The organism is Micromonospora sp. NPDC049081 (genome assembly GCF_040648835.1).
Taxonomy (GTDB): Bacteria; Actinomycetota; Actinomycetes; order Mycobacteriales; family Micromonosporaceae; genus Micromonospora; species Micromonospora antibiotica.
This window is the reverse complement of sequence record NZ_JBEZEK010000009.1, coordinates 109,861-164,445: the sequence shown is the minus strand read 5'-3', so window position 1 is coordinate 164,445 and position 54,585 is coordinate 109,861. Positions and strand designations below refer to the sequence as shown.

The window sequence follows — 54,585 nt, the reverse complement described above, 5'->3', positions numbered from 1 at the left end:
TAACATCGGCAGCGTGTACGCCAACCTGGGGGATCGGCAGCGGGCACTCGACCACTACCACCAAGCCCTCCCCATCGCGCGGGAAGTCGGCGACCGAGCCGGCGAAGCCGTCACCCTCAACAACATCGGCCGCGTGTACGACAGCCAGGGGGATCGGCAACAGGCACTCGACCACTACCACCAAGCCCTCCCCATCCAGCGGGAAGTCGGCGACCGAACCGGCGAAGCCGCCACCCTCAACAACATCGGCCTCGTCTACGACAGCCAGGGGGATCGGCAACAGGCACTCGACCACTACCACCAAGCCCTCCCCATCGCGCGGGAAGTCGGCAACCGAGCCGGCGAAGCCGCCACCCTCAACAACATCGGCAGCGTGTACAACAGCCAGGGGGATCGGCAACAGGCACTCGACCACTACCACCAAGCCCTCCCCATCGCGCGGGAAGTCGGCGACCGAGCCGGCGAAGCCGTCACCCGGTACAACATCGCGATGGTCCACCAGGCGGGCGGTGACCTCGACCAGGCGATCCGGGAACTCGAACAGGTGGTCGACCTCGACCGGCAGGTCGGCCACCCCGACCTCGAAGCCGACACCCGTTTCCTCGAACAACTCCGTCAGGAACGCGCGGAAAGCCAGTAGGAAAGCACTTCGGCCACAGCCGAGCGAGACCCTTTCGACGCATCGAAAGGTGTCGTAGTGTGGCGTCTGCAGGTAAGCGCTTTCCAAGCCTGTTGTGGCACTTCGGCGGGCGCTCCTGCGCGTGCGGACGGCTGTCCGCCACCACCACCCCGTCCCATCACCCGTCTCGGAGGACACGTGAGCACACGTGACAACGGCGCGACGTCGCGCCGCCGACGGTGGCAGGTCGCCCTGCTGCCGTTCGCCACCGTAGGGCTGGTCGCCGCCGGCCTGGTCGTCACCCAGACCGGCGCCCAGGCCGCCACCTGGCCCACCGCCAAGAGCACCACCACCGTCACCAGCACCCAGTCGATCAGCGGCACCCGGGACTTCGGTCTGGTGCGCTACAAGGCCGGCGGCGCGATGGGCGACGGCGGTCAGAGCGAGAGCCAGAAACCGATCTTCGAGCTGGCCGACGGCGCGACGATCAAGAATGTGATCATCGGTTCGCCGGCCGCCGACGGCATCCACTGCAAGGGCAGCTGCACGCTGGTCAACGTGTGGTGGGAGGACGTCGGCGAGGACGCCGCCACCTTCAAGGGCGGCTCGTCGGCGAACTACACGGTCGACGGCGGGGGTGCCCGGTCCGCCTCCGACAAGGTGTTCCAGCACAACGGCGGCGGCAAGCTGACCATCAAGAACTTCGACGTCAGCAACTTCGGCAAGCTGTACCGGTCGTGCGGCAACTGCTCGACCCAGTACAAGCGGACCGTCGTCATCCAGAATGTCACCGTGACCGCCCCCGGCAAGGTGCTCGCCGGCATCAACACCAACTACGGCGACACCGCGACGTTCTCGGGCATCACCATCTACGGCGACAGCAGCCGGAAGATCTCCATCTGCGACCGCTACACGGGCAACAGCTCCGGTGCCGAGCCCGTCAAGACGGGCAGCGGGCCCGACGGTACGTACTGCAAGTACACGTCGTCGAACATCGTCTACAAGTAAAGCCTCACCTACAGGTAGGGGTCGGCATCGAAGTGCGACCCCGGCCGAGGCGGGCCGCGCGCGTACCTGAGTGGGCGTGCGCGGCCCGCCGTCAGTATCAGGGCAGTTCACGGCTGCCTTCCGCTCCCAGCCCCGCGCGTCACGGTGATCGACTCGCCTGGGGCGAAGTAGTGGTAACGACCGCGCCCGGTCGCCGCTACTTCGGCCCAGCACAGCGGGCCGTCGGCTACGTTGCGCCGAGTGCCCGTAGCAGGTGATGCATGCCGGAGGACGGGTTGTCGTCGGGAAACGCGGTGCCGTTGTTGGCGTGCCGCATTTCGAGTTGCTCGGCCCGGCGGGCGGCCTGCTTTCGCAGCGGCATATAGATGCTGCTGTCGATGCTCTTGCCGGCGCGGCCGTCAAGCTTGCGGCTCATCTTCTCGGCTTCCGCCGTGTCGACAAACTTGGTGTGTCCGCTGTGGTGCAGGATCAACCACAGCTCGAAGCACGGGTTCGAGATCACCAGCCCGACACCCTTGTCCCGGGCGAGCTGCTTGGCGCGATGCAGGTTCGGATGGTTCTTCGGCCACTCCACGTCGAAGATGCACCAGCATTCGTCCACCTCCGGGTCGGCCAGGCGGTCGGCCGCCATCTGCACAAGCGTGAGCGGGACGCCCTGGTCGGGGTGGATTTCGAGGTTGAGGGCGGTGTTGCCCGCGATTTCGGGCAGCTTCTTCAGCCCGTTGATGTAGTCGGGCTCGGAGTTGATGCCCTCGCAAAACACGACGACCGTGCGCAACTCCGGGCGTCGCGCGACGGTGCGCTTGAGGGGTTTCGTTTCCCGGCGGCGTGGGCTCATCGTGTCGTCAGCCGATCAGACCGAGCGCGCGCAGGAACTCCGTCTGGTCGACCTGGGGAAGTGCGCCGAACCGGCCGTGCAGGTAGGCACTTTCAAGGTTCTGCGACTTCCGTACCCGCTCACCGGCGAACTCGGCGAGCGCGCCGAGCCGGGTGGAGCCGTCAGACTGCTTTTCAGTGAGCCAGACCTCGTCCCGGTTCAGGTGGTTGAGCAGGCTGGTGTCATGCGAGGTGAAGATGAGTTGAGCGCCGTGGGGGTTGGTGACCGGGCTCTGGAAGACCCGCAGCAACTCGGCGGAGAGCGTCGGGTGCAGGCTGGCGTCCAACTCGTCGAAGATGACTATCGACCCCGCCTGTAGCGCGGTCAACACCGCCCCGATCAGGCCGAACCACGTCCTCGTTCCCTCCGATTCAGCGGAAAAGTCGAGCGGCGCCGAGTCATCTCCGGATCTGTGCAGAAGGCGTAGTCGGCGTTGAGTCACGGTCTCACCGTTAGTGGAAGGAACTTCCTGTCTGTCGATGACGACATCTTCGATGCCGAGATCCGCCAGGCGCAGCAGCGCCAGCGCCTGCTGCCGCCTGCTCAGGGTGGACCATTCTTTGCTCTCGTCACCCAGAGCAATTTCTCCCGCGTTGAAGAGGGAGAACAGCAACGGTTGGTCGTTGTCCGGACCATCAAACCACCGGACCGTGTCGGCCCGACCGGAGTATCGTGGTCGCAACCTGTTGTAGAACGCCCCCGAACGGCCTCGGCGCGGCAGTTGGCCGAGCACCTGGATGCGCAGGATCTCTCTGGCGAAATTCGTGACGAGCGGCTCGTCGAAGCGTCGCGCACCGGACAGGGCGAGTGTCCGTTCCGTCAGCAAATCACGAGTTCCGGAAAGTGCGCCCAGACCGCGCTGGAGCTTCAATTCCGAACCCTCCCGCTCAAAAATTCGGCGACGCTTCTTCTCGGGATAGTGAAAAAGCCCCTCGTAGAGGATGTGGCGGGCGTCGAGTTCGACGATGTATTCGAAACGAATGCCGTCAACCGTGGTTTCAATGACGAACTCGCTGGGCCTGGTCGGCCCCGGACCGAAGGCGAAAGGCTCCAGCGGGATCTCGTCTTCCCACAGGCGAAGTGAGTCTTCGACCGCGTCGCGCAGCCAGGCGAGCGCGGCGACGACGTTCGACTTGCCGGACGCGTTCGGTCCGTAGATCGCGGCTCGGGTCAGCAGGCTCTCGCCGAGGTGGGGGGCATCCCGGGCCGCCTCGCGCTCGCGGTCCACCGCCACCATCGACAGCTCGACACCCTCGGCGATCGACCGGTAGTTGCTGGCCTCGAACCTGATAAGCACATCTGCACGCTACCGCAAATCAGACCGCAATCACGGCTGACGTTTCGCAGGATTCTGACGAAAATCAGGCTGTTCCTGCATCGGGGGCGCGGTGTGGTTGGCTTCCGCGTCCCATCAACTGGCACTGATCGAGCACCCATACGCCGGCCGCCGGCAGCCTGTCATCGAGCTTCGGCCACGCGGGACAGCCACGTGCCCCGGCTGTCGGGACGGGGGCTGGGGCACGTCACTGCCGCAGGCGCGTCCCGGGTCGCCCGGCGAACCCGGCTCAGGTGACGGCTTTCCGACTCACTGGCCGCGCCCCGGCCATCGGGGGTAAGAACGATGATGACCGTGTCACCACCCCACGCGGATGACGCCATGGTCCGCCCCTCGGCAACCGTGGCGTCGACCACCGGAGGCAGCAGGAGGAGTGGAGTGGGAGCGGGCATCGCGGACCGGGAACCAGCAGGACCACGCCCTGCCACTCCCACGGCGACGACCACGCTCGCCCGACACGTGGAGGTGCACCGGCTCGCGGTCGCCGGGCAGCAGCCGGTGATCGCACGGGACGTCGGTGACCGGGTGTGCTGGGTGTGGTTGAGTACCTCGCGGTTCGCCGCCGTCGAGGCCATGGCCACCCTGACCCTGACCCTCGGCCCGGACGCCGGTTCCTTCTACGACCGTGGCTCGGCCCGGGCGTCGACCGGTCGACCCCGGGCGGCGCTGGAGGACTACCAGCAGGCCCTGACCATGTACCGGCAGGCCAGCGACCGGGGCAACGAAGCCGCCACCCTCAGCAACATCGGCCTCGTGTACGACAACCTGGGAGATCGGCAGCGGGCCCTGGACCACTACCACCAAGCCCTCCCCATCCGGCGGGAAGTCGGCGACCGAGCCGGCGAAGCCACCACCCTCAACAACATCGGCCGCGTCTACCACAGGCTGGGGAATCACCGGCAGGCCCTGGACCACTACCACCAGGCCCTCCCCATCCCGCGGGAAGTCGGCGACCGAGCCGGCGAAGCCACCACCCTCACCAACATCGGCGGCGTGTACGACAACCTGGGAGATCGGCAGCGGGCCCTGGACCACTACCACCAAGCCCTCCCCATCCGGCGGGAAGTCGGCGACCGAGCCGGCGAAGCCACCACCCTCAACAACATCGGCAGCGTCTACCACAGGCTGGGGAATCACCGGCAGGCCCTGGACCACTACCACCAGGCCCTCCCCATCACGCGGGAAGTCGGCGACCGAGCCGGCGAAGCCACCACCCTCACCAACATCGGCGGCGTGTACGACAACCTCGGGGAGCGGCAGAAGGCACTCGACCACTACCACCAAGCCCTCCCCATCCGCCGCGAAGTCAGCGACCGGGCCGGCGAAGCCACCACCCGGTACAACATCGCGATGGTCCACCGGGCGGACGGTGACCTCGACCAGGCGATCCGGGAACTCGAACTCGTCGTCGCCCTCGACCGGCAGGTCGGCCACCCCGACCTCGAAGACGACACCGCCTTCCTCGAACAACTCCGCCAGGAACGCGCGAAACGCCGGTAATGAAGAGCCTGGCTACGAAATGCTCGCTGTCGGCGAGCGCCGGGCACCAGTCAAGTGTGGCCATGACGTCGGGGGTGGGTCAGATGCGCTACGGGCTGCCCTCGATCTCGGACAGCAATGGTTCCGGTGCCTACCAGCCCACCGTCGAGCCTCAACGAGGTGGAAAGCAGCGTGCCCCGGCCTCCGCGACGGGGGCCGGGGCAGGTCACTGCCGCACTCGGTACGACGGGTGGCGTCAGTTGTGCTTGAGGGAGTCGACGAAGGTGCGCCAGCCGTGGGCGTCGAAGGCGAGGGTGGGGCCGGTCCTGTCCTTGCTGTCCCGGACGGCCACCCCGTTGCGGAGGTCGGCCACCTCGACGCACGCGCCACCGTTGGCGTCGCTGCGGGTGGACTTCCGCCACACAGCGCCGGTGAGATCCGGGTTCGACATGTCAGCCTCTACTTCATCTCGTCGGCGATCCGCAGGATCAGCTTGCGGGACTCCGTTGGCCCCAAAGCCGCAGCCCGGAGTCGGTCCCACAGCCGATTGTAGGCCCGAACCGCCTCGGGGCTGTCAAGGTAATCCGCGTCCGTGAACGTCTCCAGGTAGACGACGTCCGAGGCGACTTCCTCCCCGAACCGGAGAGTGATGAAGTTGAACGAGGAAACCACGTAGGTCTCGGCACCCAGCGGAAAGACCTGGATGGTGATGTTCGGGCGGTTGGCGAGGGTGGCGAGCTGGGATAACTGGTCCCGCATCGCCTCCCGGTCGCCGAGGTTCCGCCGAAGCGCGGATTCGCTGAGGATGAAGCTCAGCTCCGGCCCGTCTGGGCGATCGATGACTTTTTGTCGCTCCAGGCGCACTGCGATCTGCCGCTCCACATCCTCGCTATTGATCAACGCCCTGATGTACGGCTCGGTCTGGAGGATGCCGGGGATGACCTCGGACTGGTACCAGCGGATCTCCGCCGCGTCCGCCTCCAGGTCGAGGTACTGCCGGAACCAGTCCGGCACCACGTTGCGGTACCCGCTCCACCGCCCGCGCTGCCGACCGGCGCGGGCGAGTTCCCGTAGCGGTTCGGCCTCCTCGGCCGACACGCCGTAGAAGTCGAGCAGCAGCTTCAGATCCGTCAGCCGGATGCCGGACTGACCCAGCTCCATCCGGCTGACCTTGCTCGATGCGGAGTCGATGACCTCCGCCGCCTCGTCCTGACTCTTGCCGGCCGCCTCGCGGGCTCGTCTGAGGGCGTTGCCGAGGCGACGTCGCTGGATCGTCGGGGTGACCATCCGGCGAGTATCCCGCCCTTCCCGCCCACGATCCGGCGACACGCCGTGGGTTTCCAAATCAGGGATCACCTCCTAGCATCTGTTTTTAGGTTCCTAAATTAGGGAACCAGAGACAATCTCGGGAGGTCCCCATGGCTCGGCATGCGAAGCACCTGACGCGCTCTGGTCTGCTGGCGAAATGCTGGCCGTTTAGGCGGCGGGTGAACCCGCTCGACCGGCTCCGCCCGGCGACGAACCACGCGGAGCGCGTCGCGGCGTACCGGGTGATAGGGGTGGCCAGAGTGCCCGACCTGCCGGAACGGCCGCTGCTGACGCTGGCGGGGGAATACCGGGCGGGGTGCTGGTCGTGACGGCGCGGCGCGGGCCCGACCACGAGGACCGGGGCGAGCAGATCCAGGCGGCGGAACGTGAGGCGGCGCGGCAACGGATCCTCGCCCAGGCCGAGGCGGAGCGGATACCGGCCGAGGAGACCACCCGGGCGGTGCCGGACCGGCGGTGGCGTCGTGGACAGCAGTGAGCTGCTGCCGGTCGGCCGGCGGGTGGCGTACTGGCGGGGGCGGCGGAAACTGTCGCAGCAGGTGTTCGCGGATCGGCTCGGCCGGTCGAAATCCTGGGTGGACAAGGTCGAGCGGGGTGTCCGGTCGCTGGACAAGGTGTCGACGTTGCGGGACATCGCCACCGTGCTGCGGATCGACACCGCCGTGCTGCTCGGCCGGGACACTCGACCCGCCACGACGACCGCCCGGATCGAAGGGGTGGAGCGGATCCGGGAGGCCCTGTCGGCGTACGACGTCGCGTTGGGTCGACCGACGGGCCGGGTGCTGCCGGCGGCCCGGGTGGTGCGGGACGTCGGGCACGCCTGGGTGCAGTTCCAGCATGCCCGGTACCCGCAGGTGAGCGCCGTCCTGCCGGGTCTGCTGGCCGGCGTGCAGCGGGTCGCCGCCGACGACCACGAGGCGAGCCGACCGCTGCTGGTGGAGGTGTACCGGCTCACCGCGTCGTTGCTGGTCAAGCTCGGTGAGGTCGACCTGGGTTGGCTGGCCGCCGATCGGGCCATGGCCACCGGGTCCGGCGATCCGCTGCTGGTGGCCGCCGCCACGGTGCAGCTCAGCCAGGTGTTCCGCGCCTCCGGGCGGGCCCGGGCGGCGGTGTCGGTGGCGCTCGGCGGCGCGTACCGGATCGCCCTGCTCGGCCCCGACGACGATGGCCCCGGTGAGGTGTCGCTGTGCGGGGCGCTGCTGGTGCAGGCCGCGCTGGGGGCGGCCCGCCGGGGCGACGACCGCGCCGTCGCCGACCTGCTCGACGAGGCCGCCGGGATGGCCGCGCGGGTCGGCGAGGGCCACGACCACCACCGGACGGCGTTCGGGCCGACGGCCGTCGACCTGGCCCGTACCGCCGCCGCCCTCGACCTGGGCCACGCCGGGGAGGCGGTGGCCTGGCACGAGCAGACGACCCGGCGGGACGCCTGGCGGTGGCTGCCGCTGGAACACCGGGCGGCGCACCTGGTCGACGCGGCCCGCGCCTACCTCCAGGCCGACGACCCGACCAACGCCGGCCGGGTGCTGGCCGACGCCGACCGGATGGCACCCGCCGAGGTACGCCACCGGCCCGCCGCCCGGGAAATGGTCGCCCAGGTGGCCCGCACCCCGCAGGCCCCGGCCACGATCGTCACGCTCGCCGCCGCGCTCGGGGTGACCTGACCATGACCGCGCCGCACCTGTCGTTGGCGCAGATCCGCAACCGGTTGGTCCTCACCGCCCGCGCGGTCCTCCGCGCCCACCGCACCGACCCGGACGGCCGCTGCCTGCTCTGCCGGACTGCGGGGTGCCGCGTGGCGACCGCCGCCCGCGACGTCATCCACGCCGCCGCCGCTGTCCGCACGGCCGAGGAGGGCACGAAGAGACACCTGTGCTGATGAGCGGTATGACTGTCCGGCATAAATATGCCAGCCAGGCATATCACTTCCAGTGGATATGCACACCAGCCGCGACACGCCCGACCACCCTCCCCGACCGCCGGGCACGGAGATTTTGGCAGGGAACGGCCCCGGTGGGAGCCTCCGGGATCTCGCGAAGGTCCCCGGCCGGGTCAGTGGGGGCGGATGAGGGAGGCGTAGATGGCGAGGTGCCGCTTGAGGACCACGTCCGGGTGGAAGGTCTGCTCGTACCGCAGCCGGGCCGGGGCGGACAGCAGCGCGGCACCGGCCCGCGCGACCGGAAGCGCGGCGGCCAACGCGGCCGGGTCCGGCGGGACCACCCAGCCGGCGGTGCCGCCGAGCAGGCCGGCCGGGACCGCCGGCGGACCGACCGGCGGCGGGGCGTGACCGGCGACCGCCGAGGCGACGGCGGCCTGACCGGTGCCGGCGGGCTCGTGCGGGGCGTCCGCACCCACCAGGTACGGGATGCCGCCGAGCGCGGTACCGAGGACCGGCCGCCCACTGGCCAACGCCTCGATGATCACCGTGGGCAGCACGTCGTGCCACATCGACGCGGCGATCACCACGGCACTCGCCTCGACGGCGGCGCGCACCCCGGCCCGGTCGAGCTGACCCAGATAGACGACGTCGGCGCGCTCGGCGGCGGCAGCCTCGACCAGCGGGCGCAGCTCACCGTCACCGGCCACCCGCAGCGTGCCGAGGCTGCCCACCGGGTGCCGCCGCCACGCGTCCAGCAGCAGGTCGACACCCTTCTCCGGAGTCAGCCGGGCCAGGAAGAGGAAGCCGTCGCCGAGCGGGGTAGGGGCACCCGGGTCGGGCACCGCGTTGGGCTTGACCACGATCCGCTCGGCCGGGATGCCGTAGTCGGTCAGATGGTCGGCGATGGCCGAGGTGAGCGCAATGAACCGGTCCACCGACCGCCAGGTGCCCCGGTGCACGGCCAGGGTGGCCGCCATCAGCGCGCTCTGCGCCCGCGAATCCCGGTAACAGCGGTGCACGATCGACGGCACCGCCAGCGCCCGCCCTTTGCAGTCCTGGCAGATGACGCCGTCGCGGAAGTAGATCCCCGACGAGCAGACCTGCCGGTAGTTGTGCACCGTCTGCACCACCGGCACCCCGTGTTTGTGCGCGGTCCGCACCACCCACGGCGACAGCAGGGGGTACGGGTTGTGCAGGTGCAACACGTCCGGCCGGTGCTCGGTGAGCAGCCGCGACAGGTCCTGCTGGGCGCGCGGGGCGTAGATCGGTGAGATCGGCAGCAGCGCCTTGGCCGACTTCGGCATCGACGGGATCTCGTCCGAGCTGCGGATGAACGGCAACACCTCGACCCCGGCGGCGGTGAGCTGCCCGATCTCCGAGTCCACCATCGTGTTCTCACCCGACGGCTGGGCTTCCCGGTACCGGTTGTGCGCCACCACGATTCTCACGGGAACGAAGGCTACCGTGAGGGGGTGCCCGAACTACCGGAGGTGGAAGCGCTCGCCGGCTACCTACGTGAGCGAGCCGTGGGGCGACGTGTCGACCGGGTCGAGGTCTCCGCCATCAACGCCCTGAAGACGTACGACCCGGCGCCCACGGCGGTGTCGGGCCGGGCGGTCGTGGACGCCCGGCGACACGGCAAGTACCTCGACGTGATCTTCGACGGTGACCTGCACCTGGTGGTGCACCTGGCCCGCGCCGGCTGGCTGCACTACCGGGAGGCGTTCCCGTCCACCACTCCGCTGCGCCCCGGCAAGGGCCCGATCGCCCTGCGGGTACGCCTCGACGACGGCTCCGGGTTCGACCTCACCGAGGCCGGCACCCAGAAGAAGCTCGCCGCCTACCTGGTGACCGACCCGGCGCAGGTCCCCGGGGTCGCCAAGCTCGGGCCGGACGCGCTCGACGCCGACCTGGCCACCTTCACCGAACGGCTACGCAGCCGACGGGGGCAGGTCAAGGGGGTGCTGACCGACCAGGCGGTGCTGGCCGGGGTCGGCAACGCGTACTCCGACGAGATCCTGCACGCGGCGAAACTGTCCCCGTTCGCGATCACCGACCGGCTCACCGACGACCAACTCGCCACCCTGCACGCGGCCACCCGGGCGGTGCTCGGCGAGGCGGTACGCCGCTCGGCCGGGCACCGGGCGGCGGAGCTGAAGGGCGAGAAACGCTCCGGACTGAAGGTGCACGCCCGCACCGGACTGCCCTGCCCGGTCTGTGGCGACACGGTACGGGAAGTCTCGTTCGCCGACTCCAGCCTCCAGTACTGCCCGACGTGCCAGACCGGGGGCAAACCACTCGCTGACCGTCGGTTGTCTCGCCTCGTACGCTGAGTCACAACCCACCATTGTTACGGAGAGGTATCGCCCGCGGCGCGTGGAACCTCCCCGTCCGCGCTCTACCCCGGTGGCCGTCCATCGGTATAGTGGCTCGGTCCCCGGCTTCGAAAACTGACGTGAAGTCGGCCGGTTCCTCGTTGGCGACCCCAGACGCAAAGCCCCCCGGCTCCGCGTTTGACCCGCCGCCAGCGTGGGAGACTGGAACGGTGGGCGACCCGGGCCCCTCACGGCGAGTGAGCGGCGCGTGTCATGCGGGAGGACATGGGTTGAGGTGACGACAAGCCTCCAGCGCCCGGTAACCAACACAGGCCGGAGCAGACTCGTGCGGCACGTGGACAGCTTCGAGATCCAGCCGCCGACACCGCCGTCACACAACGGGGTGCCCCGGTCGGCCTGGGCTCGCGCCCGACGCCGGGTGTCCCGCTGGCACCGCCCGTACATCGTCGCGCTGCTGCTGCTCGACTTCGCCGCAGCGGCGCTGGCGAGTTTCCTCGCCATCCAGATCTTCGACCAGGCGGCCTCCGGCTTCTACGGCGTGAAGGAGAACCCGACCTGGTTCCACACGGTCGCGTTCGGTCTGCTGCCGCTCGGCTGGGTGGTCATCCTCTGGGGAAACCGGGCATACGACCGGCGTTACCTGGGACTGGGCCCGGACGAATACAAGCGGGTCATCCGGGCCGGGGTCGCGGTCGCCGCGACAGTCTCCTTCCTCGCCTTCGCCACCGTCACGCAGCTCTCCCGGTGGACGGTGGGCTTCGCGCTCCTCGGTGCGCTGGTGCTGGTGCTGGTCGGGCGCATCACCGCCCGGTTTGTGCTGCACCGCATCCGGGGGCGGGCCGGACACGCCGGGCACCGGATGGTGCTGGTGGGCACCCTGCCGGAGTGCCTGGAGGTCTACGTCGCGGTCACCCGCAACCCGAGCGCCGGCCTGGTGCCGGTGGCCATCCACATCACCGACGGGTACGCCGCCGCCCGGGGCATCCAGACCCCCGTCCCGGTGTACGCCGGCCGGGACGTGCTGGCCCTGGTCCGGGAGGTCGGCGGGGACACCATCGCGGTCTGCGGCTCGGCCAGCGCCGAGCCGGGTGAGCTGCGCCGGCTGGCCTGGCAGCTGGAAGGATCCGGTGTCGACCTGGTGGTCGCCCCGCAGCTCACCGACATCGCCGGCCCCCGGGTGCACATCCGCCCCATCGAGGGCCTGCCGCTGCTGCACGTGGAAGAACCGACCCTGTCCGGGCCGGCCCTGCTGGCCAAGAACCTGATGGACCGGGTCGCCGCCGGGCTGGGCCTGCTGCTGCTGGTGCCGGTCTTCCTCGCCATCGGGCTGGCCATCCGGCTCTCCGACCCCGGGCCGGTCTTCTTCCGCCAGCCCCGGGTCGGCCACGAGGGGCGGACCTTCCGGGTCTGGAAGTTCCGCACCATGTACGTCAACGCCGAGGAACGGCTGGCCGGCCTGGTCGACCAGAACGAAACCGACGGCATGTTGTTCAAGATGAAGCAGGACCCCCGGGTGTTCCCGGTGGGCCGTTTCCTGCGGGCCTCGTCGCTGGACGAGCTGCCCCAGCTGATCAACGTGCTGTGGGGGGAGATGTCGCTGGTGGGGCCGCGTCCGCTGCCCGCCGACGACGGCGACTTCCTCGGCGACGTACGGCGGCGGCTGCTGGTCCGCCCCGGGATGACCGGGCTGTGGCAGGTGTCCGGCCGCTCCGACCTGTCCTGGGACGAGGCGGTCCGGCTCGACCTCTACTACGTCGACAACTGGTCGCTGGCGTACGACCTGAGCATCCTGTGGCGCACGGTCGGTGTGGTGCTGGCCCGCAAGGGCGCGTACTGAACCCCTTGGCGTGGCGGCCCGGACAGGTCAGGATCGCGGGGTGGGTGGCAACCTCTCCGCCGTGGTCGGCGTCGTCTCGCTGGTGACCGCGCTCGCCGCCGCGCTCTGGGCGGCGCTGCGGCTACGCGGTCGACGGGGCATCGCCACCGCCACCCAACGGGCCACCTACGAGGTGCTGCACACCGCCGGGCTGGCCGCCGAGCCACTGCGTACCGGGCTGCACCCGGCGGGCGCGGCGAAGGCCGTACGCCATCTGCGGGCCCTGGTGGGGGCGGCCGGGCTGGCGTTGACGGACGCCGACACGCTGCTCGCCCTCGACGGGCGCGGCGGGCACCACGGCGGGCAACTGCTCGCGGCGGCCCGGCGGGTGGCCGAGACCGGGCGGTCGACGGTGCTGGGCGAGTCGGAGCTGCACTGCGACCGGGTGGACTGCCTCGTCCGGGGGGCGGTGGTGGCTCCGCTGTCAGCCGACGGCCGGGTGGTCGGGGCACTCGTCGCGGTGGCCGACGGGCCACCCGAGCCGGGCCTGGTGCAGGCCACCCTGGAGACCGCGCACTGGGCCGGTAACCAGCTCTCGCTGGCCGAGCTGGACTCGTCGCGGGAGCGGCTGGCCCGCGCCGAGATCCGGGCGTTGCGGGCACAGATCAGCCCGCACTTCATCTACAACGCGCTGACCGCGATCGGGTCGTTCGTGCGCACCGACCCGGAGCGGGCCCGGGAGTTGATCCTGGAGTTCGCCGAGTTCACCAGGTACTCCTTCCGGGCGCACGGGGAGTTCACCACCCTCGCCGAGGAGTTGCGCTCCATCGACCGCTATCTGACCATCGAACGGGCCCGGTTCGGCGACCGGTTGCAGGTGCGGTTGCAGATCGCCCCGGAGGTGCTACCGGTGACCCTGCCGTTCCTCTGCCTGCAACCGCTTGTGGAGAACGCGGTGCGGCACGGGTTGTCGCGCAAGCCCGGTACCGGCATGGTGAGCATCGAGGCCCGGGACGCGGGTGCCGAGTGTCACATCACGGTGGAGGACGACGGAGTGGGGATGGACCCGGCCACGCTGACCGCGGGGATCGCCGAGCTGACCCGGGCCGGCAGCGACCCGACCGACGACCCCGGCCAGCACGTCGGCCTGTCCAACGTCGACGAGCGGCTCCGCTCCGTCTTCGGCGACGGGTTCGGCCTGGTCGTCGAGACGGGCCCCGGCTCGGGTACGAAGGTGAGCCTGCGGATTCCGAAGTTCCACCCGGGCGTACGGGCCGGCGCGTGAACGAGCGGGCCGGCACGGTGAACGCGTCCGGGTTCCTGCGGGTGCTGGCCGTCGACGACGAGCCACCGGCGCTCGACGAGTTGGCGTACCACCTGCGGGCCGATCCCCGGGTGGCCCGGCTGCACACGGCCGGGGACGCCACCGAGGCGCTGCGGGTGCTGCGGGACACCGACGTGGACGTGGTCTTCCTCGACATCCGGATGCCCGGACTCGACGGGATGGAGCTGGCCCGGGTGCTGCGCCGGTTCGCCCGGCCGCCCGCGATCGTCTTCGTCACCGCGTACGACGACGGGGCGGTCGACGCGTTCGACCTGGGTGCCACCGACTACGTCCGCAAGCCGGTACGCGCCGAACGGCTCGCCGAGTCGCTGCGCCGGGTGATGGGCTCGCGGGTGGTGCCGTCGCACCCGGCGGCGCTGGCCCGCGCGGAGGAGGACCCGACGATCCCGGTGGAGTTGGCCGGGACGACCCGGATGCTGCCCCGCTCGGCGGTGCGCTGGGTGGAGGCGCAGGGCGACTACGCCCGGCTGCACACCGCCGACGGGTCGCACCTGGTCCGGGTGTCGCTGGCCACCCTCGCCGAACGTTGGGCGGACGCCGGTTTCGTGCGCATCCACCGGTCGTACCTGGTGCAGTTGCGGCTGATCGCGGAGCTGCGCCTGGTCAACTCGGGGTACGTGGTGCTGATCGACGCCGCCGAGTTGCCGGTGAGCCGCCGGCACACCCGGGAGCTGAAGGACAAGCTGGTCCGGGCCGCCAAGCAGGACTGGAACCGCTGACCCCGGGTGCGCGAAGCCCCCCATGATCAACTCAAGATCGGCAAAGTAGCGGTGACAGACCCGCCCGGACCCCGCAACATCGCTCCCGTGGCGAGGGACGGCGAAGGGCGTCCCGGCCTCGGCCGGGACGCCCTTCGGGTCGGGTCAGCCCAGGATGCCGGTGCCGCGCACGGTCAACGGTTGGCCGCCGGCCCTCGCCGTCGGGTTCGCGGTGCCCGGGTAGAGGTGGAAGCGGCCCACCACGTCCGCGACGACGTCGACGTTCCCGGTGAGGTTGTGCACCTGGAACGCGTCCTGCGGACCGATCCCGCCCAGCACGGCGTTGGATACGGTCTGCCCGGCGGCCGGGTTCAGGTTGCTCACCCCTGGCCTGGCCAGGTCGGCGTCCGCCGGCCAGACGGTGAGCACGGTGGCCTTCGTGGGCGCCACGGCGGTCACGTTCATCACCAGCACCTCGGTGGCCGGGGTGACCACCGTCGACGGCGCGGTGATCTTGCGGGTCTCATCAGCGCCGAGTGCGCCGCTGGTGCCCAGCCCGGTGCGGCTGTCCGCGATCCGGATCGGGCTCAGCGGGGTGAAACGCAGCCCGTTGGCCAGCGAGCCGTCGTCGATCACCCCGACGAGGTCCACCACCAGGTTGGTCGTCTGGGAGGTGTAGATGGAGAAAGTCGGCACCGCGTACGGGGGGTGGCAGGTGGTGCACCGGCCGGTCTTCACGAACGCCAGGTTGGGCACCACGGCACCGGCCTGGTAGTTGACGGTGGAGAAGGTCGGCGGGCGCCCCGGCGCCGAGGCGCTGAGGAAGCCCGACTTCGCCGGTTGGACCGCCGTGACGTTCAGGACCAGCCCCTTGACCCGCGGGCTGTCCGGGCCGAGGTCGACGAAGCTGTCGATGCGCGAGGTCGCCGGCAGGGCGTTGGGGCGGGTGTCGATGAGCCGGGTCGGTGCCACGGGCAGGTAGTTCCCGCCCCAGCCGAGGTTGGCCCGTACCTCGTCGCTGGCCGCGTAGAAGCCGACTACGTCCACCACCACGTGGGTGCTGCCACTTCGGTTGTAGATGTTGATCGTGCCGTTCGTGCCGAGTTTCACCGTCACGTTGTTCGACCCGGTCCAGCCGGCCGGGAAGTTGATCGACGAGGTGGCGGTGTTCGACTCGTTGGGCGGGTACAGGCTGAGGTAGCCGGCGGCGGTCGGGTTCACCACCGTCACGTTGAACACCACCGACCCCACGCCGCTCTCCGGCACCCCACCGCGCCCGGCGATCAGCAACTCGGCCGCTTCCTGGGAGCCGATCGCCCCCCGGCCCTCCCGGGTGTCCAGCAGCCGCTGCGGCTCCAACGGGTAGAACATGCCGATTGCGGTGTCGTAGGCGGTGAACTTCAGCGGCACCACCCGCTTTCCGTAGGCGCTGTTGTCGAGCACCTCTAGGTTGGCGGTGTGCTGACCCGGACGCCGCACCACCGGGACGACGACGATTCGGCAGATGCCCGTCTGGTAGGTCCTCCCCGAGCACATGTTCCCCTGGATCTGGAAGGACGAGGCGTCGGCACCGGTGATCCGGGCGATGTCGAAGCGACTCTCCTCGGTGCCCTTGATCTCGAAGGCCACCGCAGCCGACAGGACCTTGCCCTCGATGGCGAGTCGCCCGAAGTCGACAGTCGCTGGCGAGGAGACCACCCCCAGATAGCCGAGACCCGAGTTCCAGCGCAGCTCACCGGTGACGGCACCGCTGGTCGCGGCACAGTGGAACTCGTACGCCCCGGCAAACGAGACCACCGCCCCCGCGTCGTAGACCACGTCCCGCACGGTCAACGAGCCGTAGCTGTCGCCACCGTTGCAGCCGTTCGCACCGGACGCCATGTCCAGACCGGCGCGGGTGGCGCCGGCCGTGCCGGTGGTCTGGTATGTGCGCCCGGCGGTGAACACCTGCCCGACCGGCGGCAACGCCCACACCGAGATGGTCGTGCCGCCGGTCAGCCGCACCCCCATGCGCACCCCGCCGGTGCCGTAGACGGTCCCGTCGACTGTGGCATTGCTGGCGTCGTACACCCCGGATTGCTGGACCGGTCGGCCGTTGGCGTCACCGACGTCGACGGTCACCACCGTGTACGGCGCGGTGGGCGCGGCGAGCGCCGACCCGGGTATCGCCGTGGCAACGCAGACCCCGGCGACGAACACGCCGAGTAGACCGACTCTTTTCATGAATACCCCCGTGGCGGATGAAGAGTGGCACTAGGAAGTGTGCGCCGACCAACCGCTGCCGGTCACGGTCGGTTTGCCGACCCGACGCGCGCCGGCCGCCGTGCCCGGGTACACCTGGAAGGTGCCGACCACGTCGGCCACCAGGTTGGTGCTGCCCGACAGGTTGCTCACGTGGAACGCGTCCTGGGGGCCGAGCACCCCCAGCACCCCGTTGGAGACGACCTGACCCGGTGCGGGGTTCAGGTTGCTCGCCGTCGGCTTCGGCCTACCGGTGTCGGCGGGCCAGACCGTGACGACGGTGTTGGCGGTGGGGGCGACCGCGGTGACGTTCATCGCCAGCACCTGGGTCGCGTCGGTCAGCATCGCGGCCGGCGCGGTGACCCGCCCCGTCGCGTTCGGCCCCAGCGCCGCCGGCAGGCCCTGCCCGATCCGGCTGTCCACGATCCGGGTCGGGCTCATCGGGGTGAACCGCATGCCGTCGACCTCGGTGCCGTCGTCGACCACCCCGACGAGATCCACCACGATGTGGGTGGTCGCCGAGGTGTAGAGCCGGTACCGCGCCGCACCGGTGGCCCCGTTGCAACTGCCCGAGGGGCACGGCATCGTCTTCACGTACGCCAGGTTCGGCACCACCTTGCCCGCCGCGTAGTTGACGGTGGACGCGTTGGGCCTGGCCCCCTCGCCCGACCAGGTGGTCAGGAAGCCCGCCCGCTGCGGGCTCACCGCCGTGATGTTGAGGATCAACCCCTGCACCTTGGGGTTGTAGTCGTGGAAGTCGATCCAGGCGTTGAACTCGCCCCCGGCGGGGATCACCCCCCAGGTGCGGGTGTCCATGATCCGGTACGGCTCGTACCACTGCACCTGGCCGCCCATGCCGCGCTCGGTCATGACACTTTCGTCCCCGGCGTAGAAGCCGATCACGTCGATCACCACGTCGGTCTCACCGTTGCGGTTGTAGACCGACACGCTGCCGCCGGTGCCGAGCTTGACCGTGGCGTTGTTGGAACCCAGCCACCCCTTGGCGAAGTTGATCGTGGAGGCGGTCGGCAGCGCCTCCCCGCCTGGAAAGACGGTGACGAAGCCGTTCGCCGTGGGACCGCTGACGGTCACGTTCAGCACCGCCGCGCCGATGCCGGTCGCCGGCAGCCCGCTGCGACCGGCGACCTGAAGGTCGATCTTCCGACCCGCGCCGATCTTCCCCTTCGGCGTGCCGTTACCGGTACGCGTGTCCAGGATCCGGGTCGGCGTCGCCATCGGGTAGTAGGTGCCGACCACACTGGGGAGCGCCGACACCTCGACCGGGGTGCGGACCGTTGACGGCGCGGCGAGCGCCGACGCCGGTATCGCAGTGGCCGCGCAGACCCCGGCGACGAACACGCCGAGTAGACCGCGAATTCTGTTCATGATCGCCCCGTGGTGAGAGAAGGAGACGGCCGGGGACGGGCACGGTCCGAGGACCGGTGCCCGTCCCCGGATCGGATCAGCGTCGGGTGGGCGGAAGCGAGCCCGCGCCCACCACCGTCGGCCGCGCGGAGGTGCGGGCGGCACCAGACCCGACGTGGCTGTCGGTGCCGGAGTACCGGTAGAACGTGCCCACCACGTCGGCCACCAGGTGGACGTTGCCCGAGAGGTTGTGCACGTTGAACGCCTGGTTCGGCCCCAACTGACCGAACACGGCGTTGGAGACGGTCTGCCCCGCCCCCGGGTTGAGGTTGCTCGCGTTCGGCCTGGGCCGGGTCGTGTCGGCAGGCCAGACGGTGACCACCGTGCTCTTGGTGGGCGTCACCGCGGTCACGTTCATCGCCACCACCTCGGTGGTGTCGGTGAGCATGGCCGACGGCGGGGTCACCTTCCGGACCGAGCCCGGACCGAGCACCCCGGGGATGCCCAGCCCGCTACGGCTGTCGACGATCCGGGTGGGGCTGCGCGGGGTGAACCGGAGGCCGTCCACCACCGTCGCGTCGTCGATCACACCCACCAGGTCGACCACGACGTGCGAGGTCGCCGAAGTGTAGATCTCGTACGACGGCGCCCCGTAGGAGTCACCGGTGCAGAAGTCGGCGTAGCAGGGGCTGGCTTCCACGATCGCCAGGTTCGGCACCACCTTGCCGGCCGCGTAGTTGACGGTCGACGTCGACGGCACGTCCCAGCCGCCCTTCCAGGCGGTCAGGTAGCCGTTCTTCTTCGGCGAGACGGCGGTGATGTTGAGAACGTAGGCCCGGACGTGGGAGCGGAACTCCGGGACGAAGTTGACCCAGCCGGTGATGGACCAGCCACCCGGCAGGGCGCCACCGCCCGAGCGGGTGTCGAGGATCCGGACCGGGTTGAACCACTGGTACTGGCCGCCCATGCCCTGGTTGGCCAGTGCCGCGTCGCTGCCCGCGTACCAGCCGACCACGTCGACCACGGCGTCGGTGGCACCGGCGTGGTTGTAGATCGACACCTTGCCACCCGAGCCGAGCTTGACGGTGACGTTGTTGGAACCCAGCCAGGACTTCGGGAAGTTGATCGAGGAGGCGGTCGGGCGTCCTTCGCCGGCCGGGTAGACGGTCAGGAAGCTGCCCGCCGTCGGGTTGGCCACGGTCACGTTCAACACCACCGAACCGACACCGCTGGACGGCACCCCGCCACGGCCGGTGATCTGGAGGTCGACCTTCTGCCCGGCACCCAGCTTGCCCTTGCGGACGCCCAGCCCGCTGCGGGTGTCCATCACCCGCGACGGGCCGACGGCATAGTAGGTGCCCACGGCGGTGTCGACCGCGGTGAACTTCAGCCGCACCAGCCGCTTGCCGTAGGGGCTGTCGTCGGCCAGCACCAGGTTGGCGGCGAAGGAACCCGCCCGCCGGGCGGTGGCAGCGACCGTCATCGTGCAGCTCGCCCCCGGGTCGAGGGTCCGACCGGTGCAGTCGTTGCCGGTGATCTGGAACGACGCGGGATCGGTACCGGCCAGCGTCGCGCCGCCCAGGGTCACCGGCAGGCTGCCCGCCGAGCGGTAGGTGACCTTACGCGTCTGGGTCGGGCTCTCGACCTTGAGTTCACCGAAGTCCACCGGCGCGGGAGAGGACAGCAGGGCCGCGTACTCGACGTCGGAGTTCCACCGGATCTCACCGGTGGCGTCGCCCCGGTTGTCGCAGTTGTAGGAGTATGAGGCGGCCAGACCGGTCAATTCCTGGGTTTCCGGGTCGAAGGCGGCCGACCGCACGGTGAGGCTGCCGGTCGGACTTCCGCAGCCCCAGTCGGACGAGATGTCCAACCTCGCGTTGTCCGCGTCTCCGAACCTCGTCGTGGGGTACGTCCGGCCAGCGACGAACTGCTCGCCCGTCGGGGCCTTGAACAGGAGAGAGAGCCGGGGGTCCTGCGGACCGTCCCGGAAGTACATCCACGTGCTGCCGTCGGTCTGCGGTTGCACCGACACGGTGAACCCGTCAGCGGAGAAGACCCTCGACTCGACCGCAGGGGACGAGGTCTCCCCGATGTCGATCGTGACGAGCGTGTACGGCGCGGTGGGCGCGGCCAGCGCCATCCCCGGCAGTACGGCCAGCGCACAGGCCCCGGCAATGCTCATGCCGAGTAGAGCGCGAAAAATGCGCATGAATACCCCGTGAAGAAGGAAGAGTGATTGTGGACCACACACTATGGGCGGTGATCACGAGCGGCAAGGCCGTATCGACGGAATGCCAAGAAAGGGCATTGCGCCCTTACCGGATCGACTACCGGCACCGTGTCCGAAGCCCGTTCGCCCTGCATGGCAGGCGTCCGCCATTCATCGTCGGAAAACGCGAGAGCGCCCCGACCGGGTGGTCGGGGCGCTCTGCGGGTGACGACTGACGGTCAGCCGTCGGGGTGGCTGTCGGTCAGCTCCGGTTCGCGGCCGGAACCGCGCTCGGCTTGGCCTTGCCGCCCTTCAGCGACGTGGCCGACTTGGCCGTGGACGCCGGCGGGTAGTAGAACGTGCCCACCACGTCGGCGACCAGGTGCGTGCTGCCGGACAGGTTGTTGACGTTGAACGCGTACTCCGGGCCGATGATGCCGAGCACGCCGTTGGAGACGACCTGGCCCGCGTACGGGTTCAGGTTGCTGGTGGCGGGCTTTTCGACGCTGTCGAGGTCGGCCGGCCAGGTGGTGATGACCGTGTTCTTGGTCGGGGTGACGGCGGTGACGTTCATCGCCAGCACCTCGGTGTCGGGCGTGACCAGCGCACCCGGGGCGGTGACCTTACGGGTGCCGTTGGCCGGGATGGCCCCGGAGATACCCAGGTTGGAACGGCTGTCCACGATCCGGGTCGGGCTCAGCGGCGCGAACCGCATGCCGTACGGGGACTCACCGTCGTCGACCACACCGACCAGGTCGACCAGGACGTGCGCCGCCTGCGAGGTGTAGATGTGGAACTTCGGCGCACCCACGGTGCACCAACCGTTCAGCTCGCTGCCGGTGCAGGGGGTGGTCTGCACGAAGGTCAGGTTGGGCACGTTCGTGCCGGCGAGGTAGTTCACCGTCGAGGCGGTCGGCCGGGCGCCCTTGCCGGACCACGCGGTGAGGAAGCCGGACTTGGCCGGCGACACCGCGGTGACGTTGAAGACGAACGACTTGACGTGCGGGTTGTAGTCGTCGCCGAAGTTGAGCGAGTATTCCAGCACCTGACCCGCCGGGGGCTTGCCCTCCGGGTCGTCACGGCTGTCCCACATGCGCTCCGGCAGGTACCACTCGTACTGGCCGCCGGCGCGGTTGGTGAGGCTGTTGTCGCCCGCGTAGAAGCCGACCACGTCGACGATCACGTCGGTGGAGCCGCTGTTGTTGTAGACCGAGACCTTGCCACCGGAGCCGAGCTTCACGGTGACGTTGTTGGAGCCCAGCCAGCCCTTGGCGAAGTTCACCGAGGAGGCGGTGGGCCGGTTCTCACCCGTCGGGTAGGCGGTGAGGAAGCTGGCGGCGCTGGGACCGGTGACGGTCACGTTCAGCACGACCGCGCCGACGCCGCTGGCCGGTACGCCACCACGGCCGGCGACCTGGAGGTCGACCTTCTTGCCGGCACCGATCTTGCCGATCGGGGCACCCGTGCCGTTACGGGTGTCCAGCAGGCGGGCCGGGGCGACCGGGTAGTAGGCACCGGTCACGTCGTCGAGGGCCGCCGCCTTCTGCAGCGGTGCGGAGACGGGAGCCGCGGAGGCCGTACCCGGCACCACGGCCAGTGCACATGCTCCGGCGAGAGTGACGCCGAGGATAGTGCGAATTTTGCGCATAGAGACCCCGTGTTCGAAGAGGAAAGGATTGGCCGCCCCAGCGTAGGGGCCCGGGTCAATGCCGGCAAGGCCGATACAGATGACCGCCCGGTGACGTTCCGGTGAGGACGAATCACACGAAATGCCACCGGCATCCTCGACCCGCCGCTGTCGTCCACAGGGTGGCCGCCTTGTCCACAGGTTGTCCACACCCCCCGGTGGACGACACTTGACATTCGGGCCGGGCCCGCGAGACTGCCCGGGTGACCGCCCACCACGATCCCGAACCGACACCCCGGGACCCCGGGCCACCGGCCGCCCGGCCGACCGGGCGGGTACGGATCGTGCTGGCCGGCGTCTCCCGCCGGGACACCCGGGCCGACCACACCCGCACCGAACTGGCCCAACAGACCCGGGTCGGTGAGGCGCTGGTGCGGGGCCTGGTCCGGGCGCAACTCACCCTCGCCCTGCGACTGAGCCTGCTGGTGCTGGTCGGGCTGGGCGGGCTGCCCTGGCTGTTCGCCATCGCACCCCCGGTCGGCCGGGTCACCGTGCTCGGGGTCAACCTGCCCTGGCTGCTGCTCGGGGTGGTCTCCTTCCCGTTCCTCATCGCCGTCGGCTGGGCGTACGTGTGGCTCGCCGAACGCAACGAACAGGACTTCGTCGACCTCGTCCAGCGGCCGGAACGCTGAGATGGGCAACGGGTACGTCGTCCCGGCGATCGTCGCGGTCACCCTGGTCACCGTCGGCATCGGCTTCTACGGCCTGCGCCTGGCCCGGACCACCTCCGACTTCCTGGTGGCGTCCCGGACGGTCAGTCCGACCTGGAACGCCGCCGCGATCGGCGGGGAGTACCTGTCGGCGGCGAGCTTCCTCGGCATCGCCGGGCTGATCCTCAAGTACGGCGTCGACGTGCTCTGGTACCCGGTCGGTTTCGCCGCCGGCTACCTGGCGCTGCTGCTCTTCGTCGCCGCGCCGCTGCGCCGCTCCGGGGCGTTCACCCTGCCCGACTTCTGCGAGCTGCGGCTCGGCTCCCGCCGGCTGCGCACCCTGGCCACCGTGTTCGTCATCTTCATCGGCTGGCTCTATTTGGTGCCGCAGTTGCAGGGCGCCGGGCTCACCCTGGCCACGGTGGCCGGCTCGCCCTACCCGGTGGGGGCGCTGCTGGTCGCAGTGGTGGTCACCACCAACGTGGCGTTCGGCGGGATGCGGGCGATCACCTTCGTGCAGGCCTTCCAGTACTGGCTGAAGCTGACCGCGCTCGCCGTACCCGCGATCTTCCTGGCCCTGCAGTGGCAGGCCGACGCCCGCCCGGCGGTGACCCCGCCCGACGGGCCGGCGTTCCGCACCGCGACCACCGTCGTGGTCGAGCACCGCGCGGCCCTCACCTTCCCCGACGGCACCATCCGTGAGGTACGCCCCGGCGACCAGCTGAGCTTCGCCGCCGGTGACCCGGTGCCCGAGGTGTCCGGGGCGGCCACCGGTGCCGCCGACTGGCTGCTGCCCAGCGCCGCCGGGGACGACGACCGGGGCCTGTTCGCCACCTACTCGCTGATCCTGGCGACCTTCCTCGGCACCATGGGACTGCCGCACGTGCTGGTGCGCTTCTACACCAACCCCGACGGCGCGTCGGCCCGGCGGACCACCCTGGTGGTGCTGGCCATGGTCGGCGTCTTCTATCTGCTGCCCACCCTCTACGGCGTGCTCGGCCGGATCTACACCCCGCAACTGCTGGTCAGCGGGCAGACCGACGCGGTGGTGGTGCTGCTTCCCGAGGCGGCGCTCGGCAGCGGCGTCACCGGGCGGCTGCTTGCCGCCCTGGTCGCCGCCGGGGCGTTCGCCGCCTTCCTGTCCACCTCGTCCGGGCTGCTCACCAGCGTCGCCGGGGTGATCTCCACCGACGTGCTGGGACGCGGCTCGGTACGCGGTTTCCGGCTGGCCACGGTGATCGCCGGCGGGGTGCCGGCGGTGCTCGCGCTGAACGTCTCCGGGCTGGACGTCTCCCAGGTGGTCGGGCTGGCCTTCGCGGTCGCCGCGTCCAGCTTCTGCCCGCTGCTGGTGCTCGGCATCTGGTGGCGCGGCCTGACCGACCTCGGCGCGGCGGCCGGGGTGCTGGTCGGCGGCGGGGCGGCGATCGGCGCGGTGCTGGTCACTGTGCTCGGGCCGCCCCTGACCGGCTGGCCGGCCACCCTCACCACCCAACCGGCCGCCTGGACGGTGCCGCTCGCCTTCACCGTGATGATCGCCGTGTCGATGGCGACGCGCCGCCGCACCCCGGTCGACGTCGGGGCCACCATGCTCCGCCTGCACACGCCTGAGTCACTGCGCTCCTGACCGGTTCGTCCCGGTCGTCCGGGGCCATGCCAGGATCAACGGGGCGGTCACGGCACGTCTCGGATCCTTCACCATGCGCGACCGTCCGTCTCGGGGATGAGTCGGGATCGTCCCCCGGCGGGAGCAGCCACTCGCCCGGCCCGGATACGGTCGACACATGACTGGTGAACACCCTGCGCTGGCACTCCGTGGCCTGGCCAAGCAGTTCGACGGCAAGGTGGCGGTCGCCGGGGTGGACCTGGCCGTCCCCGCCGGCTCGTTCTACGGCCTCCTCGGCCCCAACGGTGCCGGCAAGACCACCACCCTGTCGATGGCCGTCGGACTGCTCCGACCCGACCACGGCAACGCGTGGGTGCTCGGGCACGACGTCTGGGGTGACCCGGTCGAGGCGAAACGGCTGCTCGGCGTCATGCCCGACGGCGTCCGGCTGTTCGACCGGCTCACCGGCGCGGAGCTGCTGGCGTACCACGGGCTGCTGCGCGGCATGGACCCGGCGGTGGTCGACCAGCGGGCGGCGGAGCTGCTCGACGTGCTGGCCCTCACCGACGCCGGCCGGACCCTGGTCGTCGACTACTCCGCCGGCATGAAGAAGAAGATCGGCCTGGCCTGCGCGCTGCTGCACGGCCCCCGGCTGCTGGTGCTCGACGAGCCGTTCGAGGCGGTCGACCCGGTGTCGGCGGCGCTGATCCGCGACATCCTGCACCGGTACGTGGTCGGCGGCGGGACCGTCGTCTTCTCCAGCCACGTCATGGAGGTCGTCGAACGGCTCTGCTCGCACGTGGCGATCCTCGCCGACGGCACCATCAAGCGGGTCGGCACCCTGGCCGAGGTGCGTGGCGAACGTTCCCTGGAGGACGTCTTCGTCGAGGTCGTCGGCGGCCGGACCGCGACCGGTGAGGAGCTGGCGTGGCTGTCCCGGTGAGCACACCCGCCGAGCGGGTCCGCCCGGTCTCCCCGCGCCACTTCGTCCGGCTCAAGCTGCGGGTGATGGGCAACAACTTCCGGGGCCAGGGCTGGCGGATCGCGCTGTTCGTGGTCGGGGTGCTGGTCGGGCTCTGGTTCGCGGCCGGCGGTTTCCTGATGTTCGCCGCGCCCGGCTTCGCCGACGAACCCCGCTACGCGGTGATGGCGGCGGCGTTCGGTGGCGGGGTGCTCGTCCTCGGCTGGCTGCTGCTGCCGCTGGTCTTCTTCGGTGTCGACGAGACCCTCGACCCGGCCCGGTTCGCCCTGCTGCCGCTGTCCCGCCGCACCCTGGTCACCGGCCTGTTCGCGGCGGCGCTGATCAGCGTGCCGGTGTTCGCGGTGCTGGTCGCGGTCGCCGGGCTGGTGGTCAGCGCCGCGCTGCTCGGCGGCGCGGCGGCCGGTGTCGTCGCCGCCGTCGGCGTGGTCGCCGGGGTGCTGCTCTGCGTCGCCGCCAGCCGCGCGGTGACCAGCGCGTTCGCCACCATGCTGCGGTCCCGCCGGGTCCGTGACCTGGCCGCCGTGCTGCTCGCCGTGGTCGCCGCGCTGCTCGGCCCGTTGCAGCTCGTGGTGCTGGCCGCCGTACGCACCGCCGACTGGGACCGGCTCGTCGGGGTGGCCCGGATCGTCGGCTGGACCCCGTTCGGCGCACCCTGGACGATCGGCCTGGACGTGGCCGAGGGCCGGGCCTGGGCGGTACCCGTCAAGCTGCTCATCACCGCGGTCACCATCGGGGCGCTGCTGCTCTGGTGGTCCCGGTCGCTGGAGTCGGCGATGGTCGGCGCGGCGAGCGCCGCCCCGACCAAGACCCGCCAGGCACCGACCGGCGGCGCCATCGCCCAACTCTTCCCCCGCGCGGTCGGCTGGGCCCGCCGGGACCGGTTCGGCGCGCTGGTGGCCCGCGAGTGCCGCTACTGGTGGCGCGACGCCCGACGACGGGCCAACCTGATCACCATCGCCGTGGTCGGGATCTTCGTCCCGGTGATGGTCAACCTCGGTGGCGCGGGCTTCGCCGTCGGCCAGGAGGGCTTCGAATCCACCGGGGACCCGTCGCCGGTGCTGCTCAGCATCTCGATGATCTTCGTCGGCGTGCTCGCCTCGGTGACCCTGGCCAACCAGTTCGGCTTCGACGGCAGCGCCTACGCGGCGAACGTCGTGGCCGGGGTCCCGGGTCGGCTGGAGCTACGCGCCCGGATGACCGCCTTCTCCGTGTACGTGCTGCCGATGCTCGGTCTCGTCTCCCTGATCATCAGCGGGGTGCTCGGCCGGCCGGAATGGTTCGGGGTGGCGGCGGGCGCACTGCTCGCCTCGTACGGGGTGGGATTGGCGATCAACGGGTTCATCTCGGTGCTCGGGGCGTACTCGCTGCCGGAGACGAGCAACCCGTTCGCGATGAACGGCGGTTCCGGGGTCGCCAAGAGCATGCTCACCCTGCTGTCCATGGTCGGCTCGGCGGCTGCCGCCGTACCGATGGTGGTGGCCGCCGGGCTGCTCGGCGACGTCTGGCTCTGGCTGGCCCTGCCGGTCGGCGCGGCGTACGGGGTGGGGGCGGCGCTACTCGGGGCGTACCTGGCCGGGGACGTGCTGGACCGCCGGATGCCGGAGTTGCTGTCGACCGTCACCCCCCGCCGCTGATGCCGGTCGTCGAGGCGGTCACCACCGTCGCGGTCCCGCCGGAGGTGGCGTTCGCGGTGTCGCAGACCGTCGCGCCGGTGCGCTACCGGTGGGACCCGTTCGTCCGCGAGCAACACTTCGTCGACGGTGCCACCCGCCCCGGCAAAGGCGTGCGCACCTTCACCCGGTCCCGGCACGGCCTCGTGATGATCAGCGAGTACGTCTCCTTCGCCCCGCCGACGAACGTGGGGATGAAGATGGTGCGCGGCCCGTGGTTCTTCGAGATGTTCGCCGGTGGCTGGCGGTTCGCCCCGGCACCCGAGCCGGGCCACACGGTCGCCACCTGGCGGTACAGCTTCCGCTGTCGGCCGGCGTTCCTGCGCCCGGTCGCCGACCGGGTCGGCGTCTGGCTGCTCACCCGGGACATCCGCCGCCGGATCGCGGGTTACGCGGCCGGCTGCGCCGACCCGCAGGTGCTGGCCGCCGCCCGTGCCGCCCTGCCCGACGGGCCGGGCGGCACACCCCGGGAGGCGGACCTCACCCCTCGGGGTGCTGACTCCGCCCCTCGGGATGCAACGGTCGACGACGCGGGACCACCCGCCGGTAGCTGATCCGCCAGCCGGTCGCCGGCCGCCGCGCACCGGCCGTCCCTGCCGGGGGCCGCGTCTCGACCCGACGGACCACGTCCTCGTAGACCACGGTGCCCACCGGGCCGTCGACCGGCACGCCGAGCCCCTTCGAGCGGACCCGGACCGTGCCGTCGGCGTCCTCGCTGACCACGACGTTGGTCACGTGGTGGCCGAGCGGGTTGCCGTCGCCCAGGGTCCGTGCCGCCTCGGCGAACGCCGCGTACCCCCGCAGTACGCCGAACCCGTAGGCGGTCACGTCGTAGGCGAAGTCGTCGGTGAACAGCTCGGACAACCGGTCGAACGCCCCATCGTCCATCAGGTGGCCGTGCAGCGCGACGAGTTCGTGGATCGCCAGCCGGTCATCGGCGCTCAGCGGCACGCCCGTCGTCCCTCCGGCCCGGCGGCGGTTCCCGTCGAGGTGACGAAGGAACGCCAGGTGTCGGGGGTGAAGTGGAGGGTCGGGCCACAGCGGTCCTTGCTGTCCCGGACCAGCACCACCCCGGGCAGATTGTCCGCCACCTCGACACAGTTGCCCCCCGAGTCGGTGGAGCGGATCGGGGTGCGCCAGCAAGGCTCCGTGTTGGTCATGTCGTCACCTTCAGCTTTCGGATCAGATCCAACGAGGCGCCTGTGGACAGTGCTTCGCCGAGCAGGCTATCCCACTTGCGCTCAAGCAGGCCGTTCATCTCGGGGTCGTCCATGACATGCCCCCGAGCGGCATTCTCCAGGTAGAGCGCCCGCTCACCATCCGGCAACTCGGCAAGGACAAACCCGCCACCAAGCCCGACGTGCTCTCCCACTTCCAACGGGATGACATGCACTCGAAGAAACGACAGCTCCGCCATCTCCAGCAGATGGCCAAGCTGCGCGTCCAGCACCGCCGGCCCGCCGATCGGCCGACGCAGGCCAGCTTCGTCCATCAGAAAGACGCACTGGGGTGGCTCATCTCGGTGGAACAACCGTTGACGTTCCATCCGCACCTCGACCAACTCATCAACCAGGGCGGGTGAATTCAGTCCGCCCGCTGAGATGACTGCCCGTGCATATCTCTCGGTTTGCAGCAGGCCGGGCACCAGACACGCCTCGAAAGCACGCAGCCGCGTTGCCTGCTGCTCGTATCCCCGCCATGCCGCGAACCAGGAGGGTCCATGCTCCCGGTCCGCAGTCTTCAACAGTTCGGCGAGGAGGCCGCCGGTGCCGAGGGCCTCGTCGGCCGCGACGGCGAACTCCATGGTCGGGCGGCGGCGACCGGTCTCGATCGCGGCGATCAACGACGGGCTCCACTTGACCAGGCCAGCCAGGGCCTCCTGGGACACCCCGGCACCGGCCCTGGCTGCCTTCAACGCGCGGACCCACATCTCGAAGTTCATCACTCACCTATCTGGTAAGTACGCGAACGCGCTCCGTAGTAACCGCTGGCATCCTCCCCTGCTGCGGCTGCCGAGTCCAGGGTGGAGGGCACGCGGCCCGGCCGGTGGAGGCGTCGTCCCGGCGACCGGTCCTGCGCGGGTCGCCCCGGCCGTCTCCTCCGGTCGGGGCGACCCCTGACCCCGCGAAGGAGCCCCGTGTCGTACCCGCGTGGCCGGTCCACCCGGTCGAGACCACCCACCCCGTCCGGCCCCGCCCGCCGTCTGCGGCACACGAGCGGCGGCGGCTGCTCGTACCCTCGGATGGCGCTGCCGACCGGGGCAGCCCGGATCCTGCGGGACGACCGTCCCCACCGGGGCAGCGATGCTCCGGGATCCTTCCTGGCGGAGCCGGGATGCCGGCGCGGCGTGGGGCAGATCCGGTGGTGAGGCGGTTCGTGCCGCACGTGCCGATGCGACCGCTGTGGCGCTGCCGGGCCTGCGGCGCACCATGGCCCTGCCAGCCGGCCCGGCTCGCGTTGCTGGTCGAGTACCGGGGGGAGCGGACCGGACTGCTGGTCTACCTGGGTGCGCTGATGGTCGAGGCCGGCGACCAGCTCGGCCAGCTCAACGGTCACGCACGGCCGGCCGACCTGCACGAACGCTTTCTCGGCTGGGCGCGCGCCCGCTCGGCGGGGAGGCCCGATGGTCGCCTACGGGTGAGCGGCGCCGAACCGGCGTGTCGTGATCGCCCCCGCGCAGACGACCATGGAAATGCGGCCGTCTCTCGCCCCGACCTGGCAACGCGGGACGGGGCGGGGGCCACAATGTTTCACGTGAATCCAGAACCGGGTGCCGAGATCCACCACACCGACCCGTTCGCGGTGCCGACCGGGCAACGCTCGCCGGCCCGTCGGCTGCGGGGACGGCTCGCCGCCCCGGTGACGCTCTGGACCGCACCCGGCCCGGCCGGGCTGACCGTGTCGTCCACCCTGGTCGCCGAGGGGGAACCGGACCGGCTGCTCGGCCTGATCGACCCCGAGGCCGACCTGTGGCCGGCGATCGAGGAGGCCGGCCGGTTCGCGGTGGCCCCACTCGGGCCGTCCCACCGGCAGCTCGCCGACCGGTTCGCCGGGCTCTTCCCCTCTCCGGGCGGCCTGTTCGCCACCGACACGTGGACCGACACGCCCTACGGGCCGGTGCCCGCCGACGCCGGCAGCTGGGCCGGCTGCCGCCTGGACACCGCCCGGGAGTACGGATGGGCGCTGCTCGTCGAGGCCACCGTCGAAACGGTCGAGATCCTGACCGACACCCCGCCCCTCCTGCACCACCGGGGCCGCTACCACCACCTTCCCTGACCCGACCCCGACCCGAGCTGGCCCGAGCCGAGCCGCCCGGGCGGGCGGGGGTGGCGTCGCCATGTGTCCTGGGCGGTCGGATACCGCTGTATCGGCCCACAGGAGTGGATCACGGCTGGGCCGGGCCGGGACGGGCCGCGACGGGGACGGCGCGGGCCGGTGAGCGGGGTGACGTGGGTCACTGGGCGCAGGTGGGGGACCGTTCGGCGCAGGGGACTGCCGGGATCGATCTGCGCCTTTTCTCGCAGGCAGGCCGGTCTCTACGGTGCGCGAAACTCCCGATGCCTGTGAAGGTGGTGATCCACAGATGTCCACGGACACACCCACGCCCGCCCCGGCCGAGTCGGCGGCGGAGCGTTATCTGGCCGTACAACGGTCGGACGAGTTCGTCGGGTTGCGCCGCGCGCTGCGCAGCTTCGTCTTCCCGATGACCGTCGCGTTCTTCCTGTGGTACGCGCTCTACGTGATCCTCTCCGCCTACGCGCGGGACTTCATGGGCACGAAGCTCTTCGGCAGCAACATCAACGTGGCGCTGATCTTCGGGCTGCTCCAGTTCGTCTCGACGTTCCTCATCGCCTGGCTCTACTCGCGGTACGCCGACCGCAAGCTCGACCCGACCGCCGACCGCATCCGCGCCGAGATCGGGGAGGTGACCCATGAACACGGTCCTCGCGGTTGAGGCGGGTGGCGGCACCGCCCGCAACCTGACCATCACGCTGTTCCTGGTCTTCGTGGCGGTGACCCTGGCCATCACGATCTGGGCCAGCCGGCAGACCAAGACGGCCACCGACTTCTACGCCGGCGGCCGGTCGTTCTCCGGCTTCCAGAACGGCATGGCGATCGGCGGCGACTACATGTCGGCCGCGTCGTTCCTCGGCATCGCCGGCATCATCGCGCTGTACGGCTACGACGGCTTCCTCTACTCGATCGGCTTCCTGGTCGCCTGGCTGGTGGCGTTGCTGCTGGTGGCGGAGCTGCTGCGCAACTCGGGTCGTTACACGATGGCCGACGTGCTGGCGTTCCGGATGCGGCAGCGGCCGGTGCGTACGGCGGCGGCGGTCTCCACCATCACGGTGTCGATCTTCTATCTGCTGGCCCAGATGGTCGGGGCGGGCGCCCTGGTCGCGCTGCTGCTGGGGATCAAGCCGGGCACCACGTTCCTCGGCATGGACGCCGACACCGCCAAGATCGCCACCATCATCATGGTCGGCGCCCTGATGATCATCTACGTGACCGTGGGTGGCATGAAGGGCACCACCTACGTCCAGATCGTCAAGGCGTTCCTGCTGATGACCGGCGCGCTGGTGATGACCGTGCTGGTGCTGGCCAAGTACAACTTCAACCTGTCGGCGCTGCTCGGTGACGCCGCCGCCACGTCGGGCAAGGGCAGCGCGTTCCTCGAACCCGGGCTCCGCTACGGCGTCGAGGTGGCCGGCAACTCGACCCAGACCTTCTACAACAAGATGGATCTGCTGTCGCTGGGCATCGCCCTGGTGCTCGGCACCGCCGGCCTGCCGCACATCCTGATCCGCTTCTACACGGTGCCGACCGCCAAGGCGGCCCGCAAGAGCGTGCTCTGGGCGATCGGCATCATCGGCACCTTCTATCTGTTGACGCTGGCGCTGGGCTTCGGCGCGGCGGCACTGGTCGGCGGCAAGGCGATCGTCGCGCAGGACAAGGCCGGCAACACGGCCGCGCCGCAGCTCGCCGAGGAGTTGGGCAAGACCTTCCTCGGCGGCAACCTGGGCGGGGCGACCCTGTTGGCGATCATCGCGGCGGTCGCGTTCGCCACCATCCTGGCGGTGGTCGCCGGCCTGACCCTGGCCTCGTCGTCCAGCCTGGCGCACGACTTCTACGCCAACGTGATCAAGAAGGGACAGACCTCCGAACGCCAGGAGGTCCGGGTGGCCCGGATCTCCGCCCTGGTCATCGGCGCGGTCTCGATCGCCCTGTCGATCTACGCGCAGAGCCTCAACGTGGCCTTCCTGGTGGCGTTGGCGTTCGCGGTGGCCGCCTCGGGCAACCTGCCGGCGATCCTCTACAGCCTGTTCTGGAAGCGGTTCAACACCTCGGGCGCGGTCTGGGCGATCTACGGCGGCCTGATCTCGGCCGTGTTCCTGGTGTTCTTCTCGCCGGTCGTCTCCGGTGCACCGACCTCGATGTTCCCGGAGCACGACTGGCAGTGGTTCCCGCTGTCCAACCCGGGCCTGCTGTCCATCCCGTTCGGGTTCCTCTGCGGCTGGATCGGCACGGTCATCTCCAAGGAGCACGACGAGGACAAGTACGCCGAGTTGGAGGTGCGTGCCCTCACCGGCGCGGGTGCGCACTGAGCAACCGGCACCACGAGGCCCCCGCCGCGAGCGATCGCGGCGGGGGCCTCCGCCGTCGCCCGGGGCCCGCCGACCCCGACGGTCGCGTCGTGGCAGGCCCCGGGGCAGAGACGGGCAGGGTACGGGGCACGGGCGTCACCCAGGTCGAAATGACCTGCGGCGGTCGCGCTGAGTAGGCTGACCGCCATGAAGGTTGCCCAGCGGTTCGGTAGCGGTCACCGCGTCCTCGTCACCGGCGGTGCCGGGTTCGTCCCGTCGCACCTGGTGGACGCCCTGATCGAGCGCGGGTGCACGGTCGTCGCGCTGGACAACTTCGTCACCGGCTCCAAGGACAACGTCGCGCACCTCGCGGAGCACCCACGGTTCACCCTGGTCGAGGCGGACATCTCCGAGGGCCTGCCCAGCCACCACCCGGCCCTGGCCCAGCGGTTCGACGCGATCCTGCACATGGCCTCCCCGGCCAGCCCGACGGACTTCGCGAAGCTGCCGGTGGAGATCCTCCGGGTCGGCTCGGTGGGCACCCTGCACCTGCTCGACCGCGCGGTCGCCGACGACGCCCGGTTCCTGATGGCCTCCACCTCCGAGGCGTACGGGGACCCGAAGGAGCACCCGCAGCGGGAGACCTACTGGGGCAACGTCAACCCGATCGGGGTGCGCAGCGTCTACGACGAGGCGAAGCGGTTCTCCGAGGCGGCCACGATGGCGTACCACCGCAGTCGGGGGCTGGACGCGGCGATCGTCCGGATCTTCAACACGTACGGCCCACGGATGCGGCCGGACGACGGCCGGGCCATCCCGACGTTCATCTCCCAAGCGTTGCGTGGCGAGCCGATCACCGTGCACGGCACGGGTGAGCAGACCCGGTCGATCTGTTACGTCGACGATCTGGTGCGCGGCATCCTGCTGCTGCTCGACTCGACGCAGACCGGCCCGATCAACTGCGGCACCGAACACGAGCTGACCATGCGGCAACTCGCCGAGACGATCGCGTCACTCTCCGGCAGTACGTCACAGGTGACCTACGTCACTCGCAGCTCGGACGATCCGGAGATGCGCCGCCCCGACCTGACCCTCGCCCGGGACCTGCTGGGATACCAGCCGCAGGTGTCGCCCGACGAGGGCCTGCGACGCACGATCGACCATTTCCGCAGCCGGCTAGGGTAGCTCCCCCACGCCACGCGGGGCGCTCAGGAGGCTTCACATTCAGCGAACGCTCGACCCGCCTACGTACGCTGAAACGCATGTCAGCGACCTCGTCAGCCGGCGCCTCGCTCCCGTACCTGCACCGCAGCGCGGGCCGTGCCTCGGTGCCCGGCTCCGACCGGGGCGCCACCGGGCGCACCCGCCAGTCCGACGCGCAGTGGTACCCCTCGCACCAGGAGAGTCAGCCCCGGTCGGGCGGGCCGGGTGGCCCCGGCACACCCTCGGGGCCGGGCGGGCCGGGGAACTACGGCCGGCGTGGGCCGCGCCCGCGCTGGGGGCGGATGGCCCTGGTGGCCGGCGTGACGGTGCTGGTGGTGGCGCTGCTCGGCGGGATCGGGGCCTGGTTCTACACCCGCAACCTCAACGAGGACCTGGCCCGCACCGATCCGTTCTCGGAGATCACCGGTGGCCGGCCGGCGAAGGCGGTCGACGGGGCGCTCAACATCCTGCTGGTCGGCACCGACTCGCGGGACCCGGACGCGGCGGTCGACAAGCCGGGCGAGTGGCGGGCGGACACGCTGATCGTCATGCACATCCCGGCCGACCACAAGTCGGCCTACCTGGTCTCCGTCCCGCGTGACCTGTACGTGCCGATCCCCGAGAGCGCGGGCGCGGCCTGCGACTCCGGTCAGCGTGCCAAGATCAACGCTGCCTTCGCCTTCGGCGGCCTGCCGCTGGCGGTACGCACCGTGGAGTGCTTCACCGACGTCCGGATCGACAACGTGATGGCGATCGACTTCGGCGGCTTCAAGGAGGTCACCGACGCGCTCGGCGGGGTCGACCTGAAGGTGGAGCGGAGCATCACCTCGATCCACAAGCCGTACCGGAAGTTCACCAAGGGCACCATGCACATGGACGGCGCGACGGCGCTGGACTGGATCCGCCAGCGCAAGCAGTTCCCCCAGGGCGACTTCGCCCGGATGCGCCACCAGCAGGAGTTCCTGCGGGCGCTGATGGACAAGGCGGCCAGCACGGGCACGCTGACCAACCCCAAGAAGCTGAACGCGTTCCTCCAGTCGGTGACCGCCGCGGTGACCGTCGACAACGACTTCTCCCTCGGCGACATGGCGATCCAGTTCCGCAACCTGCGCGGGGAGAACCTGACCTTCCTCACCAGCCCGAACACCGGCAGCGACACCATCAACGGCGAGTCGGTGGTGGTGTCGGACCGGGAGAAGGCGCTGGCGATGTACAAGGCGATGTCCGCCGACACGATGGCGGACTGGGTGGCCGCCGACCAGAAGGCGGACACGCCGGGCAACGGGAACTGAGCCGGCCCGGCATCTGGGGTCGGCCCGGCCCCGGATGTCGGGCAGATTTCGACGAGCGTCATCAGAGGTCTTTACCGAAGGCTTGATCATCAAAAGCCAACAGCCGTCCGGTCTCATCGATTCATCCGTTCGGACAAATCGCGGAGGAAAAGGTCGGGTTGTCTGGGATTTGTGCGTGTGACGACCTCGCCTTGACGGGAAGCGGTACGTAAAGTGGTCCCGCCCCCCGATCACGCGAGCTGGAGCATGCATGCCGGTTCAGACCAGCCCCCGCCCTTCGTCGCTGAACGCCGACCCCTACCGGGCGTCGGCCGCCGTCCCGTCACCGGGCGGTCGCGGCGGTAGGCCGTCCGGCACGGCCCGCAAGCGCACCCGGCGCAAGGACCCCCTCTGGGCGCGGCTGACCGTCATCTTCGGCGCGGTGCTGATGGTGACCAGCGGCATCGCGATCGTCGGCAGCAAGGCGCTGATCAGCCAGGCCACCGGCAACATCGCCCAGCGCAACCTGCTCGGCGGGGCGGGGAAGACCGAGGCGGAGGGCGGCGCCAACCTGGACGGCCCGATCGACATGCTGCTGCTCGGCGTGGACGCCCGGGAGCGCTGGGCCGCCGACGACGTCCGGTCGGACAGCATCATCGTGCTGCACATCCCGGCCAGCCACGACCAGGCGTACCTGATCTCGATCCCCCGCGACACCGAGGCACAGATCCCCGCGTTCAAGAAGAGCGGGTTCAAGGGCGGCACCGACAAGATCAACGCGGCGTTCCAGGCCGGCGCGCGCAACGGCGGCGGCTGGGAGGGCGGCGCCCAACTGATGGCCCAGACCATCAAGAACATGACCGGGGTCAGCTTCGACGGGGCCGCGATCATCAACTTCGGTGGCTTCAAGAACGTCATCGACACCCTCGGCACGGTGCGCATCTGCGTCAGCCACGAGGTGAAGTCGCACCACATGATGATGGTCGACGGCAAGCAGATGTGGAACGCCGACGCCAAGAAGACCGGCCGGCCGATGACCCCGGTGGTCTACAAGAAGGGCTGCCGGGAGATGAACGGCCTCCAGGCGCTCGACTACTCGCGGCAGCGCTACGGCCTGCCCAACAGCGACTACGACCGCCAGCAGAACCAGCAGCAGCTGATCAAGGCGATGGCCCGCAAGGCCACCGACAAGGGCATGATGACCAACCCGGTCAAGGTCAACCAGCTGATCAAGGCGGCCGGCAAGGCGTTCATCCTGGACACCGGCGGGGTGCCGGTCGCCGACCTGGTCTTCACCATGCGCGGGGTCACCGCCAACGAGTTGACCATGCTGCGCACCAACGGTGGCACGTTCAACGGCAACGCCAACAACCGTGAGGCACTCAGCCAGCAGACGCTGGACATGTTCCAGGCGATCAAGGAAGACAAGCTGGCCGAGTTCGTCTACGCCAACCCGAGCGTGCTGTCCACCCGGAAGTGACCCGCCGGTAGTCCCGGCGAACCGGCCCGGGGACCCGTGGTCCCACCGTAGCCTGACGTGAGAAACACTCACGTTTCGGCCACGGGAGGGCGTCACGGCCAGGTCAGCGCGATCCGTTCGGGGGCGGGGCACACCGCCTCCCGCCCGGCGCGGGACACGCTGGTCGCGGATCCTGCTCGGCGTCGGCCTGACCCTGGTGCTGCTCGCCGGGCTCGCCGTCGTCGGGGTACGGCTGCTCGCCCACCGCTACGACCGGACGGTCAGCCGGGAACAACTACTCTCCCCCGACGCCCGGCAGGCCCGCACCGAGCTGGACACCGGGCTGAACTACCTGATCGTCGGCACCGACCGACGCCCCGGCGCAGCCGGGGCGGACCAGCGGTCGGACACCATCCTGATCGTCCACGTTCCGCCCGGCCTACGGCAGGCGTACCTGATTTCCGTCCCCCGCGACCTGCTGGTCGCGATCCCACCCGACGCCGCCGGCTACGGCGGGGGCCAGGACAAGATCAACGCGGCATACGAGCACGGCGGTGGCGGCGAGGGCGGCACCCGACTGCTCTCGGCCACCCTGACCCGACTCACCGGCATCCGCTTCGACGGCGCGGCGCTCGTCGACTTCGCCGGCTTCCGCCAGGTCATCGACCTGCTGGGAGGCATCCGGATGTGCGTCGACACCGAGGTCCGGTCGATCCACACCGGGACGAACTTCCCGGTCGGCTGCCAGCAGATGGACGGCGCCAGGGCGCTGGACTACGCCCGGCAACGCTACGACCTCCCGAACGGCGACTACGACCGGCAACGACACCAGCAGCAGATGCTGCGGGCGATGCTGGACCGGGCCGCCCAGTCCCACCTGCGCAGCGACCCCGTGCAACTGGACCGGGTACTGCGGGCGGTCGGCAGCTCACTCACCGTCGACACCAACGGGGTGCCCCTGGACGACCTGGTGTTCGCGCTGCGTTCCCTGCCCGCCGACGCGCTGCACGGGGTGCAGTTGCCGTCCTACCCGCAGACCATCGACGGCATCTCCTACGTGGTGCTGGACCAGGGCGGCGGCGGGCTCTTCGACGCCGTCCGCACCGACCGGCTGCCCGACTGGTCGCGGGCCAACCCGCGCTGGGTCAACCGGCTGTGACCACCACCCCGACCACCGGATCCCGCGCCACCGAGGCCCCGGGGGCCCCGGCATCCCTGGAGCCACCGAGGTCCCGGAAGCCACCGGCATCCCGAGAACCGCCGGGGTCCCGGAAGCCACCGAGGTGCCGGGAGCCGCCACGCCGGCTGCCGACGTGCCGTCGGCGGCACCGAGGATCTAGGCTTGGTGACCGTGTTCGGATCCCAGGTTCCCAGCGTCCCCGTGACCGCGATCGACGACGACACCTACCTGCTCGACGTCCGGGAGGACGACGAGTGGGCGGCGGGCCACGCGCCCGGCGCCCACCATGTGCCGATGATGGAGCTGCCGGCCCGGCTCGCCGAGGTGCCCACCGACCGCGAGGTGGCGGTGATCTGCCGCTCCGGCGGGCGCTCCGCACAGGTGGTCGGCTACCTGCTCGGCAACGGGTGGGAGCAGGTGCGCAACGCCGACGGCGGGATGCGGCAGTGGGTGGCCGTCGGCAAACCGGTGGTCACCGGGGACGGGCAACCCGGCCAGGTCATCTGAGCGACCGAGCATGGGTGATCCACTGGTCTTCGCGCACCGTGGCGCGTCGGCCGACCTCCCCGAACACACCCTGGCGGCCTACCTACGGGCCCTCGACGAGGGTGCCGACGGGTTGGAGTGCGACGTCCGACTGACCCGCGACGGGCACCTGGTCTGCGTACACGACCGGCGGTTGAACCGGACCAGCAACGGTCACGGTCTGGTCAGCGCCCGCACCCTGGCCGAGCTGGAGGCGTTGGACTTCGGCTCCTGGCATCCCGGGTGCACACCGGCCGACGGCGACGAGGCGGGCGACGACGCGCACACCCGGCTGCTCACCCTGGACCGGCTGCTGACCGCCGTACGCGACGCGGGCCGCCCGGTCCGGCTGCTGGTGGAGACCAAACACCCGTCCCGCTACCGGGGGGACGTCGAGCGCCGGTTGGTGACCATGCTGCGGCGGCACGGGCTGGCCGAACCGGGCCCCGACGACCCGGTCCAGGTCACCGTGATGTCGTTCTCCCCCCTGGCCGTCCGCCGGGTCCGTGAGCTGGCCCCGGCGCTGCCGACGGTGCTGCTGCTGGAGGTGCTGCCCCGCTGGCTGCCGCTCGGCCGGCTGCCGTTCGGGGCCCGGATCGCCGGGCCGGGCATCGGCCTGGTCCGGGCCCGCCCGACGCTGGTGCCCGCGCTGCGGGCCGCCGGCCACCCGGTGTACGTCTGGACGGTCAACGAACCGGCCGACCTGGACCTGGTCCTCGACGCGGGGGTGGACGGGGTGATCACCGACCGCCCCGCCCTCACCCTGGCCCGGCTCGGCCGGTGAGGCCAGTCGCCGCCCGACCGGTGAGGCCCGTCGCCGCCGCACCGGCCCGGCCGGTGCGGCCCGTCGTCCGACCGGCCCGCTCGCGCCCGGGGCGTCCCAGCGGCGGGTCGGCCCCCGCCCGGGGATGTCCGACGGGCGGTGCACCGGGCACACTCGGGGCATGCCGGAGCGAACCGATCTCGCCGACCTCATCACCGACCACGGCGCGGTGATCGAGATGATCAACTCGGGAGAGGCCGGGTTGCCGGTGCTCACCGCGCTGCTGCGGGCGGCCCGACCCGCGCTCGGCGCGGCCTGCGTGGCCTTCGTCGAGTTCGCCCCGACCGGGGGACGGGTGATCGCCGCCAGCGGCTGCGCCGAGTGGACCATCGGCCGCCCGTTGCCCGCCTCCGACCCGGCCACCGTCTGTCTGCTCACCGGTCCCCGGGTCCGGCAGACCCGGCTGGACCACCTCGACGGTCCGCTCGCCGGCGAGCTGGCCGAGCGGGGCCTGCGCCGCATGATCGTCGCCCGCGCCGAACTCAACGGCCTGACCGTCGGCAGCCTGCACGCCCTCTACGCCGACGGCGAGGACTCCGAGGACCGGGTCCAGCACGCCACCCTCGGCTACCTCGCCTCCTGCATCGCCCACATGTACGGCGACCAGAGCGGCCTGCCGGTGCACGGCGACGGCCCGGTCGTGGCGGCGCTCGCCGACGGTCTGGCCGTGGTCGACCGGGACGGCCGGGTCCGGCTCTGGAACCCCGCCGCCGCCCAGGTCACCGGCCGCAGCGCCGGTGAGGCGCTGAACCGCCCACTGCCGTTCCCGCTCCCCCCGACCGGCCAGGTGCTCGACCACCAACTACCCGACGGGCGGTGGCTGCGGATCACCTCCGGCGAACTGGTCGACCCGGGCACGCTACGGGTGGTCACCTTCCGCGACATCACCGACCAGCAGCGCCGGGACTCCGACCGGGACCTCTTCGTCGCGGTCACCAGCCACGAGCTGCGTACCCCGGTCACCGTCATCAAGGGGTACGCGGACACCCTCACCGACCACTGGGAGTCGCTGACCGACCACGACCGGCGGCAGGCGGCCCGGGTGATCGGTCAACGGGCCAACGAACTGGCCCGGCTGGTCGACCGGCTGCTCGCCTCCGCCACCGACGTACGCCCCGGCGACGAGCCGGCCGTGCCGTTCGACCTCGGCGGGGCGTTGCGCGCGGCGGTGCTGGACCTCCCCGGTGACCTGCGCCGCCGCCTGCTCCTGCACGTCCCCGTCGACCTGCCCAAGGCGCTCGGGGACCGGCACAGCCTCACCACCGTGCTGACCGAGCTGTGCACCAACGCGGGCAAGTGGTCACCTCCGGACGCCGTGATCGAGGTGTTCGCGGCCGCCGACGGGCAGACCGTGTCGTTCCGGGTGACCGACCGGGGGGTGGGCATCCGGCCGGAGCACGTGGAACGCGCCTTCGACCGGTTCTGGCAGGGCGAGTCCGGCGACCGGCGGGGTTATCCCGGGGCCGGGTTGGGTCTCTATCTCGTCCGCCGGATCGTTGAACAGCAGAATGGATGGGTATCCCTACGTCCACGAGATGGTGGCGGTACCGTCGCAGAGGTGCGGCTGCCGCGCGGGTGAGTCGTCGGTGGACCCGGGGTGGTCCACCCCGCCAGCAGGCACGGGTCGAGAAGGAGCCGGGGTGTCGACGGGACGGGTCGAGCGTTCGTGGTGTGTGGTGGTTCCCCACCACGCCACCGGCGCGCGGCTGGCCCGGCACCGGCTCGCCGACGAGTTGGCCGGCCTGGTGCCCCCGCCGCTCCTCGCCGACCTGGTGGCCGTCCTGGCCGAACTGGTCGGCAACGCGGTCCGGCACGCCGACCCGCTGCCCGGCGGGGTGGTCCGGGTCGCCTGGCGGCTGCGGCCCACGTCGACCGGTCCGGGTCTGTCCGTCCGGGTGACCGACGGCGGCGCCGGCGTGGGGCCCCGGATGCGGGCCGCCGGCACGGACGCGGTCGACGGCCGGGGCCTGCACATCGTCGCCGGCCTGGCCAGTCGGTGGGGGGTCGACCGGGACGGTCTGGGGCAGAGCGTCTGGGCCGAGTTCGACCCGGCCGACTGCCGCCCGGATCTGATCGCCGCCGGCTGACCCGTCACCGCCCGTCCGCCGCCGGCCGAGCCGCGGTCCGCCTGTCCCCCCACCAGCCGGGTCGGGATCTGCGACGTCGGCGGCACCGGCGACCCGGCAGGCGCGGGGCGGGTCCTGCCCCCACCGCCGCCGATCGGGCTCTAGGCTGTCTCGCCGTGAGCAAGCGTCGAAAGAACCAGCGTGCCGAGGCCGCCCCCCGCCGGGAGAAGATCCGGGACGTGTTCGTCCCCCGTCCGTTCGAGGGGCTGGTGGACGAACCGGAGTGGATCGCCCTGCGCGAACTCGTACCGGCCGCCTCGGCACCGCTGCGACTCACCCCGGAACTCGTCGAGGAGCACGGCGACCGCCCGGTCACCCTGGCGACCGTGCTGCCGATGGCCGCCCCGGCGATGACCAAGCCGGACGGTCGGGTGTTCATCGGTCTCCAGCGCCACCAGCAGTCCGGTGACGTCTCCCGGGACCTGGCCGACGCGCTGCTCTGCGCGTTGCGTACCGAGCCGGGTGGGGCGGTGACGGTGCCGCCGCTGCCGGGCCCCGGCCCCCGGCTCCAGGACATCCTGGTCGACGGCCCGCTGGACATCACGATGCACGAGGGTTTCGAGTTCTGGCTCGATCCCGGCGCCGCCGACGACCCGACCGTGCAGGCGTCCCTGGAGCGGGCGAACGCCGCGATCTATCCGACCGTGAAGCTGGCCGCCGCCCGGGCCGCCTACTGGTGTCAGGTGCCGGAGAAGGCCCACGTGCGCTGGGTGCTCGGCGACGACGAGGACGCCGCGTTGGACGCGCTCTCCCGGCTCTCCGCCGCCGGTGCCCTCCCCCTGGGCGAGGGCACGAAGTTCGCCGGCATGTTCCGGGCGCACGGCCGGCTCGCGCCGGTCTGGGACCTACCGGAGGACGTTCCGGCCGCCGAGTGGGAGGAGCCGGTCGCCGCGTTCGCCAAGCGGTACGCCGACGCGCTGGCCGAGAAGGAGCCGTTGGACGCCGCCGGTCGCCGGGCCCGCCAGGGCCTGCTCGGCCGCCAGCTCACCCTCCGCTGAGCCACCCCCACCGGTCCGGGGCGACGACGCCGGGATAGGCGGACAGCAGGTCAGCCGGCCGGCGGTCGCAGTGGCTCGCGGACCAGTGGGCAGGACATGCAGCGCGGGCCGCCCCGGCCGGAGCCCAGCTCCGAACCGGCGATCGGGATGACCTCGATGCCGGCGCGCTCCAACTGGGCGTTGGTCTCCACGTTGCGTTCGTAGCCGACACAGAGCCGGGGGGCCAGCGCGAGGGTGTTGTTGCCGTCGTCCCACTGCTCGCGTTCGGCGGTCACCGGGTCCAGGCCGGTGTCGATCACCCGGAGCTGGTCGAGGTCCATCGCGTCGGCCGCCGCGCGCAGGAACGGCGCGGGGCCGTCGACCCGGGGCTCGCCGTCCGGGCCGGCGATCACCGTGTACGCCGACAGCGTGCTGGCCACGTTGGGGTACATCAGCACCGTGTCGACGTCGACCATGGTGCAGACGGTGTCGAGGTGCATGGTGGCCCGTTCCTGGGCGATCGGCACCACCAGCATGGTGTGCGCCAGGCCGGCGGCGAAGACCTGGCGGGCCAGCCGCTCGGCACCGGCGGGGGTGGTTCGCTCGCCCACCCCCACGGCGAGCACCCCGGGGGCGAGCAGCAGCACGTCGCCGCCTTCGAGGTGTTCCAGGCCCGGGTGGTAGACGGCCCGGGTGCCGACGAAGCGGGGGTGGTAACGGTAGATCGCGTCGGTCAGGGTGGTCTCCCGGCGGCGGGCCGGCATGGCGAGGCTGGTGACCCCGACCCGGTCGCCGATCCACAGTGACGAGTCGCGGGTGAAGAGCAGGTTGGGCAGCGGGTCGATGACGAATTCGTGCCGGTCCATCATCGTCCAGACCAGACCGCCGGGGCGCTCGGCGCTGATCCGTACCTCCTCGTGGGCGAGCCCGGCGGTGAGCACGTCGGCGAGCGCGGCCGGGTCGAGGTAGGCGAGGTGGTCGGCGACCCGGCGGCGCAGGGTGTCGCCCAGCCGGGGCGAACCGAGCACCTGCTCGGTCAGCTCGGCGCGGGCCTCGGGGACGGCGAGCGTCTCGGCGAGCAGGGTGGCGAGGTAGAGCACCTCCACACCGCGCCCGCGCAGCTCGGCGGCGAAGGCGTCGTGCTCCTCCTGGGCCCGGCCGACCCATGGGATAGCGTCGAAGAGCAACGAGTCGTTGTTGCGGGGGGTGAGGCGGGCAAGTTCCGGACCCGGCCGGTGCAACAGCACCGTGCCGAGTCGACCGACCTCGCTGTCCACGTAGTGGGTCACCCCCGCAGCGTAGGGCAGTGATGAACGATCTTCAGCGGAAGAACAGCGGATGAATATGGCATTCATCCGCACTCATTCCGGCGTTCCAACTTGCCGTACCCCCACAGTGGCGACGTAGGGTAGTGAGACCATAACTTTCGAGGGACCTTTTGCCGGAGGTCGCGATGACTGTCTTTCCCGCTCGTCGAGCCGTACCCACCCGGGCACTGCCGCCCGTGGCGGTGCCGCACCCCCGTCCCGACGGGTCCGCGGCACTCGATCCGGCCCGTCCCACCCCACTGGAGTGGGCGCGTCGACGCCGGGCCGAGCGGGGCGCCCGCCGGCTGGAGGCCGCCGGGGCGCGGGCGCTCGGTCAGCTCGACCACCTGGGCCCCGCCTGGCACGTCATCGAGTGGCCGCGCACCGACGTCTCCGACGTCCTGCGCGACCACGGCCAGGACGAACGCGCCGGGTTCCTCGCCATCGGCCCCAGCGGGCTGTTCGCGGTGAGCATCGCCGACCACGGCCGGGCCCGGGTGCTGGTCGCCGGGGACGTGGTGCAGATCAACGGCAAGCGCCCGCCGTACGTGGCCGAGGCCCGCAAGGACGCCAAGCGGGCGAGCAAGGCCCTCACCGCAGCGGTCGGCCTGCCCATCCCGGTGACGCCGGTGCTGACCTTCGTCGGCTCCGGCGTCATCAGCGTCTACGGCCTGCCCAAGGACTGCATGATGGCGACCCACCGGGAGCTCGACCGGCTCCTCGTCGCCGGAGGCAACCGGATCAGCCCGGCCACCGCCGAGAAGCTGTCCCGGGTCGCCCAGGCACCGCAGACCTGGCACAACGGCACCTACCGTCCCACCGGCGACTACCGGTGGTACGACGAGGGCCGAACGGCCGCTGACAAGCCGGCAGGTCGCCGGTAACGTCACCGGCGACGCCCCGCGGCACCGGTCCCCCCGACACCTCCGGTCCGCGCCGTCGCCGGCCGCCCACCAAGGCACCCGATCCACCCACCGGCGGCCGGTGGCTCCCGCGCGGTCGGCGACCGTCATCAAGACCGGCTAGCGTGGACAGTCCGTCGGTGTACCTAGGAGGCGCGGTGGCCCACGTCGAACTCTCGCTCTCGGACGTGTTCGTGCCGGCCGCACGGACGACGCCGACAGGGCCGGGGGGCGACAACGTCGGGCAGTGGTCAGCCACCGTCTCCCACGCCGAGGAGCCCTGCCTCCTGATCGCCGCCGACACCCGGGTGGTCGCCATCTCCGCCGCCGGCTGCGAGCTGCTCTGTCTCGGCGCCCCCGAGGAGGTGGTCGGCCTGCCGCTGCTCGAAGGGGGCCTGCGGCTGCTCGACTTCACCGCCGCCCGCCACGAGCTGCCCGAGCAGGAGACCGACAAGATCCCGCCGTTGCTGGCCCTGCACTCCGGCCGACTCGCCCGGGGGCTGCTGAGGGTGCAGCCGGCCGGCGACGACACCACCTACGCCACCGTCGACGCGATCTCCACGCCGATGCTCACCGACGGGTCGGTCGCCGGCTCACTCACCTTCTTCTCCGCGATCTGACCGGCTCCCCCGTCCCGACGCCCCCGCGCGCGACTCCCCCGAGGATCGGCCCGTGCCGCCCTACCCCGCACACCGTCCCCCGTACCGCCGGCCGGTCACCGGACGGATCGTCGTGGCCCTGCTCGCCGTGCTGCCGGCCACCGGCTGCGCCGCACCGCCGCCAGACCCGCCGCCGGTCCCCCTCGCCCCACCGACACCCGCCGTCAGCGCGCCACCGGCCACGTCGCCCGGCATGCCGCCGGTGACCCCCACGCTGCCGGTGATCCCGACACGGCCGTCGACCCCGCCGCCGCCGACCCCCACCGCCGCGACGGTCGCCACGGCCTGCGCCGGCCGGCCCTCCGCCACCTCGGTGATCGGGCTGCTGCGCAGCGACGTGCTGCCGGGCGATGTGTCGGTGCGGGCAGTCGAGGGGCCGCTCTGCGCCGACGGCTGGCACTACACCGTGCTGGCGGTCAGCGGGCACGAGGAACTCCAGGCGGTCAGCCGGGGGGAGCCGGGGGCGCTGCGGCTGGTCACCGCCGGCACGGACGTCTGCTCGATCGAGGTCAAGGCCGCCGCGCCGTCCGCCATCCGGACGTTGGCCTGCGACGCCGGGACCGGGCTGCCACCGGGTGCGTAGGCTGGGCGACATGCCCGGAACACCGCCGACCCGATACGTCTACCTGGGCCCGGAGGGCACCTTCGCCGAACAGGCGTTGCGTACCGTCCCGGCCGCCGAGCACGGCAGTCGTACGCCCGCCCGCAGTGTCGGCGAGGCACTGGAGAGCGTCCGGGCCGGCGAGGCGGACGCGGCGCTGGTGCCGATGGAGAACTCGATCGGCGGCGCGGTCGGGGTGACGCTGGACGAGCTGGCCGAGGGGGGCCCGCTGGTGATCACCCGGGAGGTGATCCTGTCGGTGGAGTTCGTGCTCGGCGCGCGCCCCGGCACCGACCTCGCCGGGGTGCGCAGCGTGGCCGCCCATCCGCAGGCGTCCACCCAGTGCCGCAACTGGCTACGCGCCCACCTGCCCGACGCCACGGTGATCGACGTGCTCTCCAACGGCGCGGCGGCGGCCGGCGCGGCCAACGGCGAGTTCGACGCGGCGATCTGCGCCCCGATCGGGGCGGCCCGGCACCGCTTGACGCTGCTCGCCGACAAGATCGCCGACCACCCGGACGCGGTGACCCGCTTCGCCCTGCTGTCCCGCCCCGGCCCGCCCCCGCCGCCCACGGGCGACGACCTCACCTCGCTGGCCGTCTACATCGCCCACGACCGGGTGGGCGCCCTGCTGTCGGTGCTGATGGAGCTGGCCGTCCGGGGGGTCAACCTGACCCGGATCGAGTCCCGCCCCACCGGTGAGGCGCTCGGCCGGTACGTCTTCTTCCTCGACTGCACCGGTCACGTGGCGGACGCCCGACTCGGTGAGGCGTTGCAGGGGCTGCGTCGGGTCTGCGCCGAGGTGCGCTTCCTCGGGTCGTACCCCCGGCACCGCTGGACCGACGCGGTGGGTGACCGGCCGGTCCCGGCGCCGGCCGGCCTGTCGGACGCCGACTACACCGACGCGGCGGCCTGGCTGGCGCGGCTGCGCTCCGGCGAACTGAGCTGACCCCGCCTGCCGCAGCGCCCGACGGCACGCAGACGGATGGGGGGCGGCCCCGGCCGGGACCACCCCCATCTCGGCGAAGGTCAGCTGAGCAGGCCGCCGAGCAGGCCCTGTTGCTGCTGCTGGCCGCCGCTGCCCTGGACCGGCGGCTCCTCCGACGGCTGGACCACGACGAAGCCCTGGCCGGCGAAGCTCATGGTGAACGCCTCACCGGTGCTGCGACCGAGCAGGGTGCCCAGGCCGAGCTGCTCGGCGCGGTGGTAGCCGGTCTGGAGGTTGGCCGACCAGCAGACGGCGGCCTGCGGGTCGACGTAGGTGGGGGCGTCGACGTTGAGCACGACCGGGGTGCCCTTGGTGGTGATGGCGATCCGGCCGTGGCCGCTGAACACGCAGTTGAACAGGCCCGACGAGGCCATCCCCGCGCCGCCGACCATCTTGATGTCGTACGACAGGCTGGAGTCGAAGGCCAGCACGCTGGACCCGTTGATCGACAGGGCGTCGCCCGGCTCCAGGTCGATGATGTGCACGTCCTTGGCCAGCTCGGCGAGGAAGACGTCGCCGTGGCCGCTGAGCTTCATCAGCGGCACTCCCTCGCCGGTGAGCCGCTGCTTGATGAACTTGCCGATGCCGCCCGAGCCGAGCGCCTGGAACTGCACCTGCCCCTGGTAGGCGACCATGGACCCGACCCGGGCCATCGCCTCACCGTTGAGTTCGATCTTGAGCATCTTGGAGTTCTGCAGCCGCATGCCGGGCTGGGCGGACTCCTTCTCCAGGTTCTCCGCGGAGAACAGCGCGCTGCGCATTGGGTTTTCCTCCTGATTGGGGGTGTGCTCGCCCCACGGTAGGCAGCCCCCGCAACAGCCGCATCGGCCGGGTGGAGCACAAGCCCGGCTCCACGCACGGAACCGGTCACCTGTGCGGAGGTGACCCGCCGGAGTAGGCGGGTGGCGGGCTCAGCCCCAACCCAACGCGTGCAACCGCTCGTCGTCGATGCCGAAGTGGTGGGCGATCTCGTGCACCACCGTCACCGCCACCTCGTCGACCACGTCGTCCTCGGTGGCGCAGATGTGCAGGATCGGCCGACGGTAGATGAAGATCCGGTCGGGCAGCACACCCGAGTAGCTCCAGCCGCGCTCGGTCAGCGCGTGCCCCTCGTAGAGGCCGAGCAGGTTCTCACCGGCGGGCGGGTCGTCCTCGACCAGGATGACCACGTTGCTCATCAACCGGAGCAGCTCCTCGGGCACCTCGTCGAGGGCCTCGCCGACCAGCTCCTCGAAGCGTTCACGGCTCATCTCCACGGGCACCTCACCCATTGTGCCCGACCCGCCGCCCACCCACCGGCCCGATCACCCACGCTCGGACCGCCCACCGGGAGCACCTCGAACCACCGCACCGTGATCGCGCCCGCTCCCGGTCACCTGGGCGACGAATCGCCCGGACACCACGACGACCAGGATCGAGGGCGAGCCCCGGCCCCACCCCGGGGCGGGGTGGGGCCGGGGCTCGGGGTCAGGAGGCGAGGCGGGCGGTGAGGCTGATCTGCGCGCCGGGGGAGAGCAGCCGGGAGATCGGGCAGCCCTCCTTGGCGGCCTGGGCCAGCTTGGTGAACTGGGCCTCGTCCAGGCCCGGGGCCTGACCGACGGTCTCCAGGTCGATCCGGGTGACGGTCATCCCCGCGTCGGTCTTGTCGAAGTGCACCTTGGCGGTGGTCTCCACCGAGGTGTCGGACAGGCCGGCGTCGGCGAGCTGCTTGGAGAGCGCCATCGAGAAGCAGCCCGCGTGGGCGGCCCCGATCAGCTCCTCGGGATTGGTCCCCTCGCCCTCCTCGAAGCGCGACTTGAAGGAGTAGTTCCCCTCCAGGCCACCCTTGCCGGTGCGGACGGTCCCGGCGCCCTCGGTGAGGTTGCCCTGCCAACGTGCGGATGCGGTACGGATAGGCATACCCGAACGCTAGTCGAACCCGCACCGCGCTGCCGACCTTCCGGGGGCGGGCGCTCCCGGCCGCTGGCCCTCCGACGTGGGATGATGCGGGTCAGGCCCGCGACGCGGAAGGTAGCCGATGTCCCAGGATCTCCCCATCCCGAGACAGGACGACCGCTCGGACGACAGCCCCGTGCCGCAGTGGGACGCCCCCGAAGGACCCGCCGGCCGGCGATTCGGGCCCTGGCCCACCGCGCTGCGCCGCGACCACCGGCTGCCCCCGGTGCTGACCCTGCTCGGCGCGGTCGCCGCCACGGCGTCGGCGGCCGGGGAATGGCTGGTGATGACCCTCCCGAACGGTGGTCCGGAGGGCAGCGGCACCATCCGGGTGCCCGGTGGGGTCGCCGAGGTGGGCGGCTTCGGCATCGCGTACCTGGTGGGACTGCTACTGCTCAGCGCGGCGGTGGCGTTGACCCTGCGGGGGAGCGCGGCGGTCCGGCACGACGCCCGGGTGGCCGGACTGGCCGTGGCGGGTGCCCTGCTGGTCCTGCTCACCGTCACCGCCTTCTCGTTGGACGACTCCGGGCAGCGGGCGGTGTTCTACTCCGCCGAGGACGGGTTCCGGGTGGACTACGGCCGGGGCCTGGTGATGGCCTTCGTGGCCGTCACGCTGGTCGGGGCGGCACTGCTCACGGTCGTCCCGCAGCAGCCGGCCGAACGGCCGGACGGCGACGGCGGCGACGGCGACGGCGACGTGGCGGAGCGGACGGGCTTCGGCCCCGGCGGGGACGACCGGCCGGCCCTACCCGCCGACCTGACCGTCACCCCGACGGTCCCGTTCGCCCGTCGCGAACCCGACGCCTGAGCGCCCCACCCACCGCGACCCACCCCGCCGGTCGCCGGGAGCGGCGGTCGACCAGGGCCCCCGTCGGCCCTGCCACCGGCCACGACCCGCTCCCGCCACCAGCCACGACCCGCTCCCGCCCGGTGCCGGAACCGGCACGCCGGGTGGCGGTCCGGCGGCCATCGGACGTTGCCGCCCGGTTCGCCGGGAAGCCGTGGTGACGACCTTTCCGGCGAGGTACGGTTGCTGCCCGCCGTCACACCGGGTCGGACGACCGGTACGGACGGCGGCGGGCAAGGAGGAACGATGACCCGCCCGGGACTACCGAAACTCATCGCCACCGACCTCGACGGCACGCTGGTGCGCAGCGACGACACCGTCTCGGCGTACACCCACGGGGTGCTCGACCGGGTGCGGGCCGCCGGCATCCCGGTGGTCGGCGCCACCGGCCGCGGCCCCCGGTTGAAGGAACTCACCCGTAACGACATCCGGGCCGCCGACTACCTGGTGATGGCCGGCGGCGGCTGCGTGGTCGACCAGAGCGACCCGGCCGGCCCGGTGGTGCTGCGCGACGAACGGCTCTCCGCCGAGGTGCTGGCCGGTTTGCTGACCGACCTGGAGGCCGCCGTCGGCCCGCTGACCGTCATGGTCGAGGGCTCCGACGAGCACGACGCGCCGCTCTGGGGCGACTACCACCCGGCCTGGCCCTACCCTGAGCGGTTCGAGGCGCGCACCCGGGCGGAATGTCTCGCCCTCGACGTGATCAAGGCGTTCGTCCGGACCGCCGACCACGACGTGGACGAGCTGCTGGCCACCGCCCGCCGGATCGTCCCGCCGCAGGTCGCCACCCTCACCCAGGCCGGTCTCGGCTTCGTCGAGATCACCCCGGCCGGGGTGGACAAGGCCAGCGGGCTGACCGTGGTCGCCGAACGGCTCGGCGTCGACCCGGCCGACGTGCTGGTCTTCGGGGACATGCCCAACGACCTGCCGATGTTCGCCTGGGCCGGCTGGTCCCGGGTGGCCGTGTCGAACGCCCACCCGCTGGTGCGGGCCGCCGCCGACGAGGTGACCCTGCGCAACGACGACGACGGGGTGGCGGTCTACCTGGACCGACTACTCTCCCGGTGATGGGAGAGACACCACGGCTGGTCGCCAGCGACATCGACGGCACCCTGCTCGGCGACGACCGCCGGCTCAGCGCCCGCACCACGGCGGTGCTGGAGCGGATCGCCGCGGCGGGCACGCCGGTCGTGCTGGTCACCGGCCGCCCGATCCGCTGGCTCCAGACGGTGTACGACCAGCTCGCAGCCCCACTCCCGGCGATCTGCGCCAACGGCGCGGTGGTCTACGACCCGGACACCGACCAGGTGCTGCGGGCCGACCCGCTGGCCCCGGAACTGCTCGCCGAGGTGGCCCGCCGGCTGCGGGCGGCGGTGCCGGAGGTCAGCTTCGCGGTGGAGATCGTGGACAGCCGGGAGATGCGGCACGAGGCGCACTACCCGCTGCGCTGGGACGCCGACCACGATGCCATCCGGGCCGTCGAGTCGCCCGAGGAGCTGGCCTCGGTGCCGGCGGTGAAGCTGCTGGCCCGCGCCGGCACCCAGGACCCGGACGCCTTCGTGCAGGTGGTGGCGGGGGCCCTGGAGGGGCTGGCCGAGGCGACCCACTCGTCGTACAGCGGGCTGGTGGAGATCTCCGCCGCCGGGGTGACCAAGGCCGCCGGGCTGGCCTGGTACGCGGCCCGGCTCGGGGTGGCGCAGGCCGACGTGCTCGCCTTCGGTGACATGCCCAACGACGTGCCGATGCTGACCTGGGCGGGGCGGGCGGTGGCGGTGGCCAACGCGCACCCCGCCGTGCTGGAGATCGCCGACGAGGTGACCGGGGCGAACTCCGCCGACGGCGTGGCGGCGTACCTGGAGAAGGTCTTCGGGGTGGGCTGAGCGGACCGGGGCGTCACCGCGCCGCGACGCCCCGACGCCCGCCCCGGGCCGGCGGCCCCGACCCGGGGCAGGGCCGAGGGTCAGAGGCCGGCCCGGGGGCCGGGCCGAGGGTCAGAGGTACTGGCCGGTGTTGTGGCCCTCGCCACCGGGCTGCTGCCCCATGCCGGGCATGCCGGGGATCATCGCGCCGGGGCCGCTGGGCAGGGCGGGACGGCCACCGGAACGCATCTGCTCCAACTGCACCCGGGCGGCCATCTGCTGGGCCACCAGGGCGGCCTGGATGCCGTGGAAGAGCCCCTCCAGCCAGCCGACCAGCTGGGCGTGGGCGATCCGCAGCTCACCCTCGCTGGGGGCCTGGTCCTCGGCGAACGGCAGCGAGAGCCGTTCCAGCTCCTCACGCAGCTCGGGGGCGAGGCCGTCCTTCAGCTCGACGATCGACCGGGCGTGGATCTCCCGCATCCGGTGCCGGCTGGCGTCGTCGAGCGGGGCGGCTTTGACCTCCTCCAGCAGCTGTTTGATCATGCTGCCGATCCGCATCACCTTGGCCGGCTGCTCGACCAGGCGGGTCGGGTCCTCGCCGGTCTCGTCGGTCTGCACGGTGCCGACCGGGCGGCCGTCCGGGCCGACCACCACCACGGTGCCCGACTGCCCGTCCGCGCGGCCCGGCTCGTCATCTTGTCCAGTGGAATGCGCTTCGGTCATGGCACCCATCTTTACCCACCCGGTCCCGCCGCACGCGCCCGGACCGCCACCGGCCCCGACATCGCCCATGGGCAGCGGGAACACCCTCGGTGAGGTCGCTCACGGGGCACGGCCGGCGGGGACCCCGTCGCGGCGGTGGCCGCGCTACCGTCGCCGGCATGCCCACCGACCCGCGGGCCGTGCTCACCCGGCCCGCCCCACCGCCGGACCTGACCGTCCGCTACGGCGACCGGCCGGAGCAGCTCGTCGACCTGCGCCGGCCGGCCGGGGATGGTCCGGTCCGCCCGCTGGTGGCGGTGCTGCACGGCGGTTTCTGGCGGGCCGGGTACGACCGCACCCACACCGGCCCGCTCGCCGCCGCGCTGGCCGACCTGGGGTGGCCGGTGGCCCAGCTGGAGTACCGGCGCACCGGTCAGCCCGACGGGGGGTGGCCGAACACCCTCGCCGACGTCCGGGCGGGGGTGGCGGCGCTGCCCGGGTTGGCGGCGCGCGCCCTGCCGGGGCAGGTCGCCGAGGGGCCGCCGCTGCTGCTGGGGCACTCGGCGGGTGGGCAGCTCGCGCTGCACGTGGCGGCGCACGTCCCGCAGGCCGTGGGCGGGGTGCTGGCGCTGGCACCGGTCGCCGACCTCGTCGAGGCGTACCGGCTGGATCTGGATTCGGGGGCGGTGGCCGCGCTGCTCGGCGGCGGCCCGGCCGAACACCCGCAGCGGTACGCGGTGGCCGACCCCCGCAGCTCGGTGCCGGCACGGACGCGGACGGTGATCGTGCACGGGATGCGGGACCGGCAGGTGCCGATCGCTCTGAGCAGGTCATATGCTGCCACCGCACAAGCCGCCGGAGCCCCGGTCACCCTCGTTGAGCTGCCGGAATGCGAGCACTTCGGGTTGATCGACCCGCTCTCGGCGGCCTGGCCCGAGGTAAGGGCTGCGTTGCAGTCGCTGCTTGAAGATCAAGATCCATTGACGCAAGGCCGCTCACCAGGTAGAACGCCGGAGGGGCGGTGACGCCCGGCAATGCTCCCGGAAGGATTTCGGTGTCGCAGATGAACCGCAGGCGGGCCCTCCAACTGTTGGCCGCGCTCGGTACGACCGGACTGGCCGCCGCCTGCGGCACGGACGACACCGAGACGCCGGTCGTGGGCAAACCGATCAAGATCGGGCTGATCCGGCCGGAGAGCGGCGTCGGCAAAGCCATCGGCGAGGACATCGAGAACGGCTTCCAGCTCTTCCTGGCCATGAACGGGCAGCAGCTCGGCGGGCACCCGGTGACCGTGGCGACCGTCGACGAGGGGGACAACGCCAAGAGCGGCCAGGCCGCCGTCGACTCCCTACTCGGCCAGAACGTGCTCGCCATGACCGGCGTCGTCAACTCCACCGTGATGTCCGGCATCCGCGACGCGGTGGAGAAGGCCCGGGTGCCGCTGATCGGGTCCAACGCCTCCCCACCCAGCCTCCAGAGCGTCGTCTACATCTGGCGGACGTCGTACGTGCTCGACGAGCCGGGCCGCGCGCTCGGGTCGTACCTGCGGCGAACACTTCCCGCCGGCAGCCGGCTCGCCATCGTCACCCCGGAGGGCACCGCCAGCCAGGACGTGATCAACGGGTTCCGGGACGGCTTCGGCACCGACGACCCCCGGATCATCGGCGACCCCATCCTCACCACCGCCAACCCCACCCCGGGCGAGAACGAGTTCAGCGCGCAGATCAACGAGGCGCTCAGCCGCCAGCCCGACGGGATCTTCTGCTTCTATTCCGGCACCGCGGGTGAGCAGTTCATCAGGCAACTGCGCCGCAGCCGCTGGTTCGGCGACATCTACGCGCCCGGCTTCCTGACCGAGGGCAACATCCTCACCGACCTGCGCTCGACCCTGGTCAACGCGGACGACAGCCTCAAGGCCGGCACCATCCAGACCTCGCTGAACTACTCGGCCGACCTCAACAACAACGCCAACCGGATCTTCGCCTCGGCCTACCGCAAGACCTACAACGTCTCGCCCACCACCTACGCGATGGCCTCGTACGACGCCGCGCAGGTGCTCGACAAGGCGATCCGGCTGGCCGGTGCGGAACCCACCGCGCAGCAGGTCAACCTGGCGCTGGGCAAGATCGGCCAGATCGACAGCCCACGCGGGCCGTGGCAGTTCAACCAGCCGCGTACCCCGCAGCAGAAGTGGTACCTGCGCAAGGTGCAGTTCGACGGCCGGCTGCTCTCCAACGTCCTGATCAACGAGATCGCCACCCTCGGCTGAGCCGCCCCACGGCCGGCCGGCATGCAGGCGGTGGCGGGCAGGCCAGGCGGTGGCAGCCGTCGCGGGGCAGGCCGTGGCGGCCCTTCGCGGCATGGCACCGGTCAGGGCAGGCCGTGGCGTGGTGGTGGGCGCGGCGGTCAGGGGCGCAGCGGTCAGGGGCGCAGCGGTCAGGGGCGCAGCGGTCAGGGGCGCAGCGGTCAGGGGCGCAGCGGTCAGGGGCGCAGCGGTCAGGGGCGCAGCGGTC

52 protein-coding genes and 1 pseudogene are annotated in these 54,585 nt (G+C 71.4%); 36 read left to right on the top strand and 17 right to left on the bottom strand.

The window, feature by feature from the left end; translation table 11 throughout:
- Together AB0B63_RS16075 and AB0B63_RS16070 are read left to right on the top strand one after the other, a co-directional pair.
- On the top strand, positions 1-640 hold a 640-nt coding region (locus tag AB0B63_RS16075), incomplete at its 5' end, for a tetratricopeptide repeat protein (protein WP_357018996.1).
- Positions 641-817: 177 nt separating this feature from the next.
- Complete coding sequence (locus AB0B63_RS16070) at positions 818-1,627, top strand: pectate lyase (RefSeq protein WP_357018993.1); 810 nt, start codon at positions 818-820, stop codon at positions 1,625-1,627.
- 226 nt (positions 1,628-1,853) lie between these two features.
- On the opposite strand, the gene AB0B63_RS16065 is transcribed toward AB0B63_RS16070, so the two are convergent.
- A complete protein-coding gene (locus AB0B63_RS16065; RefSeq protein ID WP_357018990.1) occupies positions 1,854-2,465 on the bottom strand; it encodes an RloB family protein in 612 nt (203 codons plus the stop codon).
- 7 nt (positions 2,466-2,472) lie between these two features.
- A complete protein-coding gene (locus tag AB0B63_RS16060; protein ID WP_357018987.1) occupies positions 2,473-3,801 on the bottom strand; it encodes an ATP-binding protein in 1,329 nt (442 codons plus the stop codon).
- 498 nt (positions 3,802-4,299) lie between these two features.
- Here AB0B63_RS16060 and AB0B63_RS16055 point away from each other — a divergent pair, with 498 nt between their 5' ends.
- Positions 4,300-5,340 (top strand): tetratricopeptide repeat protein, encoded by a 1,041-nt coding sequence (locus AB0B63_RS16055; protein ID WP_357018984.1) that lies wholly within the window; start codon positions 4,300-4,302, stop codon positions 5,338-5,340.
- Between the two features lie 235 nt (positions 5,341-5,575).
- Here the strand turns inward: AB0B63_RS16055 and AB0B63_RS16050 are convergent, their stop codons facing one another.
- Entirely contained in the window at positions 5,576-5,770 is a 195-nt protein-coding gene (locus AB0B63_RS16050) for a DUF397 domain-containing protein (RefSeq protein WP_357018980.1), read from the bottom strand.
- A gap of 8 nt (positions 5,771-5,778) precedes the next feature.
- The gene (locus AB0B63_RS16045) at positions 5,779-6,606 is read right to left on the bottom strand and encodes a helix-turn-helix transcriptional regulator (RefSeq protein ID WP_357018978.1); all 828 of its coding nucleotides are present in this window, start codon (positions 6,604-6,606) and stop codon (positions 5,779-5,781) included.
- Positions 6,607-6,952: 346 nt separating this feature from the next.
- On the opposite strand from AB0B63_RS16045, the gene AB0B63_RS16040 reads away from it, so the two are divergent.
- From AB0B63_RS16040 to AB0B63_RS16030, 3 genes are read left to right on the top strand one after another with little or no spacing between them, the layout of a single operon-like run.
- On the top strand, positions 6,953-7,123 hold the full coding sequence (locus AB0B63_RS16040) for a hypothetical protein (protein WP_176739070.1): 171 nt from the start codon (positions 6,953-6,955) through the stop codon (positions 7,121-7,123).
- Positions 7,110-8,306 (top strand): helix-turn-helix domain-containing protein, encoded by a 1,197-nt coding sequence (locus AB0B63_RS16035; RefSeq protein WP_357018974.1) that lies wholly within the window; start codon positions 7,110-7,112, stop codon positions 8,304-8,306. Before AB0B63_RS16040 ends, AB0B63_RS16035 begins: the two co-directional genes overlap by 14 nt.
- A gap of 2 nt (positions 8,307-8,308) precedes the next feature.
- The gene (locus tag AB0B63_RS16030; protein ID WP_357018971.1) at positions 8,309-8,521 is read left to right on the top strand and encodes a hypothetical protein; all 213 of its coding nucleotides are present in this window, start codon (positions 8,309-8,311) and stop codon (positions 8,519-8,521) included.
- Positions 8,522-8,694: 173 nt separating this feature from the next.
- Here AB0B63_RS16030 and AB0B63_RS16025 read toward each other — a convergent pair whose 3' ends face one another.
- Positions 8,695-9,969, bottom strand: coding sequence for a glycosyltransferase (locus tag AB0B63_RS16025; protein ID WP_357018968.1), 1,275 nt, complete (start codon positions 9,967-9,969; stop codon positions 8,695-8,697).
- 24 nt (positions 9,970-9,993) lie between these two features.
- Between AB0B63_RS16025 and AB0B63_RS16020 the strand changes: the two genes are divergently transcribed.
- The 4 genes from AB0B63_RS16020 to AB0B63_RS16005 all read left to right on the top strand — a co-directional run bounded on the left by AB0B63_RS16020 (position 9,994) and on the right by AB0B63_RS16005 (position 14,737).
- Positions 9,994-10,854, top strand: a complete 861-nt coding sequence (locus AB0B63_RS16020) for a DNA-formamidopyrimidine glycosylase family protein (protein ID WP_357018965.1) — start codon at positions 9,994-9,996, stop codon at positions 10,852-10,854.
- 328 nt (positions 10,855-11,182) lie between these two features.
- Entirely contained in the window at positions 11,183-12,694 is a 1,512-nt protein-coding gene (locus AB0B63_RS16015) for a sugar transferase (RefSeq protein ID WP_208565079.1), read from the top strand.
- Positions 12,695-12,734: 40 nt separating this feature from the next.
- Positions 12,735-13,958: a histidine kinase gene (locus AB0B63_RS16010; protein ID WP_357018962.1), complete on the top strand. Its 1,224-nt coding sequence runs from the start codon at positions 12,735-12,737 to the stop codon at positions 13,956-13,958.
- A gap of 17 nt (positions 13,959-13,975) precedes the next feature.
- A complete protein-coding gene (locus AB0B63_RS16005; RefSeq protein WP_088643667.1) occupies positions 13,976-14,737 on the top strand; it encodes a LytTR family DNA-binding domain-containing protein in 762 nt (253 codons plus the stop codon).
- Between the two features lie 144 nt (positions 14,738-14,881).
- Here the strand turns inward: AB0B63_RS16005 and AB0B63_RS16000 are convergent, their stop codons facing one another.
- From AB0B63_RS16000 to AB0B63_RS15985, 4 genes are all read right to left on the bottom strand, one after another.
- Positions 14,882-16,939: a hypothetical protein gene (locus AB0B63_RS16000; protein ID WP_357018958.1), complete on the bottom strand. Its 2,058-nt coding sequence runs from the start codon at positions 16,937-16,939 to the stop codon at positions 14,882-14,884.
- A gap of 30 nt (positions 16,940-16,969) precedes the next feature.
- Entirely contained in the window at positions 16,970-18,343 is a 1,374-nt protein-coding gene (locus tag AB0B63_RS15995; protein WP_357018955.1) for a hypothetical protein, read from the bottom strand.
- A gap of 76 nt (positions 18,344-18,419) precedes the next feature.
- Positions 18,420-20,504 carry a choice-of-anchor D domain-containing protein gene (locus AB0B63_RS15990; protein WP_357018952.1) on the bottom strand — a complete coding sequence of 695 codons (2,085 nt, stop codon included), beginning with the start codon at positions 20,502-20,504 and terminating at the stop codon, positions 18,420-18,422.
- A gap of 289 nt (positions 20,505-20,793) precedes the next feature.
- Positions 20,794-22,119, bottom strand: a complete 1,326-nt coding sequence (locus tag AB0B63_RS15985) for a hypothetical protein (protein ID WP_357018949.1) — start codon at positions 22,117-22,119, stop codon at positions 20,794-20,796.
- A 380-nt stretch (positions 22,120-22,499) separates the two neighbouring features.
- Between AB0B63_RS15985 and AB0B63_RS15980 the strand changes: the two genes are divergently transcribed.
- From AB0B63_RS15980 to AB0B63_RS15960, 5 genes are all read left to right on the top strand, one after another.
- Complete coding sequence (locus tag AB0B63_RS15980; protein ID WP_208565788.1) at positions 22,500-22,850, top strand: hypothetical protein; 351 nt, start codon at positions 22,500-22,502, stop codon at positions 22,848-22,850.
- A 1-nt stretch (position 22,851) separates the two neighbouring features.
- A complete protein-coding gene (locus AB0B63_RS15975; protein ID WP_357018946.1) occupies positions 22,852-24,492 on the top strand; it encodes a cation acetate symporter in 1,641 nt (546 codons plus the stop codon).
- Between the two features lie 157 nt (positions 24,493-24,649).
- Complete coding sequence (locus tag AB0B63_RS15970; RefSeq protein ID WP_208565085.1) at positions 24,650-25,414, top strand: ABC transporter ATP-binding protein; 765 nt, start codon at positions 24,650-24,652, stop codon at positions 25,412-25,414.
- Positions 25,399-27,087 (top strand): ABC transporter permease, encoded by a 1,689-nt coding sequence (locus AB0B63_RS15965; RefSeq protein ID WP_357018942.1) that lies wholly within the window; start codon positions 25,399-25,401, stop codon positions 27,085-27,087. Before AB0B63_RS15970 ends, AB0B63_RS15965 begins: the two co-directional genes overlap by 16 nt.
- Positions 27,087-27,677, top strand: coding sequence for an SRPBCC family protein (locus AB0B63_RS15960; protein WP_357018940.1), 591 nt, complete (start codon positions 27,087-27,089; stop codon positions 27,675-27,677). The genes AB0B63_RS15965 and AB0B63_RS15960 overlap by 1 nt, the downstream gene beginning before the upstream one ends.
- On the opposite strand, the gene AB0B63_RS15955 is transcribed toward AB0B63_RS15960, so the two are convergent.
- The 3 genes from AB0B63_RS15955 to AB0B63_RS15945 are packed head-to-tail and all read right to left on the bottom strand — an operon-like array spanning position 27,604 to position 29,065.
- Complete coding sequence (locus tag AB0B63_RS15955) at positions 27,604-28,074, bottom strand: nuclear transport factor 2 family protein (RefSeq protein ID WP_357018937.1); 471 nt, start codon at positions 28,072-28,074, stop codon at positions 27,604-27,606. The genes AB0B63_RS15960 and AB0B63_RS15955 overlap by 74 nt on opposite strands.
- On the bottom strand, positions 28,065-28,283 hold the full coding sequence (locus AB0B63_RS15950) for a DUF397 domain-containing protein (protein WP_357018934.1): 219 nt from the start codon (positions 28,281-28,283) through the stop codon (positions 28,065-28,067). The genes AB0B63_RS15955 and AB0B63_RS15950 overlap by 10 nt, the downstream gene beginning before the upstream one ends.
- Positions 28,280-29,065, bottom strand: coding sequence for a helix-turn-helix transcriptional regulator (locus tag AB0B63_RS15945; RefSeq protein ID WP_357018931.1), 786 nt, complete (start codon positions 29,063-29,065; stop codon positions 28,280-28,282). The genes AB0B63_RS15950 and AB0B63_RS15945 overlap by 4 nt, the downstream gene beginning before the upstream one ends.
- Before the next feature lie 803 nt (positions 29,066-29,868).
- Between AB0B63_RS15945 and AB0B63_RS15940 the strand changes: the two are divergent.
- From AB0B63_RS15940 to AB0B63_RS15885, 12 genes and pseudogenes are all read left to right on the top strand, one after another.
- Positions 29,869-30,399, top strand: a pseudogene (locus AB0B63_RS15940) (flavin reductase family protein); the annotation flags it as partial.
- 307 nt (positions 30,400-30,706) lie between these two features.
- Entirely contained in the window at positions 30,707-31,078 is a 372-nt protein-coding gene (locus AB0B63_RS15935) for a DUF485 domain-containing protein (RefSeq protein WP_208565091.1), read from the top strand.
- A complete protein-coding gene (locus tag AB0B63_RS15930) occupies positions 31,056-32,729 on the top strand; it encodes a cation acetate symporter (RefSeq protein WP_208565092.1) in 1,674 nt (557 codons plus the stop codon). Before AB0B63_RS15935 ends, AB0B63_RS15930 begins: the two co-directional genes overlap by 23 nt.
- 186 nt (positions 32,730-32,915) lie before the next feature.
- Positions 32,916-33,893: an NAD-dependent epimerase/dehydratase family protein gene (locus AB0B63_RS15925; RefSeq protein WP_208565093.1), complete on the top strand. Its 978-nt coding sequence runs from the start codon at positions 32,916-32,918 to the stop codon at positions 33,891-33,893.
- Between the two features lie 77 nt (positions 33,894-33,970).
- Positions 33,971-35,203: an LCP family protein gene (locus AB0B63_RS15920; protein ID WP_357018926.1), complete on the top strand. Its 1,233-nt coding sequence runs from the start codon at positions 33,971-33,973 to the stop codon at positions 35,201-35,203.
- Between the two features lie 250 nt (positions 35,204-35,453).
- Positions 35,454-36,662 (top strand): LCP family protein, encoded by a 1,209-nt coding sequence (locus AB0B63_RS15915; RefSeq protein WP_208565095.1) that lies wholly within the window; start codon positions 35,454-35,456, stop codon positions 36,660-36,662.
- Between the two features lie 196 nt (positions 36,663-36,858).
- Positions 36,859-37,800: an LCP family protein gene (locus AB0B63_RS15910; RefSeq protein WP_208565096.1), complete on the top strand. Its 942-nt coding sequence runs from the start codon at positions 36,859-36,861 to the stop codon at positions 37,798-37,800.
- A gap of 192 nt (positions 37,801-37,992) precedes the next feature.
- Positions 37,993-38,328, top strand: a complete 336-nt coding sequence (locus AB0B63_RS15905) for a rhodanese-like domain-containing protein (protein WP_208565789.1) — start codon at positions 37,993-37,995, stop codon at positions 38,326-38,328.
- Between the two features lie 10 nt (positions 38,329-38,338).
- On the top strand, positions 38,339-39,130 hold the full coding sequence (locus AB0B63_RS15900) for a glycerophosphodiester phosphodiesterase family protein (RefSeq protein ID WP_208565097.1): 792 nt from the start codon (positions 38,339-38,341) through the stop codon (positions 39,128-39,130).
- A 160-nt stretch (positions 39,131-39,290) separates the two neighbouring features.
- Complete coding sequence (locus AB0B63_RS15895; protein ID WP_208565098.1) at positions 39,291-40,748, top strand: ATP-binding protein; 1,458 nt, start codon at positions 39,291-39,293, stop codon at positions 40,746-40,748.
- A gap of 94 nt (positions 40,749-40,842) precedes the next feature.
- A complete protein-coding gene (locus AB0B63_RS15890; protein ID WP_307799007.1) occupies positions 40,843-41,256 on the top strand; it encodes an ATP-binding protein in 414 nt (137 codons plus the stop codon).
- Positions 41,257-41,411: 155 nt separating this feature from the next.
- The gene (locus tag AB0B63_RS15885) at positions 41,412-42,293 is read left to right on the top strand and encodes a DUF5926 family protein (RefSeq protein WP_208565100.1); all 882 of its coding nucleotides are present in this window, start codon (positions 41,412-41,414) and stop codon (positions 42,291-42,293) included.
- 50 nt (positions 42,294-42,343) lie between these two features.
- On the opposite strand, the gene AB0B63_RS15880 is transcribed toward AB0B63_RS15885, so the two are convergent.
- Positions 42,344-43,561, bottom strand: a complete 1,218-nt coding sequence (locus AB0B63_RS15880) for an arginine deiminase (RefSeq protein ID WP_208565101.1) — start codon at positions 43,559-43,561, stop codon at positions 42,344-42,346.
- Positions 43,562-43,725: 164 nt separating this feature from the next.
- Here AB0B63_RS15880 and AB0B63_RS15875 point away from each other — a divergent pair, with 164 nt between their 5' ends.
- From AB0B63_RS15875 to pheA, 4 genes are all read left to right on the top strand, one after another.
- Entirely contained in the window at positions 43,726-44,463 is a 738-nt protein-coding gene (locus tag AB0B63_RS15875) for a hypothetical protein (RefSeq protein ID WP_219465316.1), read from the top strand.
- Positions 44,464-44,639: 176 nt separating this feature from the next.
- The gene (locus AB0B63_RS15870; RefSeq protein ID WP_208565103.1) at positions 44,640-45,101 is read left to right on the top strand and encodes a hypothetical protein; all 462 of its coding nucleotides are present in this window, start codon (positions 44,640-44,642) and stop codon (positions 45,099-45,101) included.
- Between the two features lie 52 nt (positions 45,102-45,153).
- On the top strand, positions 45,154-45,723 hold the full coding sequence (locus tag AB0B63_RS15865; protein WP_357018919.1) for a hypothetical protein: 570 nt from the start codon (positions 45,154-45,156) through the stop codon (positions 45,721-45,723).
- A 10-nt stretch (positions 45,724-45,733) separates the two neighbouring features.
- Positions 45,734-46,690, top strand: coding sequence for a prephenate dehydratase (pheA, locus tag AB0B63_RS15860; protein WP_357018916.1), 957 nt, complete (start codon positions 45,734-45,736; stop codon positions 46,688-46,690).
- 80 nt (positions 46,691-46,770) lie between these two features.
- On the opposite strand, the gene AB0B63_RS15855 is transcribed toward pheA, so the two are convergent.
- From AB0B63_RS15855 to AB0B63_RS15845, 3 genes are all read right to left on the bottom strand, one after another.
- Complete coding sequence (locus AB0B63_RS15855) at positions 46,771-47,490, bottom strand: AIM24 family protein (protein ID WP_208565106.1); 720 nt, start codon at positions 47,488-47,490, stop codon at positions 46,771-46,773.
- A gap of 150 nt (positions 47,491-47,640) precedes the next feature.
- Positions 47,641-47,985, bottom strand: coding sequence for a metallopeptidase family protein (locus tag AB0B63_RS15850; RefSeq protein ID WP_208565790.1), 345 nt, complete (start codon positions 47,983-47,985; stop codon positions 47,641-47,643).
- Positions 47,986-48,196: 211 nt separating this feature from the next.
- Entirely contained in the window at positions 48,197-48,628 is a 432-nt protein-coding gene (locus AB0B63_RS15845) for an OsmC family protein (protein ID WP_208565107.1), read from the bottom strand.
- Between the two features lie 118 nt (positions 48,629-48,746).
- Between AB0B63_RS15845 and AB0B63_RS15840 the strand changes: the two genes are divergently transcribed.
- The 3 genes from AB0B63_RS15840 (at position 48,747) to AB0B63_RS15830 (ending at position 51,391) form a co-directional block, all read left to right on the top strand.
- Positions 48,747-49,472, top strand: a complete 726-nt coding sequence (locus AB0B63_RS15840) for a hypothetical protein (protein ID WP_357018911.1) — start codon at positions 48,747-48,749, stop codon at positions 49,470-49,472.
- 285 nt (positions 49,473-49,757) lie between these two features.
- A complete protein-coding gene (locus AB0B63_RS15835) occupies positions 49,758-50,579 on the top strand; it encodes an HAD family hydrolase (protein ID WP_208565109.1) in 822 nt (273 codons plus the stop codon).
- Positions 50,579-51,391 carry an HAD family hydrolase gene (locus AB0B63_RS15830; RefSeq protein ID WP_357018908.1) on the top strand — a complete coding sequence of 271 codons (813 nt, stop codon included), beginning with the start codon at positions 50,579-50,581 and terminating at the stop codon, positions 51,389-51,391. The genes AB0B63_RS15835 and AB0B63_RS15830 overlap by 1 nt, the downstream gene beginning before the upstream one ends.
- Positions 51,392-51,502: 111 nt before the next feature.
- Here AB0B63_RS15830 and AB0B63_RS15825 read toward each other — a convergent pair whose 3' ends face one another.
- A complete protein-coding gene (locus AB0B63_RS15825; RefSeq protein ID WP_208565111.1) occupies positions 51,503-52,102 on the bottom strand; it encodes a bacterial proteasome activator family protein in 600 nt (199 codons plus the stop codon).
- Between the two features lie 149 nt (positions 52,103-52,251).
- Here AB0B63_RS15825 and AB0B63_RS15820 point away from each other — a divergent pair, with 149 nt between their 5' ends.
- Both AB0B63_RS15820 and AB0B63_RS15815 read left to right on the top strand, forming a co-directional pair.
- Positions 52,252-53,097, top strand: coding sequence for an alpha/beta hydrolase (locus tag AB0B63_RS15820; RefSeq protein WP_357018905.1), 846 nt, complete (start codon positions 52,252-52,254; stop codon positions 53,095-53,097).
- Between the two features lie 29 nt (positions 53,098-53,126).
- The gene (locus tag AB0B63_RS15815) at positions 53,127-54,341 is read left to right on the top strand and encodes an ABC transporter substrate-binding protein (protein WP_357018902.1); all 1,215 of its coding nucleotides are present in this window, start codon (positions 53,127-53,129) and stop codon (positions 54,339-54,341) included.
- Positions 54,342-54,585: the final 244 nt, after the last annotated feature.

Coding starts and splice junctions, on each gene's coding strand:
- AB0B63_RS16065 (WP_357018990.1), bottom strand. CDS start 2,465: ATGAGCCCACGCCGCCGGGAAACGAAACCCCTCAAGCGCACCGTCGCG.
- AB0B63_RS16050 (WP_357018980.1), bottom strand. CDS start 5,770: ATGTCGAACCCGGATCTCACCGGCGCTGTGTGGCGGAAGTCCACCCGC.
- AB0B63_RS16045 (WP_357018978.1), bottom strand. CDS start 6,606: ATGGTCACCCCGACGATCCAGCGACGTCGCCTCGGCAACGCCCTCAGA.
- AB0B63_RS16030 (WP_357018971.1), top strand. CDS start 8,309: ATGACCGCGCCGCACCTGTCGTTGGCGCAGATCCGCAACCGGTTGGTC.
- AB0B63_RS16000 (WP_357018958.1), bottom strand. CDS start 16,939: ATGAAAAGAGTCGGTCTACTCGGCGTGTTCGTCGCCGGGGTCTGCGTT.
- AB0B63_RS15995 (WP_357018955.1), bottom strand. CDS start 18,343: ATGAACAGAATTCGCGGTCTACTCGGCGTGTTCGTCGCCGGGGTCTGC.
- AB0B63_RS15990 (WP_357018952.1), bottom strand. CDS start 20,504: ATGAGCATTGCCGGGGCCTGTGCGCTGGCCGTACTGCCGGGGATGGCG.
- AB0B63_RS15975 (WP_357018946.1), top strand. CDS start 22,852: ATGGGCAACGGGTACGTCGTCCCGGCGATCGTCGCGGTCACCCTGGTC.
- AB0B63_RS15970 (WP_208565085.1), top strand. CDS start 24,650: ATGACTGGTGAACACCCTGCGCTGGCACTCCGTGGCCTGGCCAAGCAG.
- AB0B63_RS15960 (WP_357018940.1), top strand. CDS start 27,087: ATGCCGGTCGTCGAGGCGGTCACCACCGTCGCGGTCCCGCCGGAGGTG.
- AB0B63_RS15950 (WP_357018934.1), bottom strand. CDS start 28,283: ATGACCAACACGGAGCCTTGCTGGCGCACCCCGATCCGCTCCACCGAC.
- AB0B63_RS15945 (WP_357018931.1), bottom strand. CDS start 29,065: ATGAACTTCGAGATGTGGGTCCGCGCGTTGAAGGCAGCCAGGGCCGGT.
- AB0B63_RS15935 (WP_208565091.1), top strand. CDS start 30,707: ATGTCCACGGACACACCCACGCCCGCCCCGGCCGAGTCGGCGGCGGAG.
- AB0B63_RS15930 (WP_208565092.1), top strand. CDS start 31,056: ATGAACACGGTCCTCGCGGTTGAGGCGGGTGGCGGCACCGCCCGCAAC.
- AB0B63_RS15925 (WP_208565093.1), top strand. CDS start 32,916: ATGAAGGTTGCCCAGCGGTTCGGTAGCGGTCACCGCGTCCTCGTCACC.
- AB0B63_RS15920 (WP_357018926.1), top strand. CDS start 33,971: ATGTCAGCGACCTCGTCAGCCGGCGCCTCGCTCCCGTACCTGCACCGC.
- AB0B63_RS15915 (WP_208565095.1), top strand. CDS start 35,454: ATGCCGGTTCAGACCAGCCCCCGCCCTTCGTCGCTGAACGCCGACCCC.
- AB0B63_RS15900 (WP_208565097.1), top strand. CDS start 38,339: ATGGGTGATCCACTGGTCTTCGCGCACCGTGGCGCGTCGGCCGACCTC.
- AB0B63_RS15895 (WP_208565098.1), top strand. CDS start 39,291: ATGCCGGAGCGAACCGATCTCGCCGACCTCATCACCGACCACGGCGCG.
- AB0B63_RS15875 (WP_219465316.1), top strand. CDS start 43,726: ATGACTGTCTTTCCCGCTCGTCGAGCCGTACCCACCCGGGCACTGCCG.
- pheA (WP_357018916.1), top strand. CDS start 45,734: ATGCCCGGAACACCGCCGACCCGATACGTCTACCTGGGCCCGGAGGGC.
- AB0B63_RS15855 (WP_208565106.1), bottom strand. CDS start 47,490: ATGCGCAGCGCGCTGTTCTCCGCGGAGAACCTGGAGAAGGAGTCCGCC.
- AB0B63_RS15845 (WP_208565107.1), bottom strand. CDS start 48,628: ATGCCTATCCGTACCGCATCCGCACGTTGGCAGGGCAACCTCACCGAG.
- AB0B63_RS15840 (WP_357018911.1), top strand. CDS start 48,747: ATGTCCCAGGATCTCCCCATCCCGAGACAGGACGACCGCTCGGACGAC.
- AB0B63_RS15835 (WP_208565109.1), top strand. CDS start 49,758: ATGACCCGCCCGGGACTACCGAAACTCATCGCCACCGACCTCGACGGC.
- AB0B63_RS15830 (WP_357018908.1), top strand. CDS start 50,579: ATGGGAGAGACACCACGGCTGGTCGCCAGCGACATCGACGGCACCCTG.
- AB0B63_RS15825 (WP_208565111.1), bottom strand. CDS start 52,102: ATGGGTGCCATGACCGAAGCGCATTCCACTGGACAAGATGACGAGCCG.
- AB0B63_RS15820 (WP_357018905.1), top strand. CDS start 52,252: ATGCCCACCGACCCGCGGGCCGTGCTCACCCGGCCCGCCCCACCGCCG.